The organism is Thalassotalea sp. G2M2-11, from assembly GCF_017168195.1.
Lineage (GTDB): Bacteria > Pseudomonadota > Gammaproteobacteria > Enterobacterales > Alteromonadaceae > Thalassotalea_E.
In genome coordinates this window covers 519,043-576,713 of sequence record NZ_JADNYL010000001.1, presented here as the reverse complement: position 1 = coordinate 576,713, position 57,671 = coordinate 519,043, and the positions used below count along the sequence as shown (strand labels likewise).

Below are 57,671 nucleotides of genomic sequence, written 5' to 3'. Positions count from 1 at the left end.
GTGACTTGGCGACAGATAAAAGCCAAACCATCGCCAGCTATTTAGCTGCATTACCCACAGACAGTGAGCAACAACAAGCACTCGTTTCAGCATTACGTAGCATAGACAGTTACAACTGGGGTTATGATCCTTTCCATTATACTGTGCCTGAAGGAAGCTATGCGGTTAACCCTGAAGGGATGAACCGAATTGTCGAATTTCGCGCTATGGTGCAAGCATTACACAACCTAGGATTTCGCGTCATCATGGACGTGGTCTACAATCACACGCATCAAGCTGCATTAGAGCCAACAGCCGTGCTTGATAAAATTGTCCCCAATTATTACCAGCGTTTAGATACCATCACAGGTGAAATTGCTCAATCGACTTGTTGTGATAATACCGCAACCGAACATGCCATGATGGAAAAGCTAATGATTGATTCATTAGTGGTCTGGGCCAGAGACTATAAAATTGATGGTTTTCGCTTTGACTTAATGGCGCACCAACCCAAAGCCGCCATGCTATTAGCAAGGCAAGCGGTACAAGCGGTTGATCCAGATACTTACTTTTATGGTGAAGGGTGGAATTTTGGCGAAGTGGCTAATAATCAACGTTTTGTCCAAGCCAGTCAATTAGAGCTGAGCGGCACAGAAATAGGCACTTTTACCGATAGATTACGTGATGCCGTTCGTGGTGGGGCATTTAATGCTCAAGGCAGTGATATTCGTAAAAGCCAAGGAATAGGCAACGGCCTAGCCACGATACCGAATGAACTACAAACCAGTGATGCGCAGCATAAGTACTACCAACTCGCGGATCAACTTCGCATTGGTTTAACTGGCAACCTTGCCAATTACCCATTAGTTACCGCCTCTGATGATACCTCATTAGGTAAAGAAATTAGCTACGGGGGGCAACCAACGGGCTATGCCTTAGATCCAGCGGATACCATCAATTATGTCTCCAAGCATGATAATCAAACCCTATGGGATAATAACCAATACCGGATTGCCTACCATCTAAGCACAGCACAACGCGTAAGAATGCAATTACAAAGTCTATCTTATGTATTATTTGCGCAAGGTATTCCTTTTATTCACATGGGCAGTGAGTTATTACGCTCGAAAGGGTTTTTACGCGATTCATACGACTACGGCGACTGGTTTAATAAAGTCGATTTTAGCCAGCAAAGTAATAACTACAATATTGGCTTGCCACCAGCAGAGAAAGACCAGCAAAACTGGCAAATGATCCGAGAAATACTATCAAACAACGCGGGCAAAGATCTGGTTTCGGCGCAAGACATTGCCTTTAGCTCTGCGGTGTTTCTAGATCAAATCAAACTGCGAATGTCTTCACCATTATTTCGTTTAACTAATGAAAACGAGATATTAAAACGGGTGAAATTTCATAATACCGGCAGTAAACAAACCTTAGGCTTGATTGTGATGAGTATCGAGGGTGATGAGCAGTCACCATCACTGATGGTGATTTTTAATAGTGCAGAGAACAGTCAACACTTTGCCTTTACTGACGCAAAACAATATCAACTTCACCCTGTTTTACAACAAGGGGCAGACCCTCTAGTAAAAACAAGTAGTGCAACGGACAGCGGTTTTACTGTGCCTGGTTTAACCACTGCTGTCTTTATTAAACAATAGGAAAATAATCATGCGAAATATCAATACTTTTCTCACCTTCCTAGTTTGTTTTTGCCTGTTTAGCGCTAGCGCAAATAGTCATGCTCAACAATTTAATATTGACCACCTAGAACCGCTTTCTTGGTGGACCGGCATGCAATCAAAACAATTACAATTAATGGTGCATGGACAAGAAATAGCCCAGTTAACGCCTAAAATAGATAACAAAGCGATTACCATTACCCAGGTACACCAAGTAGAAAATAGCAATTATTTATTTATCGACTTAACGCTTGCTGACTCACTACAACCAGGTAGTTACCCTATTGATTTTTACAAACAAAATCAGAAAGTGTTAACCGTTAATTATACTATACATGCGCGCAATAAACTCTCTCAGGCAACGCAGTCCTTTAGTGCCAAAGATGTGATTTATTTAGTCACTCCCGATCGCTTTGCTAATGGTGATACCACTAATGATACGGTAAAAGGCTTACAGCAAGGACTGAATAGAACGGCAAAAGGCGGACGACACGGCGGTGATATTCAAGGCATTATCAACCATTTAGATTACATTGCCGAGATGGGGTTTACGCAGATTTGGACGAACCCTATGATCGAAAATGATCAAGCAGACCATTCATATCATGGCTATTCAGCGACCGATTTTTATCAAATCGATAAACGCTTTGGCAGCAACGAGCTGTATAAAGCATTATCGCAACAGGCTCAACAACTAGGCATAGGCCTGATTAAAGATATGGTGTTAAATCATATCGGTTCAAATCATTGGTGGATGCAAGACTTACCAACGAAAGACTGGTTAAATTTTCAAAATACCTTAGGCAACAAAGATGCGTTTGTCGGCACCCATCATAAACGTGAAAGCTTGCATGACCCTCACGCGGTCTCACAAGATAAAGCCCAGTTCAGTGACGGTTGGTTTGTACCTAGCATGCCAGATTTAAATCAACGTAATCAGTATGTTAGTACTTACTTAATTCAAAATACCCTATGGTGGATTGAATATGCCAACTTATCGGGTATTCGTGTAGATACCTACTCTTATTCAGATCGTCAGTTTTTAACTCAGTGGAGTCGAGCAATCACTGAACAATACCCAAATATCAATATGGTGGGAGAAGAATGGACAACTAATCCTGCGTTGGTTTCATATTGGCAGCGAGGAAAATCTAATCATGATGGCTACGTCTCTTATTTACCCAGTGTGATGGACTTTCCGCTGCAACAAGCATTAATTGATGGCTTAACCAAGCAAGAAAGCTGGAATACCGGCTTAAATCAGTTGTATCAAGTGCTAGCCAATGACTTTTTATATGCCGCGCCATATAACTTAGTGACTTTTACCGATAATCACGACATGAGCCGTGTATTTACCCAACTTAATGAAGATGTGGCGCTTTATAAAATGGCCATGAGCATCTTGTTAACCACACGTGGGATCCCGCAACTCTTTTATGGTACTGAAATTGGTATGACTAATCGTGGTACAGATGATCACGGCATTATTCGTAGTGATTTTCCCGGTGGTTGGGCCAATGACAGCAGCAATGTTTTTACTCAACAGAAGTTGAGTCCACAACAAAAATCATTACTGACATTTAATAAAAAGTTATTAAATTGGCGCAAAACAGCAACTGCCGTTCATCAGGGTAAACTCGTTCATTACGCGCCACAAAATGGGGTTTATGTCTATGGTCGTTTACTGCCAAACACAAGTGCAGGAAATCATGTGTTGGTCATCGTCAATAAAAATGATAAACCGCTAACCATCACGCCGCAACAATACCCTGAGCTCACGGGTAAAGGACAAACACTCATCGATGTCATGACACAAAAAAGCTATGCCATAAACAAAGTGCTCACGGTCAAAAAGCGCAGCGTCACCATTTTTGAAGTCGCGCAAAATGAGAAATAATCGTTGAATAAAATGCTGAATACGTATGCAGGTAGCTGTAATTTACTGCCGCTACTTTTATGCTGTAGAAATCTAGGAACACCTCAGGAATTAAAATGAAGAAAATACTGCTGGTTATTACAACATGCTTAATATCACCTTTACTGCTGGCAAAGTCAGTACAAGTAAAATCACCCGATGGCAACATTGTTGTCACAGTTAATGATGACAAAACCCCTAATTACCGTATCGATTTCAACAACGAAGGCGCCATTGAAGCATCCCGTTTAGGGTTAAGGTTTCAAAAAGCTGCCGAGTTAGGGTTAGGGTTTGCCATTACCGACACTCAACGCAACACTGTTGATAGCAACTGGCAATTACCTTGGGGTGAACGTAAAAATGTGCGTGATCACTACAATGAGTTGTTAGTCACTTTTTCACTAGATCGCCAATCAGCAAATACCTTTAATGTCCGTTTTAAAGTGTTCAATGATGGTATCGGTTTTCGCTATGAAGTCCCCAGTCAGCCGGGTTTAGATGGCAACATTGCCATTACCAATGAATTAACAGAATTCAATGTTGGTCAGCCTGAGCAGACGACCGCTTGGTGGATCCCATCACGCGGCTGGAATCGTTACGAATATATTTACCAAACGACTAAGTTGATCGATGTTGATCATGTACACACACCATTTACCTTTAAACTCGCCAATGGTCATCATTTAAGTATTCATGAAGCGGCATTAGTTGATTACGCAGGCATGACCTTGCAAAAACAACGTGGTGGCAGCTTAAAAGCTGATTTAACCCCTTGGTATGATGGCATATTAGTCAGAAAAACAGCCGGTTTCACCACCCCATGGCGTACCGTACAAGTCAGTAAAGATGCCGTTGGTTTATTGAACTCTGACTTAATTTTAAACCTCAATGAACCGAGTAAGATTGAAGACACCTCTTGGATTGAGCCAAGTAAATACGTTGGGATTTGGTGGGGCATGCACGTTGGTGAAAATACTTGGGGCAGCGGTGACAAACACGGCGCAACCACCAGTGAAACCAAACGCTACATGGACTTTGCTGCTAAATATGGTTTTAAAGGCGTGTTAGTCGAAGGTTGGAATATTGGCTGGGACGGCCAATGGTACGACAACGGCGATGTATTTAACTTTACTAAAGCATATGATGACTTTAATATCAAAGCGATCACCGAATATGGCTTAGCTAAAGGTGTTCGTTTAGTCGGTCACCATGAGACTTCAGGTAATGTAACTAATTATCGTAACCAAATGGAAGATGCTTTTAAGTTGTATCAACAGCATGGGGTTCGCCAAGTCAAAACAGGTTATGTTGCCGATGGCGGAAAAATCAAACGGATTGATGAAAATGGCATTGCACGTATGGAATGGCACGACGGTCAGTTTATGTCAAACGAGTACTTGTACAACATCAAATTAGCAGCTAAGTATCAAATCAGTATTAATACCCATGAGCCAATTAAAGATACCGGCCTACGTAGAACATATCCTAATTGGATAGCTCGAGAAGGCGCAAGAGGACAAGAATATAACGCTTGGGGGTCACCACCAAATCCACCATCACATACGGCAATTTTACCTTTTACTCGTATGCTATCAGGGCCGATGGACTTTACGCCAGGCACATTCGACATGGCCTTTAAAGGCTTAGGTGCAGATACCGATCGCCCACAAACCACCTTAGCAAAACAATTAGCCTTATACGTGGTAATTTATAGCCCGATCCAAATGGCATCAGACTTACCTCGTAATTATGAAGCAAACTTACCAGCGTTTCAGTTTATCCTTGACGTGCCCACTGATTGGCAAGAGAGTAAAGCCATCGCGGGGGAAGTTGGTAAATACGTAGCATTTGCCCGACAAGAGCGAGATGGTGATGATTGGTATTTAGGCGCCCTTACCAATGAAGATGCGCGAACACTAACGCTCTCTTTAGATTTCTTAGATAAAACTAAACGCTACCAAGCACAAATCTATCGTGATGGTGAAAAAGCGAATTGGGTTGATAATCCGTACGAGATGATCATTGAACAAAAAGAAGTCTCAGCAGCTGATAGCTTAACCTTACCTTTGGCAACCAGTGGCGGCGCAGCAATCCGCTTTAAAGCGCTTAACTAACGTGTAACTGAATTAGGTTTAACATAATGACAACGAAAGCCCCCATAGCAAAGCACAAGCCTAAATTAAGTTTTTGGCAGATCTGGAACATTAGTTTTGGCTTTTTAGGTGTGCAATTTGGCTTTGCATTGCAAAATGCCAATGCCAGTAGGATCCTTTCAGATTTAGGGGCAGATTTACACTCTCTGTCATTATTCTGGCTAGTCGCCCCCATCATGGGGCTGTTAATTCAACCCATTGTTGGTGCCGCATCAGACCGCACATGGAACCGCATTGGTCGACGCAACCCATATATCTTGTTAGGTGGTATTGCTGCAGCTATCGGCATGTTATTAATGCCTAATTCTGCCACCATCGCCAGCTTTATTACGCCACTATTTTTTGGCGCTATGATGCTGGCGATTATGGACGCTTCCTTTAATGTGGCGTTTCAACCATTTCGCGCCTTAGTGTCAGATATGGTACCAGATAGCCAACGAACCCTTGGCTATTCCATTCAATCATTTCTAATCAACATTGGCGCAGTTTGTGGCTCAATTCTACCTTTTGTATTAACCAATATTATTGGCCTAGACAATACCGCACCAACCGGTGAAGTAGCGCCATCAGTGATATGGGCCTTCTATTTAGGTGCCAGCGTCATGTTTGGTTCAGTATTATGGACAGTCATTAGAACGAAAGAATACGCCCCTGGGCAATACGGGTTAACCACACCAGATGCACTGCCGAGTGAGCGTTCTATGTTCACTAAATTATCGGAATTTTTCGGCTTGATGAAATCAATGCCTGATACCATGAAAAAGCTTGCTGTTGTGCAATTTTTCTCTTGGTTTGCATTGTTCATTATGTGGGTTTATACCATGCCAGCCATTACCCAACACATTTGGGGAGTGGAGGCAAAATGGTTTGATCCCGATTATTTAGCTACTATCGCACAAGTTCCTGCTGATATTGCTGCAGCAAAAGGCGCAGCGGGCGATTGGGTTGGGATCATCTTTGCTGCCTATTCGCTATTTGCCGCTATCTTTTCGGTATTTTTAGCGAAGATAGCCAATAAGCTTGGACGAAAACTTACTTACGCCTTGTCATTAATGGCTGGTGGAATCGGTTATATCAGTATTTTCTTTTTACACGATACAACACCTACAACGGTTAATTTACTGGTGACTCAAGTGCAAGTGCCACAAGCAGCGGTCGCATTATTTGTACCTATGATTGGCATTGGTATCGCATGGGCAGCCATTTTAGCCATGCCATACGCAATTTTAGCGGGCAGTATTCCAGTGAAAAAAACGGGAGTCTATATGGGAATTTTTAACTTTACCATCGCGGCACCGCAAATTGTCTCAGGACTATTCGCTGGCTGGATATTAACAGCGTTATTTAATAATCAAGCGATATACATTTTGATGATGGCGGGTGCGTCAATGCTATTCGCGGCGATTTCCGTCTACTTTGTCAAAGATGGTGTTAGTACCAGTGCTAGCGAGATTGAGGCTGATCCAACCAACATAGCGTTATAACAAAGCTTTTTTTGAACACCACAATTTGAACACCATAAAAAAACAAAAGCCATATCAAGATGATTGATATGGCTTTTTTAATAGGTACATGGGTGCATAACCAAGCAAAAGGTAAACGTTACTCTTTTACTTAGCTACCACAGGATTTACGAACAATTAATTTGGTCGGCATTAACACGGTTTCAGGCGTTTCGCCTTGGATCAAAGCGATTAAATTATCCACTAATAAATTACCCGCAAGTGTCGTGTCTTGTTTGGCGGTCGTTAAGCCAGGAATGGTAAAACTTGCCACGGCGATATCATCAAAACCAACCACTGCCACTTGTTCAGGAATTTTAATGCCATGTTCTTGCAAAGCGCGCATTGCTCCTATGGCAATAAGATCGCTAGCACCAAAAATTGCATCAAATTCAATGCCTTTTTCAAGTAACTGACACGCGGCTTGATAGCCTGATTCTTCCACTGAAAATGCATCAACCTGTAGCTCGCTATTGACGGAAAGCTTATTGTCAGTCAGCGCCTGACAAAAACCATGGTAACGATCAAGAAATTCTGGTGAATGACTCGATGCATCGCCCAAAAAGGCAAACTTAGTACGACCATTTTTTATTACGTGCTCCGTCACCTGATAACCGCCATGAAAATTATCACACCCTACAGAGATAATTTTGTCATTTTTCACTTGTGCGCCCCAACGGATAAAGTGCGTATTTTGCTCACTTAATTTCAGCAATTTGTCTTCGTAATCAACAAAATCACCATAACCGAGTAGTATCAAACCATCGGCTTTCTTACTGTCCTCAAAATCGGCGTGCCAATCATCACTTAATTGTTGAAAAGACACTAATAAATCGTAGCCCTTTTGCGCGCATGCACGAGTAATACTGCCGAGCATAGAGAGAAAAAATGGATTAATTAATGAATCATCATTGGTAGGGTCTTCAAACAATAGTAAGGCTATAGTGTCACTCTGTTGAGTACGTAAACTGCTGGCATGTTTATCAACTTTATAATTTAATTCCTGGGCAATCGCTTGTACTTTTTGGCGTGTCTCTTCATTCACTAACGGACTATTTCGTAATGCACGAGAAACGGTAGATTGTGACACCCCTGCTCTATAGGCAATATCAAATGATGTTGCTTTAGACATTAACTTAACCTCAAAATGATTCCTAGCTAAATAGTACCTGAGAATTTAGCTAAGTACATTATTCTTATAAAATAAATATCAAGGTCTTATCATTTTTCGTGATAGCAAACGAGCCTTATTGTAGATGATTTATAATCGTCGTCATTAATAGCTGGTGTTCTATTGGCTTGCCAACATAACCATCAAAACCCGCTTGTTCATAGGCTTTAACATCGTACGACATCACATTGGCGGTCAAGGCAATAACGGGGAGATCAGGGTACATCACTTTTATCTGTTTGCAGGCGCTGATGCCATCAAGCTCTGGCATTTGGATATCCATTAATATTAAATCAGGCACACGCTTATCAACGGCAAAAAGCGCTTCTTTACCATTATTGGCAAGGACAATATTTGCCCCCGCATCAGCCAACATCGTTTTCACTATCGTTTGATTAATACGATTATCCTCGGCAACTAAAATGACCTTTTCACTGAGATCATATTGTTTATTTTCTATTTCAAGCGTTTGACTGTCTTCACTCAGGTCCTTTTCGATGGGGATTTTTACCGTAAAGGTTGAACCAACATCAGGTTCACTTGAGACTTCAATCTCACCCCCCATCAACTCAATTAACGAATAAGTGATCGACATACCGATCCCGGTACCACGATATCGTCTCGTGATAGAGTTATCTGCTTGCTCAAATCGTGCAAATAAGTTGTCAACGGTTTCTTGCGTCATGCCGATACCAGTATCGGTAACAATAATCACTAGTTGCCCTAGCTTTTCCACATAAGAAGTCGAAATCACTACAGCCCCAGATCTGGTGAACTTTATCGCATTAGAACCAATATTAAGTAACACTTGTCGAATACGATCGGCATCACCAATCCAATGTTCGTGCTCAATATGGTTAATCGCTTTAAATGAAATCGCTTTATCTTTAGCGCTAAGAAAAATCTCACTTAAGGTTTTATCCAGTAGCTCCTTTAAGTTAAAGGTATGCAGACTTAACGATAATTTACCTGCCTCAATTTTAGAAAAGTCGAGAATATCGTTAATGACTGTCATCAGGCTTTTAGTTGAGTAGATTGCATTATCTAAATAGGTTTTAGCCTGTGTAGATAATGGTTCTTGAGCTAACAACTGCAAATTTCCATAGACCCCATTCATTGGTGTACGAATCTCATGACTGGTATTGGCTAAAAAAGCACTTTTCGCTTTATTAGCTTTATCCGCTTGCTCTTTCGCTTGCTTAAGTTCACGCTCGTAGGCTTTTCGAGCACTGATCTCACGCGTAACTAGTACATAATTCATTTCACCATCTAAATTGACTTCACTGACAATCAATTCTATCGGGAATGCTCTATGCGAAGGCGTTGATGCGCTGAACTCGCGCGCTAAACCAAAAAACTTTTCTTCAAAAATATTATCATCTGGCGTAATTGGCTGGATGATCTGATCAATATTCTTTCCTAATACTTGTTGATGCTGATAACCAAACAATTGTTGGGCAGAAGGAGAAAAAAACTTAATGATACCTTGATGGTTGCACACCATAATACCATCAGTTAAACACCGAAATACCGCTGTTTGCTGCTCTTTGGAGATCCTCAACTGCTTAGTGGTCAGTGCTACTTGTTTGTTTAAGTGATCTCTTGCACGTTTGACCTTTTCATTGATAATACTTTCATTGGCAAAAGCGAACCACAAAGCAACACCATAAGCCAATAAACGTAACAGATGCCAGCCCCACCATGAAATATCCCATAAAACGGACTGCTCGAACATAATGGCAGCCATACCAAACATAGTGCAATGTAAAACAAATAATAAATCATCCGTTTTACGATGCATTAAGTAGGTTAAATATAACTTCAGCGCTGCCGCTAACAATCCAATGCCACCAGCAATATTTAAAAAGGTAGCTATTGGCGTAAAACCGGATTGATTCACCATCAAGGGTAGCTTTGAAGATAAAGCTATCGACAATATGGCATAAGTGACGGTGATAAAAATCACACTAACTAGCCATGTTTTCTTTAACTTATCTCGCCATTTATCAGGCAATGCCATGGCAAAAAATAACAAACCACCAACAAACGTTGCATTAGAATGTAGCCAAACAAATAGCTGACCTGATGGCACAATGGCATGAACTAAATCTAATATTCCCATCGCTGATAACGCACCAGCTATGACATAATTATAACTAGTCCCTCGCCCTTTTTTTTCTAAGATCAGCAACATATAAACAACAAAAAAGGCGATAATGGAGCCAGCGACTTCGATTGCACTGTGAAAAGGCACTTGTTGCCAACGCCAATCTTCCAATATTGTCTGGGCAAGAGCAAGCACCGACAAATGCACAATAGCACTGACAAGGATAATACTAATAATAACCTTTCTAGTAATAGGGTTAATCGTATTCAAAAGTGTTAACTTATTGTTATTTATATAGTCAAGTGTAGACCTTTTTATTTAGTTCACGCAAATAGCATTTGTGCTTGATTAGCTGCATCGATCAAATAAAGAAAAAATAGTCACTCTTGACAGAGGTGAAAAAAAAGGAATAGAAAACGCAATTAAGCCCAGTTAAACAAGGCTTAATTGCGTTAGGCATTAACTGGTTATGGGCATATTCCCACACTTGAGTTACTATCATGGACCAGTAAGCCCGAGACGTCACTCACACAAAAATTAACACTCACGCTGCCACTGGCACTCGCACTGGTTAATAATTCTACCTTGCCATTTTCATCGGTAGTCCCTGTCACCGATTCACTAAATGTACCTGAAAAGCTCCCAGCAACAGAATACCCAGCCGCTGGCGCACCTAAGTTATCTACCACAGTGACCGTCACTTTACCGTATTTCTTACCTTTACCGGCACTAACAGTGCCTGTGGTAACATTACTGACAACAACTGATGTCGCAACTTCTTCACCAGTACCTCCTCCCATATTAGTGCCATAAATATCAAAGTTATCAAGGTAGTATGTATCGCTGCTAAACGCATTAGGATCAATCAATAGAATAACACTATTAACATCTGTATCAGCCGTTGCACCATCAATACGATCTTCAAGTTCAAACTTTAAGCGCTGCCATGTGTTTTGTGCAGTGGTGTGGGCAATATATTTTGAATGACGACCTGTTGGATAATTGTCAGGAGTTGCCGTATTGGCATTTTCTAATTGCACCAATATTTCTGTACCAACTGGCGCTGCTGTATATAGGTCTAAATAAAATGCTTTGTTCCCTGATATAAACGGCGCAACATCGGCAATCGCTGTAGTATCAGCCGCAATAACATCCCATTGAGAAGCCGCATCGCGAGTATGTTTAAGAACAAAAGTGGAACTATTGATCGCATCTGGAGCTGGGTTCGCCGTATTAGGCTCAAAGGTTCCAGTCCAACTTGTGTAACTCAAATGACGATTACTATCAAAATCATCCAACACAGTTTCTTGTACTAATTCAGGTGAAACATGCACATCCATCGACAGATTTTCACTGCCACAACTATTGGTCACCGCTACTGAGACTGTGCCAGAGGTTGTGCCCCAATTAACTGTCAGGCTATTGCTGCTAGAAGTTTCTCCCGTAGGCGATGTCCATGAGTAGCTACTACCGGTACCCGCTTCATCAATCACCTGGTAAGTGACACTACTGTTCGGTTCAACAATATGCTCACCAGATAAAGATGGCTGAGCAAAGTCATAAACTCGTACATAATCCACTTCCATCGTTTGCGGCAACATACTATCGTCAACGACACCACCAATACTGCCACCAACGGCTAGATTCAATAAAAAATGATATTGATAATTTTCAAAAGTCCAATAAGCAGAGTCACTCATATCGGCGGGTGTCTTAACCGAATATAAGATGTCATCAATATACCAACGGATTTCATTAGGTTCCCATTCAACGGCATATTCATGAAAATCTGCTGACCAGGCGTCTGGCTGCTTTAAAATTCTACCACTAGTCCATTCATTATCAGGCCAAGCTTGACCATAATGGATAGTACCAAAAGCAAACATATCTGCTTGTCCTGTAGCCTCCATAATATCGATTTCACCACTGGCAGGCCAACCCACATCAGGATCTGTCGGCAACATCCAAAAAGCTGGCCACATCCCCGTACCGTTAGGTAATTTTATTCTCGCCTCAAAGCGCCCATTCGTCCATTGACCACCATTAGGCATGTTAGCGGTACGAATACGCCCAGATGTATAGTTTTTCGATTTAACCCGTTGCTTTTTAGCCGTAATGGTTAAAATACCATTGCTGACGGTATTGTTTTCCGCTTGATATGACTGCAACTCATTGTTTCCCCAACCACAGATACCGTAACTACAACCATCCCCAGTCATCACTTCCCATTTTGACGTATCTAATGATGTACCATCAAATTCATCAGCCCAAACGGGCGTTGGATTTTGACACTGTTGTGCTAATACTGTATTTGAAAAGAATGAAACCCCTAATGGAATGAGTACCTTAGCAAGGCTATTTATTTTAATTTTATGCATGTTATGCCTCTTTTTTGATTTTATCGAGAGCCATCCTTCTCCCTCAGGAAGCGCTTCCAATCTTAGTTTTTAACAATAAGCGTATCGATATACTGAAACCTTATTGTGTCATTGATTTTATTTCTGGAAGCGCTTTCATAATAGTAATGTTGTTGATTAAATAACAACCTAATCAATATAACTATTTAGATTTCTTTATATTTTTTAGCGATAACAAAAGAATAAGCACAGATAAGTAATTGAATTTTATATTAACAACTGTAGATGAGCCGTCTATGAATTAAGAGAAGAGTATTCTAGATAATTATTACGTCCTGTCGCTTTAACGGCATACATAGCTTCATCGGCATTATGGAGTAAAGTTTTACCATCTTCGCCATCATTTGGAAAAAAGCTCACTCCAATACTACAACCTACCCTCAAGGTGTGCCCAGCAATGTTAATCGGCTGATTAGTGCATTGTATCAACTTATCAGCGACTATATTTACATCGGTACTCTGGTTGATTTCATCCAATAAGATAATGAACTCATCACCACCAAAACGAGATACAATATCATTACCGCGCACACTCCCCTGGTAACGTTGAGCAATTTCTCTTAACAGTTCATCACCAACTTCGTGGCCATGTACGTCATTAATGGGTTTGAAGTTATCTAAATCAATAAACAATACAGCAAATACGGTTGAATAACGTTTTGCTCGCTCAATTGCCCGCTTTAATAAATCATTAAACAAACTTCGATTCACGAGACCTGTCAGAAAATCATAATGCGCCATTTCACGTAGTTTATTTTCTAGCATGATATGTTCACTAATATCAGTATACGTCATTACTACATGACTAATGCTGTGGTTCTCATCTCGTATGGCATTAACACCAAGCTGGACATGAAGTTCATTACCATCTTTTTTATAACCAATAACGTCTCCTTGCCAAGTACTTTTATCTTCAATATTTTGCCATACCTTATGATGGAAGTTATCCTCAACTCCTTCTTTGATTAACATATCTGTCTGCTTTCCTATCACTTCTAGCTCTGTATAGCCTTTCATGCGACACCAAGCGTTATTCACCGCTAAGATCTCTCGGTTATTATTACAAATTAAAATACCATCACTACTGGCATTAAATACCGTTGCTAATAATTGTTCGTCCTCATGTGCTTTTCTTATTTCGGTATGATCAATAATGAAGCAAATCCCCCTTTCTTCATCACCGTCAAATAACGCAGCACCGACGTATACAGGTACCAAGGATTTTCCATCATAGTGGATAAATTCTTTTTCAAATGGAGTGCAATAGCCTTGTTTAGCAATTTGCTTCAAAGCAACTTCATCACGCGCATAACCAGATTCAGGTGTTAAATCACGCCAATTTACTCGACCATTGCTCAAATCAAGTCGTGAGTAACCAATCATGTTCAAAAATGCATCATTAGCATCGAAGATCTGACCATCTAAATGCCACTCAATAATACCTAACATCTCTGTGCGATAAAGCGCTTTAAACCGACTTTCACTGATCAATAACTCTCGCTCGGTTTTTTCAATACCTAAGCCAATCCTTCGGCTAATGTATAAAATGACACATAACATGAGCCCCATAGAAATTAGCGTTATCCAGCTCAGTAAATTTTTAACCCAACGAGCGCCTTCACTCAGTACAAGAGAAAATTGAATTTCTAACTCTGATAACTGTTGGTTTAATCGATATAATTCATCTAATAGATCAGCAATGGGCTGATTATTTTCTCCAACTTTGGCTTGACGGATTTGTTCACCAATGGCTTGTAATTTGATAATTAAAGCATCCGCTTCAGTCCAGAGTTCAATAGCTTCTCTAACATAAGGGAATTGATTAAAGCGTTGATAAAATTGGATCATGCCGGGAATATCATCAATATGATTTTCCCCTTGGAGAAAGGCAAGGGTAATTTGTTGTCTGTCTGGTTCCGCTGCCATTAATAACATGCGGGCTTGGCGATCACCCAAAGGCACGTTTAGTTTATCGAGATAGGCCTGATAGTCTTGCTCATTTCCCATGGCAACATACTTTTGCAAATAAAATACCGCATCTTTTTGCGCTTTAGCATATAGACCTTCACCACGAACATAGCTTCGCACATTATTCATCACATCCGCTTGTATACGACCAATAATATGTAAGAACACATTGACCAGAACAAACAGGCCAATGATAAGTAAGATGCGCTTGCGCATTGTGAAGCTATGCTTGGAAATAACTAACATCCTTTTATTCTTATTCACTGATAAATTAGCACATTTTATTGCACAATCAACCAATTATATTTTCAGATATAACATTATAAGCTTAGTGCTAACTGTTTAAATTTACCAAGTGACCTTCAACAAGCTGAAGCTGTATGCAAAATGAAAAGCAAAAAAGTGATATTAATTATAGTACTCTGTATAAAGAATCGCGAAGTATGATTGAAGGTAACAAAATACAGAAAGTGAAATGAGTCAGGGTAGCAAAGCAGACACCACTGATAATGCTCGCTAAACGTTAGAAAGCCGATTATTTGATATCGGCTTTCTATAAAAGATATTTATTATCTTTTAGCATCAAGCGCTTGCTGAATTTTATCTAAATCATCACTGGTAAACTCACCTTTTTCAATTAACTGAACGAGCATATTGGCTTTCATGCCTTTTTGTTGAATTTTCAACACCCGTTGCTCTTCCCCACCCTTAAAATGTTTGATCACTTTATGAGCAACACCATCAACCACTTCGTGTTCGTCAATTTCAACCACTATCACTTGCTCATCCCCATTGCTACTCTTCCAGTGGAGTTGATCTTGAGGATCGTTTGAATGATGCACACGTAATACATTGCCATTAGTTGATAAATTGGACAGACTTTTTATCAATTGCTCACGCACTTCATCCGGCAGTTCAACTAAAGCTTGCCTAAGTGCTGTTTCATCAGTTAACTGCTCGTGAGTTAATGTTAAATCGCTCACCTTTCCGTCCACATCCACATAAACATTAACATCTTCGCCTGAGGATTTGATAATTTCCACACGCTGTTCATGCAAAACATCTTCGCCAATACTGGCGATAGCTGACATACTACCCATGGCTCCGATAACCGAAAAAAGTACACCCAGTGCCGTTTTACTACATTTTTGATTGAGAAATTTCATTTTCTATCCTTAAGCATATACAGTTGCTATAAATTAATGTGTCATCCGGTGTTTTGCTATTTTTATACCAAGCGAGTAAAAACTATAACTATCAATAAGGTAGCTAAAAATTGAACTATCTTATTAAGGGATAAACCCTGATATCCGGAGTTTACTTTCCTGATATCGGGATATTTAACAGATTTTACTGAGCAAAATAATGGTGAATCAGGTAACTAGTTGTTATTTATTACTATTATCAAAGCAACTAATTGGCACTATATTTGATAATGTATGATTAACTAAATTACCGAGCCTTTTTATGTCATTACGTCGTTATTTATTTTCGCTAGTAGGCACCCTGATTATTTTATTTACCCTGATGCAACTTGCTTTGCTGTATTGGCTAGAGCAGAACGTTCAAGCAGATGTAATGACAAATGTTAAACGCATTAACGAAACAGCCTTAGATTTAGCCTTAGATAAAGTCTTTATTCATCAAGATGAGCAAGTATTGATAAAAAACGGAGTTGTTGACACAGCTAAAAGCCAATTATCTCAAACGGAGCAACCCCCTTCCGCTGCACAGACAGACACAAACATTGAAGTACTGGCTTTCAAAACCCCAATAAACACAGGTCAACAAACAATCATTGAGATAGAAGCTTCAAGCCATGCCCAAGTAAACGATAGCGCTGAACACCCCGAAGATAAACATAACGCTAAAACAACACCCCATATCAGTAAACGAGTGTTGCGCAAAGAATTTAAGCAGCAAATCGAGAAAATTTTAACTCATCAACTGCCTAACGTACCGAAAAATGCTAATTCCACCATAGTGGTCAAAGATGGTGAAATTAAACAACACTGGATCACTGAGTTTCCCATCGTAGCGCCAGATAAAACCAGCCGTTTAATTCAGTCGATGCAATACAGTTTGATCTTAGGAGCAGTCGTTGCGTTATTCTTTGCCTATTGGTTAAGTGTACAATTTAATCGCCCGTTAAAAGCCTTAGCCAATGGTTTTAAACAATTAGCCAAAGGTAATTATCAACATCAAGTCAATGTAATTGGCGTACAGGAAATACGTACGACCATCACACAATTTAACCAAATGACTAAACGACTCGATCAGCTAAGCAAAGCCGAACAACATCACCAAGAAATCGCCCATCTGGCTGAACTGGGTGAAGTCAGCCGAGGTTTAGCCCATGCATTACGCAACCCGATGCACACCATAGGGTTAGCCATTGAACAATTACAAGATAAGGATATTGCCCCAGCACAAAAAACTAAGTTATTAACGACGATTCAACATAAAATTACCAATATTGAAAAAAGCATTAAAGCCTTACTGACACTCACATCATCAGGTATAGATAGAACCGATATTATTCCGCTACGGGCGATTATCCAAGATATTATTTTAGAGTATAAATCGGGACAAAACCTACCAATCAATTTTGATGTTCACATAGATAGCAACATGATCATTCATGGCGCAGAATCAGAGGTAAGAAGTATTTTACACACGGTTATTATCAACGCCTGTGAAGCCTCTATGCCAAATGATACCGTGTTGATTAATGCCGATATGGCTGGGTCAAAGCTTTGTGTTACTGTGGTTGATCATGGCAAAGGCATTGATGAAAAAATTGCTTCGCAACTTTATCAACCCCATGTATCAACGAAACCAGAAGGTGCAGGTATGGGATTATATATTGCCAAACGTTTAGTATCGCTTCATTATCAAGGCGATATAACATTAACCAATAACCCTGCTGAGCAATCAGATAAAGGTTGTACTGCCAAAGTGACTTTTGCCATGGGTGCATTGCAATCAGTAGCGCCGACTCAAACGAATAATGAAAAACCGTATGAATAGTAATAATCGAATACTTGTGGTTGAAGACGAACCAGAGCAACGCCAGTTAATTTGCGATATTTTAACCGCCAGTGACTTTATCGTGATCAGTGCTGATTGCGTTGAACAAGCAATATTACAATTAAAAAAACAGCCCTTTGATGCTGTTTTTTCCGATTGGAAATTAGGCGAGCTATCGGGTATCGATTTACTCAACTATGTAAAGCGCAACTTTCCAGACCTTGGGTTTGTTATCGCTACTGCATACGGCACTATTAACCACGCCGTAGATGCTCTTAAAAAAGGGGCTGATGATTATTTACCTAAACCTTTCAAACGCCAAGAATTACTATTAACGATTGATAAAGCTTTAAAAGCGAGTCACCTACGCCAACAAAATAAGCAACTGTCAGCACAATTGAGCGAACAACATCAATTAGTAAGCTTAGTCGGCAAAGCTCCTTGTATGCAGAAGGTGTATCAACGTATCAATAAAATTTCTGCCACCAATGCGACAGTTTTAATTCTCGGTGAAAGTGGTACAGGTAAAGAGCTTGCCGCACGAGCATTACACGAAAGCTCTCCTCGTAAGAATGAAAAATTTATCGCAATAAATTGTGGCGCAATTGCCGAGTCAATTGCTGAAGGCGAACTTTTTGGCGCTGAGAAAGGCGCTTATACCGGCGCAAACACACTAAAAATTGGACGTTTTGAAGCAGCGGATCACGGCACTGTCTTTCTTGATGAGATTGGTGAACTTTCACCATCATTGCAGTCACACCTGCTTCGTTTTCTACAAGAAGGCTGTATCAACCGATTAGGTAGCAATGAAGAGATCAAACTTGATGTTAGGGTGATAGCCGCAACTCATCGCAACTTAGAGGATGATGTCAAACAAGGAAAATTTAGAGAAGACCTATTCTATCGCTTAAACGTGGTACCGATTCACATGCCAGCCTTACGAGAAAGGCAACAAGACATCGCTTTACTAGCCGATCATTTCATTCAACAGCATGCCAAGCAACATAACTGTCCAGCCCCTCAGTTATCCTCGGCCTTATATCGCCAATTATTAGACTACCATTGGCCTGGCAATGTCAGAGAATTATCCAATAGAATCGAACGATTTGTGTTACTTGATGATGAGCAGGAGCTAGTACAAAACTTTGCTCACGCAAACAAAGTAACACAAGATACGAAAAAGCTCCCCGATTTTACTTTTCCAGAGGCGGGCTTTAATTGGGAACATTTTGAGCGATATTGCTTATCACAAGCACTCACTATTAATCAGGGTAACAAAACCAAAGCAGCGAAATATTTACAGATGTCATACAAAGCGTTTTTGTATCGATTAGAAAAATATCAAATAATAGTTTGATAAATGATAAAGCGATAATATGCTAAATGTTAATACTGATTATTGTTAGCCAAGGAAAAAGAAAGAGATCAGCTAATGTTTCCATCTGCGAGCCAAATACTTTCAGCAACAAAGGGTAAACTTTGGCCCATTTCCATAGTAACTGTCCTTGCAATCATAGCCCTTGGCATTTTTCAGGATTATCTGCACTCTCAGAGGAATGGCATTTCTTTCTTTTTCTCAGAGTCTTTGTTATTTAAAAGCCTATGGGTGATTTTCCCGCCCATTTTATTGTTGCTAAAACGCGAGTTACAAAAACAAACAATAAACTCTCCTAGTCGAATGGTTATAGCACTTGTCGTTGCCACATTGGCTCACCTAATTCTGGTGCCATCAACTATTTGGAGTTTATCGACGATTTTTCGAGAACAATCTTATGGCTTTTACAAAGTACTGACATACACCCTAGCCAATGATTTACTTAAAATAATAGTAATCTATGGCGCATTTATCGTGTTGTTTAAATATTTTGCCAACAACCAAAAAGCATCTCCTCTAGCCAGTGAACGACACTCTCAACCACAAGATTCGATATCGGATTTTATTACCGTTAATTCAGGTAAAAATAATCACATAATCAAGCTGGCAGATATCATATATATTCAATCTGCGACTCCCTATGTCACTATTCAAACAGCACAAAGACAACATCTTCATTCAGCAACGTTAAAGTCTATTATGCAAGATTTAGATGCACGCTTTATCAGAATTCACCGTTCGATGATCGTTAACCTAGATAAGGTACTTTCCTATCAATCAAGACTCAATGGTGACTATGATTTAACTCTTCAAGATGGCTCTGAAGTGAGATTAAGCAGAAATTTTGTTAAGGAGTTCAAAGCAGAATTCAAATCGACTCATCAGCTTAAAAGATAAACTCATCGCTTTAGCTCATTTACCATTGACGCCGATAAACCCTAATGTGATTTTTCAATCATCATTCACATTTTATTGAGGTCGGCCAATGGGCATCAAAAACACGGCCACTGATTATGGCTCAATTGCTAAGTGGTTTCACTGGCTCACTGCACTACTTTTTTTAGTGTCTTATTGTGCGATTTATTATCGGGAATGGATCGCAAAATCAGACTTTGAAAGCTGGCTAACCATTCAACTTCATTTATCTGTCGGTATTAGCTTGGCAGGCATAGTATCACTTAGAATTATTTGGCGAATATTAAACCGCCCCCCAAAAAATGATGTCATATCAGGAAGGCAGCAACAACTTGCCCGCTTAGTACATTTTGGCCTGTACTCTATGATGTTTATTATGCCATTAAGCGGTTATTTATCGATAGCCAACTATCTCTCCAGTGGTAAAGGACAAATCGATTATTTTTTTATCTATCCCATCACTATGTTCGAGAATGTTGAGCTATTCAATTTTATCGGCATCACACTGGAGCAACTCGAGCAGCCTGCAGAGCTCATTCACGAGGTGATAGGAAGATGGATTCTCAGCACATTTATTGTCGGTCATATCGCCGCAGCGCTATATCACCACTTTATTAACAAAGATAACACTTTAATTAGAATGACTTTTCAAAAAAGTTAACTTACATCGAAAGGAACCATTATGTTCAAAACTTCTTTATTCACATTATTTTTAGCATTTTTCCTTAACGTCACTTATGCAAACGAGCCAGTTATCGGCGGCCCTTGTCAAGGGTGTGAACTTGTCTTTGTTGGTATGCCAAAGCAATTAAGCACTGAATCGACAATAGGACCTGCCAATGAAAAAGGTGAGAAAATGACAGTTAATGGCAAGGTCTACCAGCTAAATGGTATGCCAGCAAAAGGGATTGTTGTTTACGCATATCAAACCAATGCAGAAGGTTTTTATCCTAAAAGTACCACTAAGCATGGCGGACTGCGGGGTTGGGCGCTTACTGATAACAAAGGACGCTACTCTTTTAGCACAGTTCGCCCAGCAGCGTATCCAAAGCGCGGTATCCCTCAACATATTCACTTACACGTAATAGAACCGAATAAAGGTACTTATTATATTGATGATGTGACTTTTAATGATGACCCTTTACTCACTCAACAATATAAGCAAAGTCGCCCATGTAGAGCAGGATGTGGATTCAGCACTCCCGAAAAAAACACTCAAGGGGTATGGACTGTCAATCGTGATATTTTTCTAGGCAAAGGCATACCTGATTATTAACAGCACTAACCATTTATCAGGATAACCAAGGCAGCGAAGTACTACAGATATTTACTAAGCGTTTTATTATCAATCATAAAATAATTATCAAACACTTAGGTTAAGCAACGACTAAGAAAGCATACTAAGATTTACTGTTGATAGTTAAGTTGTCAGTTACCTTCTCTAAAAGCAGCCTCTAACCTTCCTATCGCCTTAAGCACTATCGCTCAAGGCGACTCTCTTTACTGATAAAATCATTATGCAACATCTAAGAGTCATTTCCTCCACAAGAACGTCTCATCAATGCTACAAAATGCTACAAAAAACCCCCAGTTAAGATGTCGTTATTTACTGACTTTTATGGTTAATTAAAGTTAGTCGAATAAATATTCACAAATTTAGAATGAATATAGGCTAAAAAAAATTATAACAATAAAACTAGGAGGTTAAATGAAACATTTAACAATACCAGGAGTACTGTTTGTCGCTGCAGCCACGGCACTAAGTGGTTGTGCAAAACTTGATGGCAAAGTAACTGTCGGGGGAACACTAAACTCAAAAGGCGGTGCAGGAAATGCCGTTTTAACGGCTAATGCATCGCGCTGTGACGATGAAGTAAAAGGTCAGGCAACGTACAAAGACCAAACAGCGTTAGATTGGCAAAATGTTGGTGGCGTAGCTTTTAATGCAGAAGTTTACGATGCCGGTTTTTGTTCTGATCAACCTGTACACCCAGATCACATCGGAGATTCGACAAAGCATTGTCGACAAGATGTTTGTACAGGAGGAATGTATCAAGCAGATTTTACTTATAAATCAACCAATTCAAAAACACCTGGTGAAGGCAAAGGTTTTATTTGCATGATAGATACCGGTAACGGGGTAAGCTCAGGTTTTGGTGCGACAGGTTTGTTAAAAACAATGCAAATCGAGTCAGGTCCATATCAAGGGTACAGCAATGCAGGCACTATGTCTGGCAACGTTCAAATTAGTGCTTGTCCTTCTGATAAATCAAATAAATCTTAGGAGCCGATATGAACTTTACCCATAAAAAAACAATGATTGCCGCCAGCATTGCTACTTTATTTAGCTTTTCTAGTTTAGCAACAGAACCCGTTCGCATGGTACTAGAAGCGAAAGCTAATAGTGTTGCTGAAATTAAACAAAAGTTAAATGATATTGGCGTACAAATTAATAAGGAACTACCAACACTAGATAGTTTCGCTATCACTCTAGAGCGTGAACAACTTGCTGATATCGCAAATTTAAATGGTGTTAGTGCGTTCTACCCTGATGTTCCACGTAAATTGATGTCTGAAAGCGGCACTGAATTAATTCCTTATGGTTTACCTATGGTGCAAGGGGATCAAGTCACTTACCAAGGTGGAAAAAAGGTTTGTATTATCGATAGTGGCTATTCCTTAGGTCACCCAGATCTTCCTGTAAATAACGTTGACGGTGCCAATGATGGGGGTGCAGGTTCTTGGTATGAAGATCAATTAGGTCACGGGACTCATGTGGCAGGTACGATTGCGGCGTTAGAAAATAATCAAGGGAGTGTTGGTGTTGTCTCCGATGAGTCTCTGCCAATGCATATTGTACGTGTTTTTAATTCTCGTGGTGAATATGCCTATGCATCCGATATTGCTGGCGCAATTGAAGATTGCCAAGCAGCGGGTTCCAATATCGTATCCATGAGTTTAGGCGGATCATTTTCTAACCCACTAGAAGAACGTGCGATAAATCAATTGGCTCGCGATGGGGTTCTAATGATTGCAGCAGCAGGTAACGCAGGTCAAGCTCAACATTCTTATCCTGCGTCTTATGATAGTGTCGTTTCGGTTGCCGCTATTGATGATCACAAAGTGCATGCGCCATTTTCACAACGCGCAAGCCAAGTTGAACTAGCGGCCCCTGGCGTCAGTGTATTTTCAACGGTACCAGAAGGACGAGGTCATCGCGACAACCCAGCAATGACAGTCGAACAAGACGGACTTATTTTCCAAGGCTTTGGTATGAACTCATACACCAATGAACTCCCCGATGGCACGGTCAGCGGTGAGCTAGTCGATTGTGGAATTGGTGATGAAAGCTGTGGTGATGTTACCAGTAAAATCTGTTTGTTCGAGCGTGGTGGTTTTCATCCATCAGAAGTTGAAGGTGGTTGGCCAACCCCGATAACATTCGGAGATAAAATCAACCAATGTGCAGAAGATGGTGGCGTTGGCGCTATCATTCGAAATCATCTACCGGGCCCAATACCTGGCACTGTAGATAATATTTCAATCATTGCTGGTACGGTAACTATGAAACAAGGGTTAACATTACTGGAAAATGTCGGTAAAGAAACAACTATTACCGTTCATAGCTATCCAAACCATAGTTTCAAATCAGGTACATCAATGGCAACGCCGCATGTCTCTGCTGTTGCTGCGGTTGTTTGGAGTAACTTCCCAGAATGTTCTGCAACAGGTATTCGATTAGCATTACAAGCTTCCGCTGAAGATTTAGGCGAAACAGGTTACGACCACAAATATGGTTGGGGCTTAGTACAAGCCAAAGATGCTATAGACTACATCCAAACCAATGGTTGTAAAGCGCCAAATGGTAAAATTTATGGTGGTGATGGCACTCCTCGATAAACTTAACCAATAAACGATTGTTTCTATCTAGAGGAACAAAATCATTTACCTGGGCTCTCATTGTTCAGAAAAGTAAAACCCCAGCAACTTTGCTGGGGTTTATATATTTGATGAGTCAATATATAAGTTAGCTTGCAAAATACATTTAATTACTTGTTATAATTGATATTTATAAACTTGTAATTTTAGGATTTGGCTAATAAAGCCTGTATCTACACTTGCTCTTAGGGTCTAGCTGACTTTGAATCGACACAAATACTCTAGATATTTCTCAGCCTCTTTTTAGATGAGCAAATTTGTTATGCCACTACAGTCTATTTAAAAAGCTACTTACGCAACTGTCGACGTAATATTTTACCCACGGATGATTTCGGCAGTTCATCTAAAATAGTCACTTTTTTGGGCATTTTATAGTTGGTTAAACGCTCTCGACAAAAATCAACAATTTCAGTCTCTTGTGTTTCACTTTTTAAGGTAATGTAAGCATGGACTAACTCTCCGGTTTTTTCATCAGCTTCGCCAATAACTGCCGCTTCCAGAACCGCGGGGTGCGACACTAAGACATCTTCAATTTCATTAGGATAGACATTAAACCCCGAGACGATGATCATATCCTTTAACCGATCAACAATTCTTAGGTTACCGTTTTCCTGACGCAAACCAATATCACCGGTTTTGAAAAAGCCATCTGCCGTCATTACCTTTGCAGTTTCTTCAGGCATGTTCCAATAGCCTTTCATCACTTGCGGGCCACGTGCCACCAACTGACCACTTTCGCCATCAGCAACAGGCTTGTCATTTTCATCCCAAAACTGAATTTCAGTCCCTATTACCGGCAATCCGACGGTGCCAATTTCTTCTTTACCAGGCGTATTTAACGTTAATACCGGTGATGTTTCCGATAAGCCATATCCCTCAGAAATGCTACAACCAGTAACTTCGCGCCAGACAGAAGCAGCCGCATGTGTCAACGCAGTACCTCCAGAAAGGGTCAAGCTCAATTGGCTAAAATCTAACCCCCTGAACTCAGCTTTATTACATAAACCAACAAACAAGGAGTTTAGCCCGGCAATTCCAGTGATCTTAAAGGGCTTAATGGCTGCGATAAAGGCATCAAGATCCCGCGGGTTTGGGATCAACACATTTAAATTGCCCTTAGCGGAAAAAAGTAGCATATTAATCGTATAGGCATATATATGATAAAGCGGTAATGGACAGACAAAAGTTTCCATCCCTTCACGGCAACGCTCCCCTATGCGCTCTGCTGATTGAAGGGCATTAGCAATCACATTGCGATGTGTTAACTGCGCTCCTTTAGAAACACCTGTGGTGCCTCCGGTGTATTGCAATAAGGCAACGTCATCCAGTGCGGCATTGGATGGTGTTAACGTTAAACCTTCACCAGCAATGATTGCCTGATTAAAACTGATAGTATTTGGCTCTGACACTTCAACATTGTTGGTCAACAGATCAGCAGCCCCAGTTACAATAACTTGCTCAATGTTAGTTTCTGCCAGAATTTCAAGCAACTTAGGATATAAATCACTCAGGATAACAATAGCCTTGGCACCGGAGTCATTGAATTGATGTTTCATTTCTCGTGGCGTATAAAGCGGGTTAGTATTCACAACAATAATGCCTGCTTTCAGAGCGGCATAATTAACAATCGGGTACTGTATTAAGTTAGGTAATTGAATAACAATGCGGTCTCCCGCGCATAACCCTAATGATTGGAAATAAGCAGCAAGGGCGGTTGACTTACTATCAATCTCTTGAAAAGTCAGGGTTTGCCCTAAGCAGCTATAAGCAGGTTTATCTGCAAATTGTTGCATCGCATCGCTGATAAATTGACTCAGATTTTGATAGTCGTTGATACTCGACAGCATAAAATTATCCTCACCATATCTAAATAAAAAAGGGGTTAACTCTCTTCAGTATAATAAGCCCGAACAACGATTATTAATCACATTTCGGGCAGATGAAGAGAACTATTTATTGTAATCAGCCGTACCGCCTGGCTTAATATACTTAGCTTTTTTACCTTCTCGTTTCGCTGCTTCATTGATCATCATTTCGATCCAACCAGCATCCATAATATTTAAGAAATTGTCATCTTCATCAAAATTAATGTTGGCACCTTGTACCATCATGACGGTATCGGTTAAACCTTCATTGCTTTCTGGTGTATGTAACTGATGAATTGAACCACCTGGCTCATATAAGTAACTGCCAGCAGTTTGAGGCTGATCTGGATATTCAACATAGTGCCAGCTACCGCTCATGGTATACAGGTGTACAACGCCAGTATGAAAATGTTTAGGTAATGTGACTCCTGGCTCAAATAAAACCCTTAACACCCAGATGCCGTTTTCTGAATCTAAAAATAACGGAGCGACATGGACTCCTGGTAATACATCTTTAATAAAGCCTTCATCTTCTGTATTGAGTGTTAATAAAAAGTCTTGATGATTAATGGTTGTTGGTAGTTGCATAATTTATTCCTCATTGTTTACTTTATGTTTTTATAATGTTGTTTAATTTCTTCCATCGCCATTTCTAAGGTGATGGTTGGCTGATAGCCGAGTAGTCGTTTTGCTTTGTCATTGACAAAGATACTTTCTACACCAGTTAACCGATAAGCAAGATTGGTAACCAGTGGTGCTTTTTTCTGATTGATTAAGTGACCTATGCCTTCTACCACCGGTGCTAAAAACTTAGCCAGCCAGTTAGGAATACCCTTCGCTTTTGGTAAATTCAGTGTAGTAGAAAGTGCATCCAGATATTGCTTCCAGCTCACTCCTGGATCATCAGCAATCACAAAGATTTCGCCACTTGGCATGTCGGTATTTTCAGCAGCCAGAATCAGTCCCTGAACCACATGTTTAACATGTACTAAGCCGGCATCCCATTCACCACTGCCCATCAGCGCAGGCTCTTGCTTGGCTAACAAGTCAATAAAGCGTGTGACCCAGACACTACCTACACCATAAACATTGGCAGGCCTAATAATCGCAGCACTTAACCCTTGTTGTTTAACGGCATCAAGAGTCACCTTTTCCTGTAACTGCTTAACATATTCATAGCTAGAAGCGGTACTACCACAAGGCGTACTTTCATCAATACGACCCGTGCCCATGGCACTCCCAAAAGCGGCGATACTGGTCGTCACAACAAAACGAGCTTTATTGATAGCTGCAAGTTTAATAGCCTGCTCAGTGCCATGAACAGTGATATCGATATGGTCTTGCTTCGCGCCCCAATCACTAACGATAGCGGCAAGATGAAATAAGGTATCAAATTCCCCGATTTCATTAGCCATTGACACTAATTTACGGACATCGCCTATGACAATGCGCACTTTATCGCCCCATTCACTTGGCACAGGTTCATTAGCTAACATCAACGCGGTTATCGTGACGCCCTTATTCAATAATTCATCAACTAAATGACGACCAATAAAACCACCTGCTCCGGTGATAAATACATTATTCATAATCAACCTACCCTTTCACTTGCTCTAGAGCACCATTGCGCCATGGCTCAATAATGACTTTGATATGATCGTTTGGTTTTAGCAGAGTAGCAAAGGCATCTGAAACGCCATCAATCCCCACTTTTCCAGTACACATTTTTTGCCAGTCAACTTTCCCCTCGGCGATATTTTGCAAGGACTCAGCAAACTCTTCAGGGTTATAGTAATAAGAAAATCTAATATCCATTTCCTTGACCGTTGCATAGCCAAAATTCACTGTAGTGTCTGCTGTATGAATACCAGTGATCACTAACGTAGCTTTTGCCGGAGCTCTTAAAATAAAGCTGTTAATTAATTGATGAACACCAACACATTCAAAAATAACAACGCGTTTATCTCCAGCAAGTGATGCGGCAAAAGCCACTTCATCTTCTTGCGTTGGATCAACCGTGTGCGTGGCACCAAACTGCTGGGCAATTTCACACTTAGCTGCCTGCGGATCTGAGGCGACGATGTGCTTAACACCTCTGATTTTCAGCGCAGCAATAGCAGCTAAACCAATAGGACCACAACCGGCAACCAACGCGACTTCGTCGGTATCAATATCACCACGATTTACGGCATGTAAGCCAACAGCAAGCGGCTCGGTAATGGCTGCTGCTGTTGATGAAACATTCTCAGGAATGGGGATGAGTAGCGCTTCATCGACGATAAAGTATTCAGAATAAGCGCCATATAGACCGGGGGTTACCCCTACTCCGGCTCCCCCCATGGTCATTAAAATAGGCACACAGGTCACCCGGTTGCCAATAGGGATATCACCCGTAGTATCAACGCCATACTCTACCACTTCAGCACTGAATTCATGACCAAGCATAATACCTGGATTTTCCCCATCAACGTCTGGCATTACACCGAGTTTTTTATAAATATCAAAGACTTCATCACCATGGCGGGTAATATGTAAATCAGACCCACAAATGCCGCATGCCAGGCTCTTTACTAACACTTGCCCGGGACCAGGACTCGGCACATCAATTTCATTTAAACTAATGGCACCATTTTGCATACAAATAGCTTTCATTTGACTCATCATTTTTTCTCCTGTGTCAACGGGGTATACCAAATTGGTGAGCTATACGCTCGCTCTTGAATTGTTGCTGGATGACCCTGTGGATGAGGCACATTTAACGCCACAGCATCGTACAAGGTGTGTCTTGGTGTCGGGATCTGTAACACTCGGACGTAATAAAAGGCTTTTTGCTTAGCTGAAAACTCAGGATCTTGCCAAACGGTAGCAAGTCGCGGTGAGCCAGTGTTGTTATCCCACGTTAAAGTATCGATATTGACCGTGTTAGTGATTGCGGGCAGCTGCCCGTGAGCATCAAGTTGACGCTCACCAGCCCAGACCACATCAAACACCTTCTCATGGCTCTGTCCGTTAGCATCCACCCAACCTTTAATAACCTGCACTCGGTCTAAAGAAGCTGCTTTAGGATCTTTTACTGCCTCGATCAAAAAGCTAGGCGCCTTGCCTTGTGGGGATTGAGGTAAATCGCCCCCCATAGGTTCACCTTTGGTATAGCCTATGGTTGCCAAGTTAGGCTTACCGGCATCTTGTTGCTCGAAATGATAACCACCAAAGACCCTAAGTTTAATTCTCGGTCCGGTAGTGGCATACACTTCCTTGCGCTTAAACGCCGCCATAATACTCTCACGGGTATTTTCTTCTGCCCAAACAGCAGCTAACCCTGCCGCGCTCATATCAACGCCTTTTGAAGCAGGAGGGATCACCAGTAAATCAGGATCTAAAGTATTGGCTGGGGTTGAATCAATTGCCATTTTTCCCCAGAAATTATTCTCCTCAGTGGTTGATAAGGCGGTATGTGAGTCAGAGGCACCAATCATGCCGATCTTGAAAGGGTTAGCACCGGTTTTTTCTTGTAATTCCAAGCCTCGACGTAATGCTGAGCGCACATAATTCGCTGCCATATCTTCTTGACCAGCTTCATCAATATCACTATCAAGCTGCATTACATGTTCGAATTTTTCATAGCCTGAAAACTCATCTTCAGGTGAAAGTTTCGGGTGCGTTTCCGAGTCCCCTTTAATTTGCGTTACTTCTACCACAGGTTCCCAACGCATACGCGTTTTAGCATAATGCTGATCTAACGGCTTGCCATTGCTGTCCATAATCGGAAACATCAAGCCTTTACTGATATTTGAGTTGTGTGGAATAGCAACAAAATCAACGCCGGTACGTTTCGAAGTACTTTCTAGCCAACGCCAAAGATCTTCAGGCTTATCACTGTCAAATAAGGTATAAGGTAGAAATGTTTTCGCCGAGGTGCGGTCAGCATTTGAAATCACCACACGATGCAAATTGGCGCCATCAGTCAATGAGCTCCACTCCCAACCAACAAAGGTAGTAAACTCACCCGGTTTGTTATGGCGCTCAGCAGCATCAATGATTTCACCCCAAACGCTACTGCGGACACTGTCTTGCTGTAATTCTGGTGAAGGCTTACGTTTATTAGCGTGCTCACCAACGGCTTCAAAATACACTTGACGCCCCTGCCCGGTGTTTGCCATTTTATTCCAGCGACGTCCGATTTCAGTTTTCATCAGCAGGGGATCACCTGCAAAAACTTTTTGAATGATCCCTAAATATTCACCGTGATCTGACACCACCAAGAAATCCAGTGGCGTATTAAGCTGTACTTTCACACCGGAGTATGGATGAACGACTGGCAAGCCTTTAGCAAAACGATAAGATGTATCTGGAGTGGCATCCTTATTCCCCATCAGATAGGCATCGATAGAATAGGAAGTATGTAAATGAGTATCGCCCCATAACAACTGTTTCTGTTCACCTTCAGCATGAGCCGCCAAACTAAGTACGGAAAACAGCATTAGGCTTAGTTTTGTTATTTTGTGCACAATTAAATCTCCGGATAAAAAATTAAAATCGAACGTTCCCAGAACCAAAATGCCGCAACACTACCAATTAAGTAGATCCCTAACGGATATTGAAGCTGGCTGAACTTACTGGGAGGGAACAAGTGACTAAGCAGTTTTATTAAAGTGACAACGGCAACAATAAATACCAGCTGTCCTAATTCAATACCGACATTAAATGAAATTAAGCCCCAAAGTAGCTCAACTTGCGGTAAACCAATTTCTCTAAGTACCGAGGCAAAACCAACGCCATGCAATAAACCAAATAGCGTTGCGACGGTGGCTGGGTATTGGTAACTCCAAGAGGTTTTATCTCCTTTAGCAATCTCAACCGCGAGAAACACAATGCTAAGTGCGATCAAGAGTTCACATAGGGCAACAGGAAAATGGAGCCAATTTAAACTGGTAGCTATAAGCGTAATTGAATGCCCAAGCGTAAAACCAGTAACCGTTAAAGCGATACCCCGGACGTTGCCCGCGAGAACAAGCAGGCATAATACAAAAAGCAAATGATCCCACCCTTTAAGGATATGCATCACGCCCATTTGACTGTATTGCCAAATGACGCCGCGCACACTTTCTTGTTGAGGTATAGACCAAAGTGTTTCATCAGGTGCCAGTAACTGCGTATAAAACTGACCATTATCTAAACGCACTTTGACCAAGGTTGACAGTGAAGGGTTCGCCGCTGGAAAATCTAGGGTCAAGGTTTGTCCGGCGATAGTTTGCTGGCAATTAAATAGCTGGATTTGCACATAGGCCCCCGGCTGTAACTGCACAGCCCCCTGTTGCTTCGTTACACAACGGGCATTAATGTGAACCTTAGGTAAGGTATTTACGGGCACAGCAGCCGGCATTTTGACATCGACCCTGACTAGCGAGTTATGCTGATTGATATCAATCACAATCGGGCGCGCATCATGCGCAGTGACATAGCAGCTAAGTAAGTACAACAAGATCAGAAAATATGAGGCTCTCATTGTGTGACTGCCTGTTGTTCAATAGCTAATACGTTGGCAGGATCAACAATGTGATAGCCTGCGACAATATTAGAGATCACTTGCTCTGATGCTTGCTTACCATAAAAAATACGAGCATCAGCAGTGACCTGTGCTTTAATTTCAGCTAATTCAGGTATGCTCGAAGGCTTTTTCTCAATCAGGTATACAAGGTGCCAGCCATAATCAGAGGCTATCGGTCCTTGCCATTGTCCATTTCCAACGACTAGTTTAGTCAACTGGTCACTGAAATACTGACCAAAATGACTGGAAACCACATCAACATGACGTTTCATATAGTGACGGTTATATAAGAAAGCATCTCCAAATATGCCTGCATCTTCGGGTGTTATCCCTTGGGTATTGAGTTGTTGTTTTAAAGCATTGAATTGCTGTTGTTGCTCTGTTGAAGCACCTTTTACGAGAAAAACATGAGAAAAACTGACTTCAGCAGGTCGACGATAATTCTCGATATGTTGCTCAAAATATCCCTGTAGTTGCTGTTCGCTCAGCTGTGTTGCACTGTCTACAAAACTTCTATTCAAGAATTCCATTTTTTGGATAAGGCGTTGGCGAATTACAAAATCATTATTCGATAACGACAAATTATTCGCCTCCCTAAACAAGACTTCTTCCCTAAGATAATCGTTTGCCAACCGCTGTTTTTCGGCTGCTGACATGGCCTTAAATTCGGCATCAATGTCATTGGCGGCAAAACGTTTGCTTCTGTATTGCAAATACTGTTTGAGCACCTGCTCACTAAGCACCACTGTACGTTTTTGTGCTTCATTTTTAGGCGCAACAAATTGTTTAAAGGCAACAAATAAGACGAAGCCAATAACGAGAAAGTGCACCAATGGCTGGCGAGTGATTGAATACATAATTGTCATGCTCACAATAAGTCATAAAGAAAAGTCAGGGTCTTAAACGACCCTGACTTAATGCAGGGTTACTCACCAAAAGAGTAGTTAAATCTTAAGGTGAATGAACGACCTGCCAGCGGCATAAAGTTATGTGCGCCTGCAAATAACGGTACATCGTTGATATAGTCAAAATGCTTAACATCTGTCAGGTTTTTACCTGTCAGTGTCAGCGACCAACCCTGATCTGGGTTATCAAGCGTAATGTGCGCATTCACAAAAGTTTGTGAAGGTTCTTTACCAATAGGATCAAGATCATCTACACGGTAAACCGAACTGTGATAGTTAAGATCTACACTAGAATTAAGTTCAAAATCACCGAATTCAGTCATATGACTGGCCACTAACGACGCAGACACTTTAGGTGCATTTGACGCCGTTCGACCCGAAAGGTCATTAATACCGACCGCGGCACAGTTGGCATTGCTATACCCCATGGCAGTCCCAATTTGTGCTGCTAAATTATCAGCAGCATTAAAAATCGCTTCTCGCTGAGCTAAAAATTGATCACTAGTACAAGCTTGGTTGACAAATTTATCATATTCAAAATTTAATAAACCTACTGCACCTGTAATGGTTAAATCGTCAGTTGCACGCCAGCGACCATCCATCTCAATACCATAGCTGATAGCTTTTGCAGCATTTTTCACTTCAAAGGTCGTGTTACCGCTGAAGACTGAAACTTGCATGTCATCAAAGGTTGAGTGGAACGCGGCAATATTTAGATCCGCCTGACCATCAAGTAATTCAGTTTTTAGACCAAGCTCAAATGCCAGCACATTTTCCTCATCAAAAGCAACATCTCTTGAGTCTGCAACATTATTACGATCTGGGCTGCGCATATAAAACGAGTTAAAACCACCGGATTTAAAGCCTGTGCTTGCGGTTGCGTAAGACATGGTGTTATCACCAATGTCATACTGCAAGTTAAGTGACCAGGTTGGACTATTTTCACTGCGCTTCATACCCGGGTCTGATGAGTTAAAATGATGAGTCTCAAACTCTCCCACTTGCTGTGATACTGCAATCACCAGAGGATTTGATGATTCAAGCCTGTTATCAGGAATAAAATCCGTTGCATAACCAGTTTTTGAGGCAGACTTCTCTTCTTTGGTATAACGTAAACCAAAGGTTGCCCTAAAGTTATCGTTGATATTCCAGGTTCCCTGAGCGAACACACCAAGGGTATCCGCATCTTGTTCAAGTAGCGCATAGCGGCCAACCCCTGTAGGAATACCATCAAACGCTGCCGCTGTACCACAGGCATTCACTAAGCCAGCAGAACCACCTAAACCAATAACACCAGCCGCAGTAGTCACCACATCACCAGAAGCGTATAAACTGTTAAAGTCGCCACCATAAGCGCCAATACCAGCCATACAGCCGCCCATCAATACCTGCTGTAATACCGGGATGTTAAATAGCGATAGGCCATCAAGGGTGAGATCTTGTTGTTGCCAATACAGACCTAGCATATATTCAAAGTCTCCACCGGTGTTTGAAGCAAACCGCACTTCTACACTGTCTTGACTAAAATCTTCACTATCACTAAAACGAATACCATCAAGTCCGGAATAATCAGCATCTAAGCTACGATCAAATTGATATGCCGAATGACCCGCTGTGATTGTAAAATCGCCACTGGCAAAATCAGTTTCACTGATTAAGGTAATTTCATCTGAATCACCATTCATCGCCTGAGCAGAACCAAAATTCATTACTGGGCTACTATTGCCCATAAATGATTCGGTATAGCTGGAAAATGAACCTAATGCCTTCAGCGGCCCAGGTTCTTTCATGGCATGAGGAAAGCTGTTGAAGTCATAATCACTTGCTTCATAAATCAGGGTAACAAGTGTATTATCGGCTGCATCCCACTCCAATGTTACGCGCCCCATCATTTCTTCACTTTGAGGGCTGTCACTGTCGTAATAATTGTTATGTACCCAGCCTTCTTCCATCTCACGCGATAAAACAAAAGCACGTGCTCTTAAGGAATCTGATAATGATCCAGTGACCATACCACTGACTTCAGTTTGATCAAAGGTTGGCGTATAAGCTAATGAAAGCTTGCCATTAAAGGTATCGTCTGGTTTAGCAGTAGTAATATTAAGCGCACCAGCAACCGTGTTTTTACCAAATAAAATACTCTGTGGTCCACGCATGACTTCGACGCGTTCAACATCCACAAACGAGAATCGCGACTGTGCACCGCGACCACGATATATACCATTAACAAAAGTACCAACAGACTGTTCAAAACCCGCCAGATTTCCCGATTGCATACCACGAATATTAATACGATCGGCAATTGAATCCTTCGCTATTTTAAAGTTTGGAATATGTGTTGATAAGTCTTCGAGACGTTCAATACCTGCCTGTTCAATTTTATCAGCATTCATGGCTGATACAGACATAGGTACCTCACTTAATGACTGTACTCGCTTTTGCGAAGTAACAGTAATTTTTTCAAGTGCGCGTTTATTTACCTCTTGTGTTTCTTCGGCATAAGCCAATTGCTGATTCAAAGCACCAATAATACATATACTTAACAATGCCTTCTTCGTTTTTAAACCTTGATATTCAATCATGATAACACCTTGCGTTGTATAACTGTAATTTACTGTTTTTATTATTTTTTTATTTGAGCGCTATATTTTTTATTGTCTTCGCGCTTATTAATGAGTCGTACTTTGTATTTTTTTTGTGCACGTACTCTTTATTATATTTAGCACTTATTACTCACCAAAGACTTGACAATTTAAGACATCAACATGACATTATAAGACAACGATTAGCGTAAAAAGGTTGATGGAAATGTTAATAACAGGTAATTATAGGTGGGAATTGTGATTATGGGAAAAGACCTGCAATACTACGTAAGAGCGGGCTCTCTTTCGGGTTATATTGAATTAGTACAAGAACTGGGAGGCGATCCCATCGAGCTGATGTCAGCCGCTAATATTATACCTGCGCAATTGCACGACCCTGACAATATGATTCTGTATAGTCATTTAGGTGATCTGTTAGAAATCACTGCGAAACAACTCAATATTTCCAGCTTTGGTACTGCGCTTGGTTTACGCCAAAATATGACCACAGTAGGACTAATTGGTGCCTTTATGTGTCAGCAACAGACGATAGGAGATGCGCTAAAAATTGCACAGAAATATACCTATATGCACGCACAAGGTGCCATTTTAGATATCGAGCCCGTCACCGAAGAGCAATGCGCAATTAAAATTGATATTTTAGTCAACCAGCAACAGCGTTACCCTCAACTGATGCAACTAAGTATCGCCATCATTTATCAAATGCTTCTCGATATGACAGGGCATCAATGGAAAGCAGATAGTATTCATTTCAAGCAATCAACTACTGATACTGGTCGGCAAAATTACATCAATGCCTACAAACCCAAAGTTGTTTTTGAAAGCGAGAGCGACTCCATTCATTTTTCAGCAAAGGTGTTACAGTCCAAACCGCTGATGCCTGAAAATTTAGTGAATGACATTGTTGCCAAACAGTTCCATTCACAGCAAGCTTCAAACGAGTTAGATCCGGTAGCAGTGGTGTGTCACGCAATCAATATGCTATTACCCACAGGTGACTGCAGTAAACAAAATATTGCCTTAAGTTTGGGCATTCACCAGAAAAAACTGGAAAGAATGCTGCAAGCGCATAACACCACTTATCGAGACTTATTGGAGCACACCAGAAAAGACGTAGCGTTACGGGTGATACAAACAGATGATATGTCCATGACTGCACTTGCATTAAATCTAGGCTATTCAGAATTTTCGGCGTTTAGTCGAAGTTTTAAAAGCTGGTTTAGCATCTCTCCCAGCCACTATAAAAAGACTAAAATTCAACACAAATCGTGAATTATTCTGCTCAAGCAATAAAAGACACATTTATTGCGGACGACTCAACTCAATTAAAGAACACTCATTATTTGATGTATACAACCTGATCTGATTGTAATATCGGATATTCCTAACTGCTTATAGCACCCTTGGTTTGTGAAAACTCGGATGGAATTAAACTAGTGTCTAATGTAATGGTATAACTAATTTTGGCCATTTAATGGCAATCAAATAGTCATTTTCAGATATCAATCAACTTTAGTCTATTGATAACTATTTTTTCACATCATCTCAGCATGAATAGTCTATCAATTAATATTGTCAGAATAGCGATTAGTAATTTATCAGCAACGATTAAGATAGCTGTATTCTCGCAACTCGCACTGTTTCAAATTCAATGAGAGTAAAAGATCATAAATAAAACGGTGAACAATTTGGTGTATCATAATTTGCTACGAATCCATTAATCTTTTGAAATTTAAGGAATTAAAACTAAGTTTCGAGTCTATCAAAAATAAATTTCAATCTAAACAATAACTCCAGTTGAATAGTGGAAAATTAAATTCGAATTAGAACTGATAAAATAAGGAAGTATTTAATGAATTTTTTAAATTTGGTGTACCAAAAGGTGTACCATTTTTTACTTTAATCATTTGATATAAAAGGAATTTTAGAAAACCGCTTGTTTAACATAAAGAAAAACAAGCGGTTACTAAAAGTGTTAAGTCAACATATAAGCCGGGTTCTGTATCTTTTCCGAAGAAAAGTGACAATCATTCGTCTAGGCTATGGATCGCTCCATAGCTCAAGCAACCTACCCGAATTCAACGCGAGCCACGCCGTACGAATTCCTATTTGGTCTTGCTCCGGGTGGAGTTTACCCTGCTGCAAACTATTACTAGTCGCCCGGTGCGCTCTTACCGCACCCTTTCAGCCTTACCTGTGCTACGCTCTACCGAAATAGAAAGCAGCCATCGGCGGTCTTCTCTCTGCTGCACTTGTCGTCGGCTTACGCCGCCCAGACGTTATCTGGCACCCTGCTCTTTGGAGCCCGGACTTTCCTCCCCCTCACCCGTATACTCGAAAGTACCACGATGAGGCAGCGATTGTCTCGTCAACTCGGCGCGCATTCTACCCCAAATAATCAATCGCGCCAAAGTATTTATCTTAGTTTATCCCGCAACCATTGTTCAGCAGATTCAACATCTTGAAAAAACTCAATTTGTTGCTGTTTAAGTGAAGGTGTCCGTTCAAGTACAATTTCTTTTATTGCTAACGATTTAATAATAAAAGCTTTGCCGACAATGGGCTGACTCACCAACCATTCATTGTAATCATTCAATTTTTGATAAGCTTCAGGGGTGCCGCCTTCCACATCTAAATCATCAATTAACATAGCAAATGGTTGTCCTGCTAACTCTGCGATATATTGTTTTACAGTTGCAACATAAGCTTCGGTTCCTGCACAATTGAAACTACCACTTAGCTTTACAAATAAAATATTATCTATTAACTCAACGTTATATTTACCATGTATTGTCATAAGGGAAATCCCTGATTAAGGCAGTGATTAGGTTATCATTTACATGATAACGCATATTCATACAATGTTTTCTTATTTAATTGATATTGCTGCGCAACAATTGCACAGGCTTTTTTAGGAGGTAGTTCATTTAACAATAGCTTTAACAACGAAATAGCACTTTCTGACAGCTGGTTTTCTTGTTTAACTAACCCTTCAATTATTAACACCATCTCACCTTTGAGTTGATTAGCATCTTGTTGTAGCCAAGCTAAAAAATTACCGGCGCTATCACCATGAATAGTCTCGAATGCTTTAGTTAATTCACGTGCGATCACAATATGTCGTTCAGGCCCTAAGACCTCGACAATATCACTTACCGTATCAATCGCACGTCGCGGTGCATCGTAAAAAACGACGGTACGGGATTCGTTTTGAATTGACTCAAATACCTTTTTACGTGCGGTTGATTTAGACGGCAAAAACCCTTCAAAGGTAAATCTATCTGTAGGTAAACCCGCCACCGATAAAGCAGCAATAGCGGCACAAGCACCAGGAATAGGAGAAACTTTTAAGCCAAGCTGTCGACAATGCCTGACTAAGTGAAAACCAGGGTCACTAATCAACGGTGTGCCCGCATCCGAGACTAATGCCACATCATTACCCGCAAGTAACAGCTCGGCAATATAGTCTTGTTTTTGCCTTTCATTATGATCATGTAACGATAAAGTTTTATTTGTGATTGAAAAGGCTGAGAGCAACTTTTTAGTATGGCGTGTATCTTCACAGGCAATAACATCCACCTCAGTTAAGACAGAAATAGCCCGTTGAGTAATATCAGATAAATTTCCTATTGGGGTTGCAACAATAAAGAGTGTACCTGTTTTTGAGTCTTGTGCGGCCATTTATCAATACTTATGTTGTGACTAAGGAAGATGACGTTTATTATAAAGTTAATTCCGTGAATAAAATACAGATTTTCTTTGTGAACACTATTTATATTAAGCGTTTTTTGCCTTTTTTAACTATCACTTTACTGCTTTTAAGCGTCATGTTTGGTTGTGCAAGTCCGAAAGTAACCACTCGCCCAACAACCACTGAGCAACCTAGTAAAGTCGAACAAACAATCAGCATTAGCGGTGATTACATTTTATCGCAAGCCAAAAAAGCCGACACTGAACAAGCCATTGCTCTATTACAACAAGCCAGCGAGCAATATCTTGTAGAGCAAAATTACGCAAAATCGTTATGGTTAGCACAACAATTACTGACACTGGTTACAGAAAAAGAACAGCGCCACCAAATACAGCTGATAAAAGCTGAGAATTTATATCTTCTTGATGAAATTGAGTTGTCTTACCAAAGCCTGCAACAAGCAACGTCAATCATAGAGGATGAGTCACAACTTGGCCAAAAGTACTTTCAATTATTAGCTAAAGTGCAATATCAACGAGGCTTACCATTGATCGCAGCTGACGCAACATTACGCGCTTTCCACTTTAATCCGTCACCGTCAGCAGAAGAAATTAACCACGTATGGCAGCGATTAAATGCATTGTCACAATGGCAAGTTGAGCAGTTAGTTGCGCTTGCTCCTCCACAAATAGCTGGTTGGCAGCAATTACTTAATTTTGCTCATCGTTTTGGTCACCAAGCTGCCAGTTTTAATCGTTACTTAACCCAATGGCGCAGAAACTTCCCTGAGCACCCTGCCAAATTAATTGCTAAGCAGTTAACCGCCGTGAAAACGAACGAACAGCCACCCACGAACATCGCTGTTATTTTACCCTTATCTGGCAAACACAAAAACGCTGGTGAATCGGCTCAACAAGGCTTGTTAGCAGGTTATAACCCATCAAGCGAATTACACCTCAAATTTATCGACTCACACCAGCTCGACTTTAGTACACTGGCCCAAACCCTGGCAGATAACAACATTGATCATGTGATTGGTCCATTATTAAAACCTAATGTCGATGCCTATATTCAACAAGAGGCGCTCACCTTACCTACACTCTTATTAAATTTACCCATACAAGCACAGATAAAAGCCTCTCAAATGGTTTTTTCTATGGATGTAAAAGATGAAGCGATACAGGCAGCTACCACCTTAAGCCGTCAACAATACCAACACCCAATCGTATTAAGTCAGCGTGATAATGTCAGCCAACGAATAGCACTCACCTTTGTTAATCAATGGCAGAAAATTACTGGCTCAGCGCCTGAAATCATCTTTTTTGATGATCGCAGTAAAATGCAGGAACAATTAGAGATCAGTTTAGGCATTAAGCAAAGTCAGGATCGCATTGATGAAATAGACCAAAGAATTCGACAAAAATTAGAGACAGAAGCACGCAACCGCCGTGATATTGATATGATTTACTTAGTAAGTACGCCAAATGAAACACGGCTGCTTAAACCGTATATTGATGTCAACATTAGCCCGTTTGCTGATGCCATTCCGATTTTTGCTAGTTCACGAAGTCATAGTGACAATGCCGACAGTAGCGATAGTCGAGACCTTACTGGCTTACAATTTACTGAAATGCCCTGGCTGTTAAAAAGCAAGCAACAAAACCAAGCCTTAAAACAATTAGTCGACAGTATTTGGCCAAACACGAATGATAACCTGAAACGCATTTTTGCCATGGGCTACGATAGTTTAGCGTTAATTAACAAATTCTCTGCATTGAAACAAGTGCCTTATATCCGTCATTATGGACAAACGGGCATTATCAAGTTAACTCAACAAGGCATCCTCACCCGCAGTTTACTATGGGGGAGCTACCAAAAGGACAAGGTGGAAGAAATTGCGATGGATTCGCAGCAATAAACAATGCTCATCTCGCACAACAGGTACTGCGTGGGAACAAGTAGCAGAGCACTTTCTGAGCGAGCAAGGCTTAGTCAGCGTCGATAAAAATTTTCACAGCCGTTTTGGTGAAATCGATCTGATCATGCAAGATGATGACTGTTTAGTATTTATTGAAGTTAAATTTCGCCAAAAGAGTAATTTTGGTGGCGCAATTAATGCCGTCAACCACACTAAACAACAAAAACTTCATCAAACAGCTAAATTTTTTCTGCAACAACACGGATTAAATGAATATAATACCAGTTGTCGTTTTGATGTCGTTGCTATTGAAGGCACGACCAATCCACCCAACATAACTTGGCTAAAAAATGCCTTTTAACAGCAAACCAGTGGAGTATTGAGCATTTATGTTAGATAGAATCAAAAGCAACTTTACCGAAAGCATTCAAACTAAAATTGCTGCAAGCGAAGCATTAGCTAGCCCTATTGAGCAAGCAGGCATGATCATGGTGCAAAGCTTATTAAGTGGCAGTAAAATTCTTTCGTGTGGTAACGGTGGTTCAGCTGGTGATGCACAACACTTTTCTGCCGAATTACTCAATCGCTATGAAACTGAACGTCCTAGCTTACCTGCAATTGCATTAACCACTGATAGTTCCACCATTACTTCAATTGCTAACGACTATCATTATGATGAAGTTTTCTCTAAGCAAGTCAGAGCACTGGGTAACAAAGGAGACGTGCTATTAGCGATTTCCACCAGTGGTAACTCACGCAATGTCATTAAAGCAATAGAAGCCGCTGTCGCTCGCGATATGCCAATTATTGCATTAACGGGTAAAGATGGCGGTGATATTGCCGGTTTATTAGGGGAGAACGACGTTGAAATTCGTGTACCTTCGTCGCGCACCGCTCGGATCCAAGAAGTCCACTTAATCGTTATTCATTGCTTATGTGATATTATTGATTCCACTTTATTTCCACAAGATGAAGCGTAACTCACTATGATCAAATTCAAACACCTGTTAATCGCCACCACAGTAATTGTGTTACAAGGCTGTGTTTCTGCTGCCGTTGTTGGCGTTGTCGGTGGAGCAGCTGTAATTAATGACAACCGTAGCGTTGGTAAACTAATTGATGACCAGAAAATCGAACTAGCTGCACACAGCAAGCTCGCTCAAGTAGACGGTTTAAGTGATAATACGAATCTGCAAGTGATCAGTGTCAACGCCAAAGTACTGATCGTAGGTCAAGCACCAAACCGCTATTTAAAGAACTTAGCCATCAAAACCCTCAATCAAATTGATGGAATTGAGCAAATTCATGATCAAATTCGCATCGGTAATACCACCTCAATTACCACTAAAACCAACGATGTATGGTTAACGTCTAAAGTTAAAACTGCCTTATTTTCAAGTGATGAAGTAGATGCAACCAATATCAAAGTAGTGACTGAAAATGGTGAGGTTTTCTTACTTGGGTTGATCAAAACCAATGAAGCAAACGAAGCGGTTGAAATCGCTCGTCATATTGGTGGCGTCAATCGTGTTTTTAAAATGTTTGAATACCAAGATTAATCGCTAAACTATTTGGTTTCTATTCCCCATAAAAAAATCCATCAAATTGATGGATTTTTTATTTATCAAAGATAAAAGCTTTGCCTAAGTGGACGCTTTATTTGATCACCTTCAAACTAGGTTTGCCTTTTTTCTTTGGTTTATTTGTATCAACACTTTCTTTCTCTGAACTATCTGACTTGGTTGACGTAACCGATGATAATGTTGCACCAGCTTTGTCTTCACTCACTTCATCAGACTCCTCAGGATGCTCAATGGCTAAATTGGTGCCAGCACCATTTTCTTTTGCATATATCGCTGCAATTGCGCCATAAGGCACCACTAAGTTTTCTAATTTACCACCAAAACGAGCACTGAATTCTATTTGCTCGCCTACCATTGAAATAGCACCAACAGCAGATGAGGAGATATTCAGCACAACCTGGCCATCGTTGACAAATGCCATCGGCACCATCACACCATAAACGCTCACATCAACAACAATATAAGGCGTCAGCTGATTATCAGAAATCCAGTCATAAAAAGCCCTAACAATGTAGGGCTTAGTTGAAGTCATACGAGTTGACATAACAACTTACACTGCACTACCAAAGCGAAGTTCACGTTCCGCTTCAGTTAATGAGGCTTGAAATGATTCACGCTCAAATATTTTAAGCATATAAGACTTTAATTCTTTCGAACCTTGACCTTCAAGCTCAATACCAAATACCGGTAAACGCCATAGTAATGGTGCTAAGTAGCAATCCACCAAGCTGAACTCTTCACTCATAAAATATGGTGCTTCATTCAAAATTGGCGCTACACTTAACAAGCTTTCTTTCAACTCTTGACGTGCTTTAGCAGCTTGTTCAGCAGGACCATTTAAAATGATTTTTGCTAAGCTGTACCAGTCATTTTCAACGCGATGCATCATTAAACGACTACGACCACGAGATACCGGATATACTGGCATCAATGGCGGATGAGGAAAACGCTCATCTAAATACTCAATAATAATTGACGCTTCATACAAAGCTAATTCACGATCAATTAGTGTAGGTACAGTTCCATAAGGATTTAAATCTAATAAATCTTCTGGCAAATTCGCCATATCAACCAAGTGAATGTCTACACCAACGCCTTTTTCAGCCAAGACAATACGAGTTTGATGGCTATACATATCATCTGCATGAGAATACAAAGTCATTACAGAGCGTTTGTTTGCAGCAACGGCCATTTCGCCTCCAAATTTCTACAAATTAAAAACTAACAAAGGGGGCAAATGCCCCCAAAATATTTTACGACACTAATGCAATATTAGTGTACATCTCTCCAATATTCTTTCTTAAGTAAATATGAAAAGATAAATAAAATTACTAAGAAGCCTAGTACCCAATAGCCAAGAGCTTCACGCTCAAGTTTATTTGGTTCACCGACATACTCTAAGAAGTTAACAATATCACGCACAAATGCGTCATATTCTTCCGCTGTCATCGTACCGCCAGTAGCAGGTGATAAGTTACCGTGTTCATCAATGGTTTTTAAACCTTGAAGATCTTGTAGCACATGCGGCATACCAACATCTTTAAACACTTTATTGTTAACACCAAATGGGCGTGAATCATCCTGATAGAAAGAATGTAAATAGGTATAAATATAATCCGGGCTTCTAAAACGTGCTTCCAATGTTAAATCAGGTGGTGTTGTACCAAACCATTTTGCCGCTTCTTTAGCTGGCATGGTATTAGTAATATGATCACCTGGTTTTTCACCCGTTGGCATCCAGTTTGCCACACCTTCTTTTTCATCAATACCTAAATCGGCAAATGTACGATTATAGCGCTGGTATTGTAATTGGTGACAACCTAAACAATAGTTTAAATAAGCTTCGAAACCACGCTTAAGTGATTCTTTATCCGTTAAATCATTGTTTGCTTTATCCAAATGTACTGATGATCCTGCCGCTAAAGCCAGCATAGGAACTACAGTTAATAATGCAATTAATAACTTTTTCATTATCCTGTCACCCTCTCTGGTACTGGTTTAGTCTGCTCGTTCTTACTGTAGAACCAAAGTAAGATGAAGAAACCAAAATAACCTAAGCTCGCAATACGACCGATCATATTTGCTAAGTCAGTTGCTGGCATAGTACCTAAAATACCTAATACAATAAAACTGATCGCAAATTGTGTTAAGTTAAGTAAATGCGCTTTACTACGATAGCGAATTGACTTCACCGTACCACGATCAAACCAAGGTAACGCAAATAACATACCGATGGCAGCGAACATAGTGATCATGCCAAATAACTTGTCAGGAACGACACGTAAGATGGTAAAGAATGGGCCAAAATACCACACTGGTACAATATGCTCAGGTGTTTTCAAGCCATTAGCAGGTTCAAAGTTTGGCGCTTCAATAAAGTAGCCGCCCCCTTCTGGCGCAAAGAACATTACCCAGCAGAAGAAGAATAAAAATACTACTACCGCCACTAAATCTTTCACTGTGTAATATGGGTGGAATGGCACCGCATCAACAATATCGTATTTCTCTGAATATTGTTTGTGATATTTGAACTTGCTTTGTTCTTCAGGAGGAACACTGCCTTTAGGCTTCTTAATATCTGTGCCATCTGGGTTGTTAGAACCTACTTCATGTAAAGCTAAAATATGCAAGAAGACTAACACGACCAACACTAAAGGTAAGGCAATAACATGCAAAGCAAAGAAACGGTTTAAGGTTGCACCAGAGATAACATAGTCACCTTTGATCCAAATGGTTAAATCATCACCGATCACCGGAATTGCACCAAATAATGAAATAATAACCTGCGCGCCCCAATAACTCATATTACCCCAAGGTAACAAATAGCCCATAAAGGCTTCAGCCATTAACACAAGGAAAATAAACATCCCAAAAATCCACAATAACTCACGTGGTTTTTGATAAGAGCCATACATCATACCGCGAAACATATGCAAGTAGACAACGATGAAAAACGCAGACGCCCCCGTTGAGTGCATATAACGCAACAACCAACCATAATCAACATCACGCATGATATATTCGATTGATGCGAAAGCGCCATCGCCAGACGGCTCATAGTTCATGGTAAGCCAAATGCCAGTCAGAATTTGGTTAACTAAGACAACCGACGCTAAAATTCCAAACACATACCAAAAGTTAAAGTTTTTTGGCGCTGGATACTGTGCAGCATGTTTGTTCATCGCATCCATTAATGGTAAGCGTTTTTCAATCCATGCAAAAAAATTATTCATTACGCTTCTCCTGGACCAACACCAACTAAGATGGTGTCTTCATTGGGATAAGAATGCTCAGGAACAACCAAGTTAAGCGGCGCTGGTACACCTTGGAAAACTCGACCTGCCATATCAAATTTAGAACCATGACATGGGCAGAAAAAGCCATCTTTAACACCTTCAACTTGCTCTTCAAATGTGCCTTTATGATAAGTAGGCGCACAACCTAGGTGAGTACACACCCCTAATGCCACCATGTATTCAGGTTTGATTGAACGATGTTCATTCGTCGCATACTCTGGCTGCTGTGGTTCAACAGACTGAGGATCTCGTAACTGATCATCGTGTTTCGGTAACGCTTGCAACGTTTCTTCAGTACGACGTATTACATACACAGGTTTACCGCGCCATTCGGCACGCACTAATTGACCAGGCTGCATTTTCCCGACTTGGATCTCAACTGGAGCACCCGCTGCTTTCGCACGAGCGCTTGGGTTCCAGGATCCAATGAAAGGCACAGCTACACCGACAACACCCACACCACCAACTACCGAAGTAGCAGCAGTTAAAAAGCGTCGACGGCCGTTATTCACGGGCGCATTGCTCATCCAACATCTCCAATTATTATTCTATTTGAACAAAGTAAAATATCGATACTTTAACAAGCAAAATACGGACATTTTTTGTTCAAATACACTTAGCGACAAAAAATTTTTCTGATCATAAAGAAAACCCCTATTTTTTACAAGGCAAATAAGGCGGTTAGCGACAGAGAAATTGCAATTTATTGCTAAAAAAACTTGTACAGACTCTATGTTAGCTTACCAAATGAGAATAGCTATTATTCAGGGAAAATAACGTGATAAAACTCACATTTAACTACCCCAAATTAACCTAAGAGCCACTGTGTGTTTTTTAACCAAACAATTTTTCAAACCACGAACGTTTCTTCTTGTTTTCTTGATTATTTTCTGAGCAACTGTATTGGTATGGTAATCCTTGATTCACTGCCGGATATTCGATGGTATTTTCACAATCAACGGCTAACGGATAGCCGGTATTTTGTTCAAATGAAACCTGCTCAATATTGGCTGGCACAGTAAATTGCTTATCAATCACACCATATTGCTCCATAAATTTAGCAAATACAGTTAATGCGCCGCTGCTACCAGTGAAATCAGTTGCTTTATTATCATCCCGTCCGAGCCAAACCGTGATCAAGTGTTGATTGTCATAACCGACAAACCAGCTGTCTCGCTGATCATTTGTCGTGCCTGTTTTTCCTGCTACTACGCGATTTTTTAACCGCCATGATAAGGATTTAGCCGTCCCTTCAGTTGTCACATGAGTCAATGCATAGTCAGTGAGGTAACTGGCCTGTGAGGAAAAATAAGCGATTGGCTCTGTCACACCACGATATAAAGTTTCCCCTTGAGAAGATATCACTAAGTCAACTACATGACTTTCAACATAATGTCCCTGATTAGCAAAAGGTAAGTACAGCTGGTTAACCTGATAAGGCGACATGTTGATTGAGCCCAACAACATTGACGGCCTCAGTGTAATATCTTCATCATAACCTAGCATATGAATGATTTCTGCAATATGCGCTAAGCCCACCGTCATTCCTAAATTGACTGTGGGAATATTATAGGAGCGAACTAAGCTATCGTGTAACGACACTTGTTGATGAAACTTACCGTCATAGTTTTTCGGCTGCCACACTTCACCGTTATCCATTTCAAAACTAATAGGTTTATCATCTAATAAGGTGGCCAATTGAAATTCCTGATACCGCTCTAATGCGGATAAGTAGATAACGGGTTTGATCAGTGAACCAATCGGTCTTTTGGCATTTACTGCACGATTAAAGCCTGCGTAGCCACTTTTTTTATCACCAACAACAGCTTTGATCTCTCCTGTAGAAATATCTGAGACTATCATCGCCGCTTGTAATTGATGTTCTTCACTCCCTGCTAAGCTCGCCAATTGTTGTTGCACCGACTCTTGTGCCAGCTGCTGACTATAGGGAGAAAAACTAGTAAACACACGAATGCCGGACGCTTGCTCACTCGGTGATAATACTTGAGATAATTCTCGTTTAACTAATTGCAAATAATTGGGAAACTTTTGTTTCGTCTGCTTTAAGCGACGTGATTTTCTCACCGTTAAAGGAGAATTCACCGCAGCTAGGTAGTTAGCCTTAGTTAAAAACTCCTGCTGAAACATCAATTTCAGCACCAGATCACGACGTTTTTTTACTCGTTGTTCATAACGCCATGGATCGTAATAACTTGGTCCTTTGATCACGCCAACTAAGGTTGCCATTTGCTCATCAGTCAATTGGGCGATGCTTTTTCCAAAGTAAAATTCGGCCGCTAAACCGAAGCCATAGATACCATTGGCAAAGTGTTGCCCTAAATACACTTCATTAATATAAGCTTCTAATAACTGGTCTTTGCTATAACGATATTCCAGCAACAACGCCATAATGGCTTCGTTGACTTTTCGCCACAAGGTTTTGTCACGAGTTAAATACATGTTTTTCACTAACTGCTGGGTTAAGGTACTACCACCTTGTATCGTTCTTCCGGCACGCAAATTGGCATAAAGTGCACGCAAAATGCCTAACGGCGAAATCCCCGCATGGAAATAAAAATCTCTATCTTCCACTAGTAATAGAGTATCGAGTAATTTCTCTGGCACTGATTGTAGTGGTACTAACACGCGATCTTCTTTGTTCTCTGGAATAATGCGATCGATTAAATACGGTTCTAATACAACTTGGGAAGCAGGCGCATTATCGATAGTGAGTTGCGAAACACGTTGTTGATTGGCTTGCTGTGCCACATCAATTAATATTTGCTGGCTTGTTTCAATACCTGAGCCAAAGTCAAACGGGCGACGATATATAATGATGCGTGTTTTTGATAACGCAAACTCACCCGATTTTCGTGGATGATTAACCCGCTTATAGCCAGTCAGTAGTAAGTTTTCTTTCAGGTGCTGCAAATTGATGGCATCACCTAACTGATAACGTTCAATTTTGCCAAACACTTGCACGGGGACTTGCCAACGTTGCCCTTCAAATTTAGCTACAACTTTACTGTCAAGATACAAGGTATAAAAGGCCAACACCACCACGGCAACAAAGCTTAACTTGGCAAAAAATATTGATGCGCGTTTCAACTTGCTCTTTTTAATGGTTACATTTTCAGCAGAATCTTTAGTAGTTTTATTTGACACAAGTTTTCGTAAAAATAAGTTAATCAGATGGCTATAGTAGCTAATTTTTCAGGTGACGTTTAGTTTTATTAGTCGCACAAGCGTTCGCTGGATCATCTGGCCAGTAGTGTTTTGGATACTTGGCCTTCATTTCCTTTTGCACCTCTTTATAACTCCCTTGCCAAAAACCCGCAAGATCCGCCGTTATTTGAATCGGACGTTGTGCAGGAGATAACAACTCTATTGTTAACGGCGTTTGCTGTTTGCCTTGTCCAACACATGGGCTCGATTGCATGCCATAAACTTCTTGCATCGGTAATGACACAATCGGAGCGCTTTGCTGACTATAGCGTATAGGGCATTTCCGCCCCGTAGGACCAATAAAATAGCTCGGTGCCAACTTATCTAGTAATTGTTGCTGCTGGTAATCTAGCATCGACAATAACATGGTACTGATGTCTAACTTACCGAGTTGACTTTTGGTTAACACTCCACCAATAAAAGGCTGCAACCATAAATCTAAGCTGGCTAACAAGGCTGAATCACTCACATCAGGGAAACCATCAATATCTTGGCAAGAATTTATCCAGCGCCAACGTGCTAACAGCGCATGATCTTGCACCTGCCAGTTTAAAAACGCCAACCCCTGCGCGAGAATTTGCTCCCGCCAAACCTGATACAGTTGCTGCTCATTCTCTTGAGCACTGGTACTTTGTTCAGTTAATACGATTTCACCTATACACTGTTGAGTAACCGAGATAATTCGTGACTTATTCGGTTGGTAAGTACATACATCTCTTTTCGTTATAGTTATCAACTGCCAGTCAAGCAACTGCTGAACATCGACTTTAGCAGCTAAGCGAATCGCCAGCTTGCCTTGGTAAACAGCCACATTGACTGCGACAAGATAGTCATGGTTATTCAAAGCATCCTCACTTGCCAAATACAAGCCTTTTCCATAACTGGCAAGATATTCACCGTTATTATTTACTGAGTCGCCACGTTTTTTAGCAAATCGTTCGGGGTAAGCTAAAAACAGCAATACACCCGCATATTCATTTGGAAGATGTTGCGCGTAGCGCACACCCGCAATGTTCGCTAAACGCTTTGTCTGTTGAATAATTTTCTTCAACCGAGGCTCGTGAGGTTTCGACTGCAATATCCCAAGCCGCAAAGCGATATCGGCTTGCGCGTCTCTTTGCTGGCTTGAAAGAATATCGCGCTCTTCTAGCAACGCCGCCAAAAGGCAAGCTAACCATGCTAAGCCTGATACTTGATGTTGCAACTCAAGGGCTACGGCTGTAATGATCATATGAGCAAAACGCGCATGGCACGGCAATTTTGCCACTTGTTCACCATGTTGCGTCAAACGGTGCTTATTATCCACTACTTGTAATTTTTCTAGCGTTTGCCAAGCTAACAACTCCTGCGGTTTCGACGGCAGATCGAGTAACGGCAACTGTGCTAATTCACTCACTCCCCACCGCGCCGCTTCAATCACCACAGGGAGAATATCAGCTCTGGTGATCGGTAATGGATTATGCAAATTGCGACGCTGATATTCTTCTTCACCATATAATCGAATGCATAAGCCATGACTCAACCGTCCAGCGCGACCTGCGCGCTGAGTTGCCGAAGACTTAGCAATATTGCGTTGGAGCAACTGGTTAGTCAGTCGACTTTCATCATAAACCGCAACTTTTTCTAACCCAGAATCAATAACGATATTAATTCCTTCAATGGTTAAACTGGTCTCAGCAATGTTAGTGGCTAATACCACTTTTCGTTGATTTTCATGGCAAGGTGCAATGGCCTGTTGCTGCTCTGCTAAGCTCAAATCACCATATAATGGACAGATCAATAACTGCTCATCGGCTAATTCAGCTAGCTGTTGATAAATCGCTCGAATATCGCCACTGCCAGGTAAAAATACCAATATTGAGCCCGCATGATTGGCTAATGTTTGCTTAATAACTTTAGTACAATGCCCTCGCCACTGGCGTATATCTTTCGCTGCTTGGTAGCTCACTTCAATCGGATAACTTCGCCCCTCACTCGACAGTTTACACGACTCAGGTAAGGCGAGTTGTAACTGTTCTGTGGCTAAAGTCGCTGACATTAACACTAACGTCAGCTTTTCATTTAAGCTTTGCTGAATGTCTCGCGCCATAGCAAAAGCAAGATCGGCTTGTAAAGATCGTTCATGAAATTCATCAAGAATAATGATACTGGTATCTGCCATTTCAGGATCACTTTGCATGATTTGGATTAATATACCTTCAGTAACAACTTCTAAGCGCGTTATATCACTGACTTTGCTCTCATCTCTAAGACGATAACCAATAGTTTGCCCGACCGCTTCTCCTCGTTGTTTTGCCAAAAATAGCGCAATCGTTTTAACGGCCACTCGCCGAGGTTGCAACAAATAAATTTTCCCGTTAATTGCCAACTCTTTGTCAAGCAGCCACAGGGGTAAGCGCGTGGATTTTCCTGCGCCAGGTTCTGCAGACACAATCAGCGTGTTATTCACGTTAATGGCCGAAATAAACGCTGCTTTTAAACTTTCAATAGGTAAAGCTGAAGGCATGTCACTGTTAATCATTCATAAAAAATATTCCCCATTTTAAAGTAATTTAGCAAACACCTATAGTTTTTCGGTGACCAAACAATAGAAGAATAAATTATTCCAAAAAATATTGACATTGATAATAATTTGTTCAATAGTGGCACTGCAATAATAAAAAATTCCTTAAATTTATAACTGAAAGAATAGATTATTTGGAGAGACAGGTGAAACATACAAGAGTGAAAAAAAGCGTGCTTGCTGTTCAATCGGCATTATTACTTAGCATTGGCTTAACGGGACAAGTTTGGGCTGAAGAACAAAAGCAGCAGAAAGAGAAAAAAAAGGCAGAAGAAGTCGAAGTAATTGAAGTGACAGGCTACCGAGGCTCTGTTCAAAAAAGCTTAAACATCAAACGCTTTGCCGATACGATTGTCGATGCTGTCTCTGCCGAAGATATTGGTAAATTCCCTGATCAAACCGTTGCTGATGCATTACAACGGATAACAGGTGTTCAAGTAGAAAAGTCTGAAGGTGAAAGTAACCGAGTCAGTATTCGAGGCACGGCGCCACACCTGAATTTAACCTTACTAAACGGTCAAAATGTCGCCTCAGCAACAGCTTCTCATTCAATTTTAAAAGCATCACGTGGTTTTAATTATTCATTATTGCCCACCGAAATCATTAATACATTAGAAGTGCATAAATCAGCACAAGCGAAAGTACAAGAAGGGTCAGTAGGTGGTACTGTTATTGTAAAAACCCGACTTCCTTTGAATGAAAAAGCAAATACCGCTGTTTTTTCTTTGAAAGACAGTTATCAAGAAACCAGTGGTGAACACTCTCCAACGTATTCCGGTTATTATACTTGGAAGAATAACAATGAGAACTTTGGTTTTAATATCGGCGGTGTTGTGAAAGAAAGCACCACGCAGCGTGATGGCTACAGCTCAATTGGTTACGAGCATTCATTCAGCCACGATGGACAAACCGTTTATACGCCATTTGATGTGAGTGCTTCACGCTATAAGTCAGACAAAGAACTGACCACCTTATCGTCAGCATTGCAGTTCGAAATAACGGATGGTGTGGTATTAACCTTAAACAACCTGCTTTCAAGTGTCGATAAAGCCAACCGAAGTACCTCAAATGGGGTTTATATTGGTTCTAAAGATCCGGCAAAATCAGGTCTAACGGGTACGCTTACCGGGGATATTCTCACTTCAGGATCTATCTTTGCAAACCTTAGCGACATTAAAACACAACCTGATAGATACCATCATACACAAGACTATCTAGAGTCTCGCTATGCACTGACACAAGAAATCGGCTCTTATGAAACCAAAGTACATGATCTACGATTAGACTGGGCTGGAGATAATTTTGATCTTGCCATGCAAGTCGGCATCACTAAAGCAGAGGGTGACATTTCAATTCAAGCACTTGATTATGAAGCGCCTACTGATGCCACATTTGACGTGTCAGGAAACAGTTTAAATTATTCTCTGACATCCAACCCTCAGCCGGAAGACTACGTTGGTACTTACATGGCAGACAAATTGTTTGTCAATGATCAAGAAGAAACCTATTTCCAAACAGACTTACATTACCAACTTGATCATGACTTTATTAACTCTTTTGATGTTGGCATAAAGTACATGGATCACAGCAAAAGCTCTCAAATATTTTTAGAAATCAAGTACCCTTGGCTTTCATATGAAGAGCCTTGGAGTGGCTCTGCTTGGTTAGGCAGCATCTATCCTGGTATGGGTGTTCAGTCGATCAATATGGGCGGCATGACCAATGGTTTAGCAGATAATTTTATGGGCGAAGGGACTCACCCACACCTATTCAACTATAACTTCTCTAATTTACTAGGAGAATTTGACAAAGTTACAACACTTAGGGATTACAATCATTTAGGTTATTCGCTAGCGTTAGAAGAAAAAATTTCTAGTGCTTACGCTCAAGTTAACTTTGAATCAGGTAAATTAAAAGGTAATGCAGGTATCCGTGTTGCTAAAACTAAACAGGCAAGTATTGGTGTCGATATTTTAACACCTGCTGGTTGGTATAAGCCAGATGTATTATTTGATACGGCAGTTCCTGTTACTGTTGAGCGCGACTATACCGATGTGTTACCTAGTCTGAACTTATCTTACCGGGTACAAGACGACATTATTGTGCGTGTTGCTGCTGCGAAAGTTATTGCTCGCCCCGATTACGACTTATTAGCTCAGCGAAAAATATACTCTCGTGCTGGTGGGGTACAAGGCAATCCAATGCTAGATCCAACCAAAGCTACACAATATGACATCTCGGCCGAATACTATTTTACCGAAGCGTCTATTTTGTCATTTGCCTACTTTATTAAAAATATTGAAACCTATGTAGATACAGACAATGTGTTAGCAAAGGTTTTACTCCCTGCGGATGAATCAGTAAATGAGTTTGGTGTAGATGGTGTTGCCTATGAAGTAACCGAAATGGAACTGAGAACTCCCGTTAATGGCAGTGGCGGTACCAATAAAGGTTTCGAAATTAATGCTCAACACGACTTTAATAACGGCTTTGGTTTATTAGCTAACTACACCTATCAAAAAGCTGATATGGATGAAGAAGATGCCGTACTTCCAAATAACTCAAAAGACACTTTTAACATGAGTGGGTATTATGAAGTCAAAGACTTTTCCGCACGAGTCTCATATACGTTCCGTAGCTCGTACTATGCAGGATTAGCCAGAAATATTGATCGTTATACCGATGATTATGGTCAGTGGGATGCAAACTTTAATTACCACTTAAATGATAATATTTCTTTCAATCTTCAGATACTTAACTTTACTGATGAAAATCAAGAGTACTATGTAAAATCGGAGACCGGTGCTACCGCTCGTTTAGCGGAATATAACTATGGTCGCCGAATCTTTGCAGGTGTCTCAGCCAAGTTTTAACCGACACTCCCTTACACACAACTGTCTGGTTAAATAAGGTCAATACTCACTTGGGTATTGACCTTTTCTTTTCGATAAATTTCAGTTAACTTTTATCAACTACGATAACAAACTGACCACTATTCATGTCGATGAAGCGCCTTTTCTTTGCTCTTGATATTAGTCCCAGAGACAAAAACATACTTATTCACTGGCGGGAGCAGCATCAGTTTTTAGCAGTAAAACCTGTGAGCAAAGATAACTTACACATCACATTAGCTTTTTTAGGACAGATAAAAAAAAGTGCTGAAACAAAGTTAATTAATCAAGCAAATGAATATGTGTTAAATACTCCAACGCTAAGTCAGCACTATCATCTAGTTGCAAATGAGCTTGGACTATTTCGAAAACCACAAGTGCTTTATTTGGCTTTTCCTCAATTTCCATCAGAGTTAACCAAACTGGCAAACTATTTATCAGCACAAGCGAGTAAATTAGGCATATTTCAAGAAAAAAGAGACTTTTTACCTCACCTCTCGATTGCGCGAAAAGCCAAACTCTTGCCTGAAGTCCCCTCGCTCGCACTACCTATTAACATTTCAAGCTTTAGTTTGTATGCTTCGCAATCAACTGAACGTGGTGTTATGTATACCCCGATAAAAAGTTGGTTTTTTTGTACAAAAATAAGTGACTGCTTTTATTGATATAAAAAAACTTGAATATTTGAAAAAATCTGCTTACTTGGCAAGGTCTTTCGTTTCTGTTAACTATATCGTCTGGTTTAATTAGCAGAGAGTCAAAATGAAGTTAGCAGCACATGGAAGTTATAAAATTGAACCTCAAGGTAACATTTTAGTTGTTGATGCGCATGGCCCGTTTAATGAAGTAACCGCTAAAGCCTATGTTGAAGAAATGTATCAGGCTTGTGATATTTTATCAGGACAACCTTGGGGAGTTTTAGTAACTTTTTATGGCAAAAGTATATTTACGCCTGAAGCAGAGCAAACATTAATTGATATCACGCGCTTTCGTATGGAAAAAGGCATGATTGCCAATGCCAGTGTGATCATTAACTCAAGCACCGCAGACCTTCAGCAAATGCAGCTCAGACGTGTTTACCAAACTTGTCACTTACCTTTTCATGTTTTCAGTGATGTACACAGTGCTAAGAATTGGCTAACAGACTATATTGAACAACATAGTTTAACCACAACCACTTAACACTCACATCATCTAATCATTATAGTCGCAGCGCAAATACCTTATTGCGCTGCGAACCATGGAGTTTCCCTATTTAATCAACTCTGCGATAGTGGCAATGCCAACCCCCGTAGCCCCTGCCGCCCATAATTCATTCCCAGAGCCATTGTAGGCGGATGACAAATCAAAATGCAGCCAACCTTTTGGTTCAACAAAACGTGATAAGAAGCCCGCCGCATTACTGGCACCACCAGCACCGCCACCTTTTTGCGTACGACTATTGGCGGTATCAGCGAAAGCAGATGGGCATTTCTCCTGGTGCCAAGGTTCTAAAGGCAATTGCCAGATGGGTTCTTGTACACACTGTGCACATAATTTAGCTTTATGCGCGAGTGACGAATCTAACGCAAACAGCGCCATATAATCGCCTCCTGTAGCCATCACAGAGGCCCCTGTTAAGGTAGCAGCATCAATTACCATTTCTGGTTGGCTTTCACCAGCTAATAACAAACCATCGGCTAATACTAAGCGTCCCTCCGCATCAGTATTTGCCACTTCACATGTCACGCCATTCTTATAAGTGATGATATCACTGAGCTTATAAGCATTACTTGAAATCATATTTTCAGCACAGCATAAAATTAACTTCACACGATGCGATAACTTTTGGCGAATCGCCAATGCTAATGCTCCTGCCACAACAGCCGCTCCCCCCATATCTGACTTCATATCAAACATGCCTTCACTGGTTTTAATACTATAGCCCCCACTGTCAAAGGTAATGCCTTTACCAACCAAACACGCTTTTACAGGCGCGTCACTGTCTTGCGTAGGATTATAATCAAGTTCTAACAAGCAAGGTGAGTGAGTACTTCCTTTGCCAACATTGTAGACACCAAGCCAGCCTTGTTGAGCCAGTTCTTCACCGCTAATCAGCTTGGCAGAGACATAGGCTGGTGCTTGAGCGGTTAAATAATCGGTCACTGATTTTGCTAATTGCTCAGGCGGTAACTGAGACGGTGTATGATTCGTTAAATCTCGTGCCCAAGCATACACAGCCAATTTATCATTCAACTGATTAATTTCTTCATTGCTTCCGACAAATTCAATATTGCACAGTTTACCGACACAAGTGAACCCCAAAGCGAATGCCCACTGGCTGTCAATATCCCAGTGTTGTCCAACCAATCTTGCGTGAGCTATCCCCATTTTCTCAATATTACGCCCGGCTTTTTGGATCTGACGCAATTGATGCTCTTGAGTTTTCTCAAGATAGATATAAACCACATCCCCTACTATTTGAATCAGTTTATCTTGTTGCCAATCCTGCGTTTGTTGTTCAAATGTCAGTTCGACTGAAACCACTTGTGTCATATCTTTCCACCGTTTGCTAATTTCTACTTGTATATACTCATGATATGGGATCTTTTGTGGAGTTTCATCACCTAACGTAATATTTCACGCAAAGGCATGTTAGGATCTTGCATTATTAATTTTTTAGCTTCCTCGTCTGCAATAATATGAATACTCATAAAATTTCGTTAAATAAAGCCACATTGATCAAACGCTATAAGCGGTTTCTTGCCGATGTGATACTTGAAGATGGCAGTCAAACAACCATTCATGTGGCTAATACTGGGGCGATGACAGGATGTGCCGAACAAGGAGATACGGTGTGGTACAGCACATCCAATAACACTAAACGTAAGTACCCCCTAAGTTGGGAGTTAACACAAAAACCGAATGGCGATCTTATCTGTGTTAACACCATTCGTGCCAACCAATTTATCGAACAGGCGTTGACTGATCAGCAAATACCAGCATTATCAGGTTTTAGTGCGCTTCACCGAGAAGTAAAATACGGTAAGGAACAAAGTAAAATTGATTTTTTACTCAATTTCCCCACTAAGCCTGATACTTATGTAGAAGTCAAAAGCGCCACCTTACTTGAACATGGTCAAGGGTACTTTCCCGATGCTGTTACCACCCGGGGCCAGAAACATTTACGAGAACTTGAAGAAATGAGCCGTACTGGCTGTCATGCTGTTTTGATTTTCGCCATTCTTCATTCGGGCATAAATACCGTAAAGATAGCCCAACATATTGATGCAAAATACCAACAAGCATTTGAGCAGGCGATAAAGCAAGGTATGCAGTTAATTACTTATAAAGTTGATCTGCTCAACCATTACCAGTTAATCCAATAACAGATAATATCATCTGTAATATCAATTATTTTTGTCAAACGGCTAAAAATAAAGAGGAT

43 protein-coding genes and 1 other RNA gene (1 of these 44 running past the window's edge) are annotated in these 57,671 nt (G+C 40.7%); 20 read left to right on the top strand and 24 right to left on the bottom strand.

Going from position 1 to position 57,671, the window contains the following annotated elements; translation table 11 throughout:
- From pulA to IV514_RS02500, 4 genes are all read left to right on the top strand, one after another.
- A protein-coding gene (gene pulA / locus IV514_RS02515; protein ID WP_206483325.1) for a pullulanase-type alpha-1,6-glucosidase crosses the window boundary here: on the top strand, nt 1–1,643 show its 3' portion. 1,105 nt of this gene lie to the left of the window's left edge; 1,643 of the gene's 2,748 nt are visible here — the last part of the coding sequence; its start codon lies beyond the left edge, outside the window; it ends in the stop codon at nt 1,641–1,643.
- Between the two features lie 10 nt (nt 1,644–1,653).
- Nucleotides 1,654–3,561, top strand: a complete 1,908-nt coding sequence (locus IV514_RS02510) for a glycoside hydrolase family 13 protein (RefSeq protein ID WP_206483324.1) — start codon at nt 1,654–1,656, stop codon at nt 3,559–3,561.
- A gap of 95 nt (nt 3,562–3,656) precedes the next feature.
- Entirely contained in the window at nt 3,657–5,693 is a 2,037-nt protein-coding gene (locus IV514_RS02505; RefSeq protein WP_206483323.1) for a glycoside hydrolase family 97 protein, read from the top strand.
- A 44-nt stretch (nt 5,694–5,737) separates the two neighbouring features.
- Nucleotides 5,738–7,216 carry an MFS transporter gene (locus tag IV514_RS02500; RefSeq protein ID WP_206483998.1) on the top strand — a complete coding sequence of 493 codons (1,479 nt, stop codon included), beginning with the start codon at nt 5,738–5,740 and terminating at the stop codon, nt 7,214–7,216.
- 130 nt (nt 7,217–7,346) lie between these two features.
- On the opposite strand, the gene IV514_RS02495 is transcribed toward IV514_RS02500, so the two are convergent.
- The 5 genes from IV514_RS02495 to IV514_RS02475 form a co-directional block, all read right to left on the bottom strand.
- Nucleotides 7,347–8,366, bottom strand: coding sequence for a LacI family DNA-binding transcriptional regulator (locus tag IV514_RS02495; RefSeq protein WP_206483322.1), 1,020 nt, complete (start codon nt 8,364–8,366; stop codon nt 7,347–7,349).
- 115 nt (nt 8,367–8,481) lie between these two features.
- Entirely contained in the window at nt 8,482–10,782 is a 2,301-nt protein-coding gene (locus IV514_RS02490; protein WP_206483321.1) for an ATP-binding protein, read from the bottom strand.
- A 197-nt stretch (nt 10,783–10,979) separates the two neighbouring features.
- Nucleotides 10,980–12,890: a family 16 glycosylhydrolase gene (locus IV514_RS02485; RefSeq protein WP_206483320.1), complete on the bottom strand. Its 1,911-nt coding sequence runs from the start codon at nt 12,888–12,890 to the stop codon at nt 10,980–10,982.
- A gap of 273 nt (nt 12,891–13,163) precedes the next feature.
- A complete protein-coding gene (locus IV514_RS02480) occupies nt 13,164–15,113 on the bottom strand; it encodes a sensor domain-containing diguanylate cyclase (protein ID WP_206483319.1) in 1,950 nt (649 codons plus the stop codon).
- Between the two features lie 353 nt (nt 15,114–15,466).
- Complete coding sequence (locus tag IV514_RS02475; protein WP_206483318.1) at nt 15,467–16,063, bottom strand: hypothetical protein; 597 nt, start codon at nt 16,061–16,063, stop codon at nt 15,467–15,469.
- Nucleotides 16,064–16,364: 301 nt separating this feature from the next.
- Here IV514_RS02475 and IV514_RS02470 point away from each other — a divergent pair, with 301 nt between their 5' ends.
- The 7 genes from IV514_RS02470 to IV514_RS02440 all read left to right on the top strand — a co-directional run bounded on the left by IV514_RS02470 (nt 16,365) and on the right by IV514_RS02440 (nt 24,117).
- Nucleotides 16,365–17,927: a HAMP domain-containing sensor histidine kinase gene (locus IV514_RS02470; protein ID WP_206483317.1), complete on the top strand. Its 1,563-nt coding sequence runs from the start codon at nt 16,365–16,367 to the stop codon at nt 17,925–17,927.
- Nucleotides 17,920–19,284 carry a sigma-54 dependent transcriptional regulator gene (locus IV514_RS02465; RefSeq protein ID WP_206483316.1) on the top strand — a complete coding sequence of 455 codons (1,365 nt, stop codon included), beginning with the start codon at nt 17,920–17,922 and terminating at the stop codon, nt 19,282–19,284. The genes IV514_RS02470 and IV514_RS02465 overlap by 8 nt, the downstream gene beginning before the upstream one ends.
- A gap of 75 nt (nt 19,285–19,359) precedes the next feature.
- Nucleotides 19,360–20,199, top strand: a complete 840-nt coding sequence (locus IV514_RS02460) for a LytTR family DNA-binding domain-containing protein (protein WP_206483315.1) — start codon at nt 19,360–19,362, stop codon at nt 20,197–20,199.
- An 88-nt stretch (nt 20,200–20,287) separates the two neighbouring features.
- A complete protein-coding gene (locus IV514_RS02455) occupies nt 20,288–20,878 on the top strand; it encodes a cytochrome b (RefSeq protein WP_206483314.1) in 591 nt (196 codons plus the stop codon).
- Nucleotides 20,879–20,899: 21 nt separating this feature from the next.
- Nucleotides 20,900–21,493: a hypothetical protein gene (locus tag IV514_RS02450; protein WP_206483313.1), complete on the top strand. Its 594-nt coding sequence runs from the start codon at nt 20,900–20,902 to the stop codon at nt 21,491–21,493.
- 432 nt (nt 21,494–21,925) lie between these two features.
- A complete protein-coding gene (locus tag IV514_RS02445) occupies nt 21,926–22,501 on the top strand; it encodes a hypothetical protein (protein ID WP_206483312.1) in 576 nt (191 codons plus the stop codon).
- Between the two features lie 8 nt (nt 22,502–22,509).
- Nucleotides 22,510–24,117 (top strand): S8 family serine peptidase, encoded by a 1,608-nt coding sequence (locus IV514_RS02440; protein ID WP_206483311.1) that lies wholly within the window; start codon nt 22,510–22,512, stop codon nt 24,115–24,117.
- Between the two features lie 326 nt (nt 24,118–24,443).
- On the opposite strand, the gene IV514_RS02435 is transcribed toward IV514_RS02440, so the two are convergent.
- The 8 genes from IV514_RS02435 to IV514_RS02400 all read right to left on the bottom strand — a co-directional run bounded on the left by IV514_RS02435 (nt 24,444) and on the right by IV514_RS02400 (nt 35,056).
- On the bottom strand, nt 24,444–26,003 hold the full coding sequence (locus IV514_RS02435) for an AMP-binding protein (RefSeq protein ID WP_206483310.1): 1,560 nt from the start codon (nt 26,001–26,003) through the stop codon (nt 24,444–24,446).
- Nucleotides 26,004–26,105: 102 nt separating this feature from the next.
- The gene (locus tag IV514_RS02430) at nt 26,106–26,609 is read right to left on the bottom strand and encodes a 2,4'-dihydroxyacetophenone dioxygenase family protein (protein ID WP_206483309.1); all 504 of its coding nucleotides are present in this window, start codon (nt 26,607–26,609) and stop codon (nt 26,106–26,108) included.
- Between the two features lie 17 nt (nt 26,610–26,626).
- Nucleotides 26,627–27,610 (bottom strand): NAD-dependent epimerase/dehydratase family protein, encoded by a 984-nt coding sequence (locus IV514_RS02425; protein ID WP_206483308.1) that lies wholly within the window; start codon nt 27,608–27,610, stop codon nt 26,627–26,629.
- Between the two features lie 7 nt (nt 27,611–27,617).
- A complete protein-coding gene (locus IV514_RS02420; RefSeq protein ID WP_206483307.1) occupies nt 27,618–28,685 on the bottom strand; it encodes a zinc-binding dehydrogenase in 1,068 nt (355 codons plus the stop codon).
- The gene (locus IV514_RS02415; protein ID WP_206483306.1) at nt 28,682–30,529 is read right to left on the bottom strand and encodes a DUF3604 domain-containing protein; all 1,848 of its coding nucleotides are present in this window, start codon (nt 30,527–30,529) and stop codon (nt 28,682–28,684) included. Before IV514_RS02415 ends, IV514_RS02420 begins: the two co-directional genes overlap by 4 nt.
- Before the next feature lie 2 nt (nt 30,530–30,531).
- Nucleotides 30,532–31,527 (bottom strand): HupE/UreJ family protein, encoded by a 996-nt coding sequence (locus IV514_RS02410; protein ID WP_206483305.1) that lies wholly within the window; start codon nt 31,525–31,527, stop codon nt 30,532–30,534.
- Nucleotides 31,524–32,426: a peptidylprolyl isomerase gene (locus tag IV514_RS02405; protein ID WP_206483304.1), complete on the bottom strand. Its 903-nt coding sequence runs from the start codon at nt 32,424–32,426 to the stop codon at nt 31,524–31,526. The genes IV514_RS02410 and IV514_RS02405 overlap by 4 nt, the downstream gene beginning before the upstream one ends.
- A 68-nt stretch (nt 32,427–32,494) precedes the next feature.
- On the bottom strand, nt 32,495–35,056 hold the full coding sequence (locus tag IV514_RS02400) for a TonB-dependent receptor (protein ID WP_206483303.1): 2,562 nt from the start codon (nt 35,054–35,056) through the stop codon (nt 32,495–32,497).
- 264 nt (nt 35,057–35,320) lie between these two features.
- Here IV514_RS02400 and IV514_RS02395 point away from each other — a divergent pair, with 264 nt between their 5' ends.
- The gene (locus IV514_RS02395; protein WP_206483302.1) at nt 35,321–36,349 is read left to right on the top strand and encodes an AraC family transcriptional regulator; all 1,029 of its coding nucleotides are present in this window, start codon (nt 35,321–35,323) and stop codon (nt 36,347–36,349) included.
- Nucleotides 36,350–37,049: 700 nt separating this feature from the next.
- Here the strand turns inward: IV514_RS02395 and rnpB are convergent.
- The 3 genes from rnpB to rsmI form a co-directional block, all read right to left on the bottom strand.
- An RNA gene (gene rnpB, locus IV514_RS02390) (RNase P RNA component class A) lies at nt 37,050–37,453 on the bottom strand.
- Between the two features lie 40 nt (nt 37,454–37,493).
- Nucleotides 37,494–37,874 (bottom strand): hypothetical protein, encoded by a 381-nt coding sequence (locus tag IV514_RS02385; RefSeq protein ID WP_206483301.1) that lies wholly within the window; start codon nt 37,872–37,874, stop codon nt 37,494–37,496.
- Nucleotides 37,875–37,909: 35 nt separating this feature from the next.
- Nucleotides 37,910–38,758 carry a 16S rRNA (cytidine(1402)-2'-O)-methyltransferase gene (rsmI, locus tag IV514_RS02380; RefSeq protein WP_206483300.1) on the bottom strand — a complete coding sequence of 283 codons (849 nt, stop codon included), beginning with the start codon at nt 38,756–38,758 and terminating at the stop codon, nt 37,910–37,912.
- Between the two features lie 56 nt (nt 38,759–38,814).
- Between rsmI and IV514_RS02375 the strand changes: the two genes are divergently transcribed.
- Genes IV514_RS02375 through IV514_RS02360 form a run of 4 tightly spaced genes read left to right on the top strand, consistent with a single transcriptional unit; the run spans nt 38,815 to nt 42,245 of the window.
- Nucleotides 38,815–40,686, top strand: coding sequence for a penicillin-binding protein activator (locus tag IV514_RS02375; RefSeq protein ID WP_206483299.1), 1,872 nt, complete (start codon nt 38,815–38,817; stop codon nt 40,684–40,686).
- Nucleotides 40,664–41,047 (top strand): YraN family protein, encoded by a 384-nt coding sequence (locus IV514_RS02370; protein ID WP_241242150.1) that lies wholly within the window; start codon nt 40,664–40,666, stop codon nt 41,045–41,047. The genes IV514_RS02375 and IV514_RS02370 overlap by 23 nt, the downstream gene beginning before the upstream one ends.
- Nucleotides 41,048–41,075: 28 nt before the next feature.
- The gene (locus tag IV514_RS02365; RefSeq protein ID WP_206483298.1) at nt 41,076–41,666 is read left to right on the top strand and encodes a phosphoheptose isomerase; all 591 of its coding nucleotides are present in this window, start codon (nt 41,076–41,078) and stop codon (nt 41,664–41,666) included.
- Between the two features lie 6 nt (nt 41,667–41,672).
- The gene (locus tag IV514_RS02360) at nt 41,673–42,245 is read left to right on the top strand and encodes a BON domain-containing protein (protein WP_206483297.1); all 573 of its coding nucleotides are present in this window, start codon (nt 41,673–41,675) and stop codon (nt 42,243–42,245) included.
- A gap of 97 nt (nt 42,246–42,342) precedes the next feature.
- Here the strand turns inward: IV514_RS02360 and IV514_RS02355 are convergent, their stop codons facing one another.
- The 7 genes from IV514_RS02355 to hrpB all read right to left on the bottom strand — a co-directional run bounded on the left by IV514_RS02355 (nt 42,343) and on the right by hrpB (nt 51,311).
- The gene (locus IV514_RS02355; protein ID WP_241242149.1) at nt 42,343–42,813 is read right to left on the bottom strand and encodes a ClpXP protease specificity-enhancing factor; all 471 of its coding nucleotides are present in this window, start codon (nt 42,811–42,813) and stop codon (nt 42,343–42,345) included.
- Between the two features lie 6 nt (nt 42,814–42,819).
- Nucleotides 42,820–43,461, bottom strand: a complete 642-nt coding sequence (sspA, locus tag IV514_RS02350; RefSeq protein ID WP_206483296.1) for a stringent starvation protein SspA — start codon at nt 43,459–43,461, stop codon at nt 42,820–42,822.
- Nucleotides 43,462–43,541: 80 nt separating this feature from the next.
- Nucleotides 43,542–44,240 (bottom strand): cytochrome c1, encoded by a 699-nt coding sequence (locus tag IV514_RS02345; protein WP_206483295.1) that lies wholly within the window; start codon nt 44,238–44,240, stop codon nt 43,542–43,544.
- Nucleotides 44,240–45,502: a cytochrome bc complex cytochrome b subunit gene (locus IV514_RS02340; protein WP_206483294.1), complete on the bottom strand. Its 1,263-nt coding sequence runs from the start codon at nt 45,500–45,502 to the stop codon at nt 44,240–44,242. Before IV514_RS02340 ends, IV514_RS02345 begins: the two co-directional genes overlap by 1 nt.
- Entirely contained in the window at nt 45,502–46,092 is a 591-nt protein-coding gene (gene petA / locus IV514_RS02335; protein ID WP_206483293.1) for a ubiquinol-cytochrome c reductase iron-sulfur subunit, read from the bottom strand. Before petA ends, IV514_RS02340 begins: the two co-directional genes overlap by 1 nt.
- A gap of 307 nt (nt 46,093–46,399) precedes the next feature.
- Nucleotides 46,400–48,730, bottom strand: a complete 2,331-nt coding sequence (mrcB, locus tag IV514_RS02330) for a penicillin-binding protein 1B (protein ID WP_346776887.1) — start codon at nt 48,728–48,730, stop codon at nt 46,400–46,402.
- Between the two features lie 40 nt (nt 48,731–48,770).
- Nucleotides 48,771–51,311, bottom strand: a complete 2,541-nt coding sequence (gene hrpB, locus IV514_RS02325) for an ATP-dependent helicase HrpB (RefSeq protein ID WP_241242148.1) — start codon at nt 51,309–51,311, stop codon at nt 48,771–48,773.
- 188 nt (nt 51,312–51,499) lie between these two features.
- On the opposite strand from hrpB, the gene IV514_RS02320 reads away from it, so the two are divergent.
- The 3 genes from IV514_RS02320 (at nt 51,500) to IV514_RS02310 (ending at nt 55,426) form a co-directional block, all read left to right on the top strand.
- On the top strand, nt 51,500–54,226 hold the full coding sequence (locus IV514_RS02320) for a TonB-dependent receptor (RefSeq protein ID WP_206483292.1): 2,727 nt from the start codon (nt 51,500–51,502) through the stop codon (nt 54,224–54,226).
- 125 nt (nt 54,227–54,351) lie between these two features.
- Nucleotides 54,352–54,909 carry an RNA 2',3'-cyclic phosphodiesterase gene (thpR, locus tag IV514_RS02315; protein WP_206483291.1) on the top strand — a complete coding sequence of 186 codons (558 nt, stop codon included), beginning with the start codon at nt 54,352–54,354 and terminating at the stop codon, nt 54,907–54,909.
- 97 nt (nt 54,910–55,006) lie between these two features.
- A complete protein-coding gene (locus IV514_RS02310; protein WP_206483290.1) occupies nt 55,007–55,426 on the top strand; it encodes a hypothetical protein in 420 nt (139 codons plus the stop codon).
- A gap of 69 nt (nt 55,427–55,495) precedes the next feature.
- Here IV514_RS02310 and pepB read toward each other — a convergent pair whose 3' ends face one another.
- A complete protein-coding gene (pepB, locus tag IV514_RS02305; protein ID WP_206483289.1) occupies nt 55,496–56,779 on the bottom strand; it encodes an aminopeptidase PepB in 1,284 nt (427 codons plus the stop codon).
- A 146-nt stretch (nt 56,780–56,925) separates the two neighbouring features.
- Between pepB and sfsA the strand changes: the two genes are divergently transcribed.
- Nucleotides 56,926–57,612 carry a DNA/RNA nuclease SfsA gene (gene sfsA, locus IV514_RS02300; RefSeq protein ID WP_206483288.1) on the top strand — a complete coding sequence of 229 codons (687 nt, stop codon included), beginning with the start codon at nt 56,926–56,928 and terminating at the stop codon, nt 57,610–57,612.
- Nucleotides 57,613–57,671 lie beyond the last annotated feature (59 nt).

Coding starts and splice junctions, on each gene's coding strand:
- IV514_RS02510 (WP_206483324.1), top strand. CDS start 1,654: ATGCGAAATATCAATACTTTTCTCACCTTCCTAGTTTGTTTTTGCCTG.
- IV514_RS02505 (WP_206483323.1), top strand. CDS start 3,657: ATGAAGAAAATACTGCTGGTTATTACAACATGCTTAATATCACCTTTA.
- IV514_RS02495 (WP_206483322.1), bottom strand. CDS start 8,366: ATGTCTAAAGCAACATCATTTGATATTGCCTATAGAGCAGGGGTGTCA.
- IV514_RS02485 (WP_206483320.1), bottom strand. CDS start 12,890: ATGCATAAAATTAAAATAAATAGCCTTGCTAAGGTACTCATTCCATTA.
- IV514_RS02480 (WP_206483319.1), bottom strand. CDS start 15,113: ATGCGCAAGCGCATCTTACTTATCATTGGCCTGTTTGTTCTGGTCAAT.
- IV514_RS02475 (WP_206483318.1), bottom strand. CDS start 16,063: ATGAAATTTCTCAATCAAAAATGTAGTAAAACGGCACTGGGTGTACTT.
- IV514_RS02470 (WP_206483317.1), top strand. CDS start 16,365: ATGTCATTACGTCGTTATTTATTTTCGCTAGTAGGCACCCTGATTATT.
- IV514_RS02465 (WP_206483316.1), top strand. CDS start 17,920: ATGAATAGTAATAATCGAATACTTGTGGTTGAAGACGAACCAGAGCAA.
- IV514_RS02460 (WP_206483315.1), top strand. CDS start 19,360: ATGTTTCCATCTGCGAGCCAAATACTTTCAGCAACAAAGGGTAAACTT.
- IV514_RS02455 (WP_206483314.1), top strand. CDS start 20,288: ATGGGCATCAAAAACACGGCCACTGATTATGGCTCAATTGCTAAGTGG.
- IV514_RS02450 (WP_206483313.1), top strand. CDS start 20,900: ATGTTCAAAACTTCTTTATTCACATTATTTTTAGCATTTTTCCTTAAC.
- IV514_RS02445 (WP_206483312.1), top strand. CDS start 21,926: ATGAAACATTTAACAATACCAGGAGTACTGTTTGTCGCTGCAGCCACG.
- IV514_RS02440 (WP_206483311.1), top strand. CDS start 22,510: ATGAACTTTACCCATAAAAAAACAATGATTGCCGCCAGCATTGCTACT.
- IV514_RS02435 (WP_206483310.1), bottom strand. CDS start 26,003: ATGCTGTCGAGTATCAACGACTATCAAAATCTGAGTCAATTTATCAGC.
- IV514_RS02430 (WP_206483309.1), bottom strand. CDS start 26,609: ATGCAACTACCAACAACCATTAATCATCAAGACTTTTTATTAACACTC.
- IV514_RS02425 (WP_206483308.1), bottom strand. CDS start 27,610: ATGAATAATGTATTTATCACCGGAGCAGGTGGTTTTATTGGTCGTCAT.
- IV514_RS02420 (WP_206483307.1), bottom strand. CDS start 28,685: ATGATGAGTCAAATGAAAGCTATTTGTATGCAAAATGGTGCCATTAGT.
- IV514_RS02410 (WP_206483305.1), bottom strand. CDS start 31,527: ATGAGAGCCTCATATTTTCTGATCTTGTTGTACTTACTTAGCTGCTAT.
- IV514_RS02405 (WP_206483304.1), bottom strand. CDS start 32,426: ATGTATTCAATCACTCGCCAGCCATTGGTGCACTTTCTCGTTATTGGC.
- IV514_RS02400 (WP_206483303.1), bottom strand. CDS start 35,056: ATGATTGAATATCAAGGTTTAAAAACGAAGAAGGCATTGTTAAGTATA.
- IV514_RS02395 (WP_206483302.1), top strand. CDS start 35,321: ATGGGAAAAGACCTGCAATACTACGTAAGAGCGGGCTCTCTTTCGGGT.
- IV514_RS02385 (WP_206483301.1), bottom strand. CDS start 37,874: ATGACAATACATGGTAAATATAACGTTGAGTTAATAGATAATATTTTA.
- rsmI (WP_206483300.1), bottom strand. CDS start 38,758: ATGGCCGCACAAGACTCAAAAACAGGTACACTCTTTATTGTTGCAACC.
- IV514_RS02365 (WP_206483298.1), top strand. CDS start 41,076: ATGTTAGATAGAATCAAAAGCAACTTTACCGAAAGCATTCAAACTAAA.
- IV514_RS02360 (WP_206483297.1), top strand. CDS start 41,673: ATGATCAAATTCAAACACCTGTTAATCGCCACCACAGTAATTGTGTTA.
- IV514_RS02355 (WP_241242149.1), bottom strand. CDS start 42,813: ATGTCAACTCGTATGACTTCAACTAAGCCCTACATTGTTAGGGCTTTT.
- sspA (WP_206483296.1), bottom strand. CDS start 43,461: ATGGCCGTTGCTGCAAACAAACGCTCTGTAATGACTTTGTATTCTCAT.
- IV514_RS02345 (WP_206483295.1), bottom strand. CDS start 44,240: ATGAAAAAGTTATTAATTGCATTATTAACTGTAGTTCCTATGCTGGCT.
- IV514_RS02340 (WP_206483294.1), bottom strand. CDS start 45,502: ATGAATAATTTTTTTGCATGGATTGAAAAACGCTTACCATTAATGGAT.
- petA (WP_206483293.1), bottom strand. CDS start 46,092: ATGAGCAATGCGCCCGTGAATAACGGCCGTCGACGCTTTTTAACTGCT.
- hrpB (WP_241242148.1), bottom strand. CDS start 51,311: ATGATTAACAGTGACATGCCTTCAGCTTTACCTATTGAAAGTTTAAAA.
- thpR (WP_206483291.1), top strand. CDS start 54,352: ATGTCGATGAAGCGCCTTTTCTTTGCTCTTGATATTAGTCCCAGAGAC.
- IV514_RS02310 (WP_206483290.1), top strand. CDS start 55,007: ATGAAGTTAGCAGCACATGGAAGTTATAAAATTGAACCTCAAGGTAAC.
- pepB (WP_206483289.1), bottom strand. CDS start 56,779: ATGACACAAGTGGTTTCAGTCGAACTGACATTTGAACAACAAACGCAG.
- sfsA (WP_206483288.1), top strand. CDS start 56,926: ATGAATACTCATAAAATTTCGTTAAATAAAGCCACATTGATCAAACGC.